At 68.6% G+C, this 56132-nt stretch carries 55 protein-coding genes and 1 pseudogene (2 of these 56 cut by a window edge); 22 read left to right on the top strand and 34 right to left on the bottom strand.

Translation table 11 applies throughout. The annotated features are described in order from the left end of the window. From ABD705_RS13620 to ABD705_RS13585, 8 genes are all read right to left on the bottom strand, one after another. Positions 1–661, bottom strand: partial view of a triose-phosphate isomerase family protein gene (locus tag ABD705_RS13620; protein WP_344784495.1) — the 5' portion only. 164 nt of this gene lie to the left of the window's left edge; the window shows 661 of its 825 coding nt (coding positions 1–661); the start codon lies at positions 659–661; the stop codon falls past the left edge of the window. Then, on the bottom strand, positions 661–1161 hold the full coding sequence (locus ABD705_RS13615) for a ribose-5-phosphate isomerase (RefSeq protein ID WP_344784493.1): 501 nt from the start codon (positions 1159–1161) through the stop codon (positions 661–663). The genes ABD705_RS13620 and ABD705_RS13615 overlap by 1 nt, the downstream gene beginning before the upstream one ends. 1 nt (position 1162) lies before the next feature. Next, positions 1163–2914 carry a dihydroxyacetone kinase family protein gene (locus tag ABD705_RS13610; RefSeq protein WP_344784491.1) on the bottom strand — a complete coding sequence of 584 codons (1752 nt, stop codon included), beginning with the start codon at positions 2912–2914 and terminating at the stop codon, positions 1163–1165. Positions 2915–3013: 99 nt separating this feature from the next. Further along, a complete protein-coding gene (locus tag ABD705_RS13605) occupies positions 3014–4030 on the bottom strand; it encodes a D-ribose ABC transporter substrate-binding protein (protein WP_344784489.1) in 1017 nt (338 codons plus the stop codon). Between the two features lie 43 nt (positions 4031–4073). Then, positions 4074–5204 (bottom strand): ABC transporter permease, encoded by a 1131-nt coding sequence (locus ABD705_RS13600; protein ID WP_344784487.1) that lies wholly within the window; start codon positions 5202–5204, stop codon positions 4074–4076. Positions 5205–5229: 25 nt separating this feature from the next. Beyond that, a complete protein-coding gene (locus ABD705_RS13595; protein ID WP_344784485.1) occupies positions 5230–6771 on the bottom strand; it encodes a sugar ABC transporter ATP-binding protein in 1542 nt (513 codons plus the stop codon). Next, positions 6768–7439, bottom strand: a complete 672-nt coding sequence (locus ABD705_RS13590) for a DUF2291 family protein (protein ID WP_344784483.1) — start codon at positions 7437–7439, stop codon at positions 6768–6770. The genes ABD705_RS13595 and ABD705_RS13590 overlap by 4 nt, the downstream gene beginning before the upstream one ends. Beyond that, positions 7436–8470, bottom strand: coding sequence for a zinc-dependent alcohol dehydrogenase family protein (locus tag ABD705_RS13585; protein WP_344784481.1), 1035 nt, complete (start codon positions 8468–8470; stop codon positions 7436–7438). The genes ABD705_RS13590 and ABD705_RS13585 overlap by 4 nt, the downstream gene beginning before the upstream one ends. Before the next feature lie 264 nt (positions 8471–8734). Between ABD705_RS13585 and ABD705_RS13580 the strand changes: the two genes are divergently transcribed. Further along, complete coding sequence (locus ABD705_RS13580) at positions 8735–9781, top strand: NAD(P)-dependent alcohol dehydrogenase (protein ID WP_425562087.1); 1047 nt, start codon at positions 8735–8737, stop codon at positions 9779–9781. Positions 9782–9859: 78 nt separating this feature from the next. On the opposite strand, the gene ABD705_RS13575 is transcribed toward ABD705_RS13580, so the two are convergent. Further along, on the bottom strand, positions 9860–10774 hold the full coding sequence (locus ABD705_RS13575; RefSeq protein ID WP_344784479.1) for a LysR family transcriptional regulator: 915 nt from the start codon (positions 10772–10774) through the stop codon (positions 9860–9862). Positions 10775–10867: 93 nt separating this feature from the next. On the opposite strand from ABD705_RS13575, the gene ABD705_RS13570 reads away from it, so the two are divergent. Then, positions 10868–11911 carry a YeiH family protein gene (locus tag ABD705_RS13570; RefSeq protein ID WP_344784477.1) on the top strand — a complete coding sequence of 348 codons (1044 nt, stop codon included), beginning with the start codon at positions 10868–10870 and terminating at the stop codon, positions 11909–11911. Between the two features lie 215 nt (positions 11912–12126). Here ABD705_RS13570 and ABD705_RS13565 read toward each other — a convergent pair whose 3' ends face one another. From ABD705_RS13565 to ABD705_RS13550, 4 genes are read right to left on the bottom strand one after another with little or no spacing between them, the layout of a single operon-like run. Further along, the gene (locus ABD705_RS13565) at positions 12127–13395 is read right to left on the bottom strand and encodes an amidohydrolase (RefSeq protein ID WP_344784475.1); all 1269 of its coding nucleotides are present in this window, start codon (positions 13393–13395) and stop codon (positions 12127–12129) included. Positions 13396–13445: 50 nt separating this feature from the next. Then, on the bottom strand, positions 13446–14084 hold the full coding sequence (locus ABD705_RS13560) for a trimeric intracellular cation channel family protein (protein ID WP_344784473.1): 639 nt from the start codon (positions 14082–14084) through the stop codon (positions 13446–13448). 51 nt (positions 14085–14135) lie between these two features. Then, positions 14136–16340: an alpha-galactosidase gene (locus tag ABD705_RS13555; protein WP_344784471.1), complete on the bottom strand. Its 2205-nt coding sequence runs from the start codon at positions 16338–16340 to the stop codon at positions 14136–14138. After that, the gene (locus ABD705_RS13550) at positions 16333–16755 is read right to left on the bottom strand and encodes a hypothetical protein (RefSeq protein WP_344784469.1); all 423 of its coding nucleotides are present in this window, start codon (positions 16753–16755) and stop codon (positions 16333–16335) included. Before ABD705_RS13550 ends, ABD705_RS13555 begins: the two co-directional genes overlap by 8 nt. 180 nt (positions 16756–16935) lie before the next feature. Between ABD705_RS13550 and ABD705_RS13545 the strand changes: the two genes are divergently transcribed. The 4 genes from ABD705_RS13545 (at position 16936) to ABD705_RS13530 (ending at position 20373) form a co-directional block, all read left to right on the top strand. After that, on the top strand, positions 16936–17295 hold the full coding sequence (locus tag ABD705_RS13545; RefSeq protein ID WP_344784467.1) for a hypothetical protein: 360 nt from the start codon (positions 16936–16938) through the stop codon (positions 17293–17295). A gap of 244 nt (positions 17296–17539) precedes the next feature. Continuing rightward, entirely contained in the window at positions 17540–18448 is a 909-nt protein-coding gene (locus ABD705_RS13540; RefSeq protein ID WP_344784465.1) for an ABC transporter ATP-binding protein, read from the top strand. Continuing rightward, complete coding sequence (locus ABD705_RS13535) at positions 18445–20037, top strand: ABC transporter permease (protein ID WP_344784463.1); 1593 nt, start codon at positions 18445–18447, stop codon at positions 20035–20037. The genes ABD705_RS13540 and ABD705_RS13535 overlap by 4 nt, the downstream gene beginning before the upstream one ends. A gap of 93 nt (positions 20038–20130) precedes the next feature. Next, positions 20131–20373: a substrate-binding domain-containing protein gene (locus ABD705_RS13530; protein ID WP_344784461.1), complete on the top strand. Its 243-nt coding sequence runs from the start codon at positions 20131–20133 to the stop codon at positions 20371–20373. Here the strand turns inward: ABD705_RS13530 and ABD705_RS13525 are convergent. Genes ABD705_RS13525 through ABD705_RS13515 form a run of 3 tightly spaced genes read right to left on the bottom strand, consistent with a single transcriptional unit; the run spans position 20280 to position 22528 of the window. Then, positions 20280–20681 (bottom strand): four-helix bundle copper-binding protein, encoded by a 402-nt coding sequence (locus tag ABD705_RS13525; RefSeq protein WP_344784459.1) that lies wholly within the window; start codon positions 20679–20681, stop codon positions 20280–20282. The two genes, ABD705_RS13530 and ABD705_RS13525, sit on opposite strands and share 94 nt — an antisense overlap. Positions 20682–20736: 55 nt before the next feature. Further along, positions 20737–21312: a sensor histidine kinase gene (locus ABD705_RS13520; protein ID WP_344784727.1), complete on the bottom strand. Its 576-nt coding sequence runs from the start codon at positions 21310–21312 to the stop codon at positions 20737–20739. A gap of 4 nt (positions 21313–21316) precedes the next feature. Then, positions 21317–22528 carry a hypothetical protein gene (locus ABD705_RS13515; RefSeq protein ID WP_344784457.1) on the bottom strand — a complete coding sequence of 404 codons (1212 nt, stop codon included), beginning with the start codon at positions 22526–22528 and terminating at the stop codon, positions 21317–21319. A gap of 161 nt (positions 22529–22689) precedes the next feature. Here ABD705_RS13515 and ABD705_RS13510 point away from each other — a divergent pair, with 161 nt between their 5' ends. After that, the gene (locus ABD705_RS13510) at positions 22690–23895 is read left to right on the top strand and encodes a ScyD/ScyE family protein (RefSeq protein WP_344784455.1); all 1206 of its coding nucleotides are present in this window, start codon (positions 22690–22692) and stop codon (positions 23893–23895) included. Then, positions 23888–25243: an FAD-binding oxidoreductase gene (locus ABD705_RS13505; RefSeq protein ID WP_344784453.1), complete on the top strand. Its 1356-nt coding sequence runs from the start codon at positions 23888–23890 to the stop codon at positions 25241–25243. The genes ABD705_RS13510 and ABD705_RS13505 overlap by 8 nt, the downstream gene beginning before the upstream one ends. 7 nt (positions 25244–25250) lie before the next feature. Here the strand turns inward: ABD705_RS13505 and ABD705_RS13500 are convergent, their stop codons facing one another. Together ABD705_RS13500 and ABD705_RS13495 are read right to left on the bottom strand one after the other, a co-directional pair. After that, complete coding sequence (locus ABD705_RS13500) at positions 25251–25889, bottom strand: response regulator transcription factor (RefSeq protein ID WP_344784452.1); 639 nt, start codon at positions 25887–25889, stop codon at positions 25251–25253. 73 nt (positions 25890–25962) lie between these two features. Further along, entirely contained in the window at positions 25963–26724 is a 762-nt protein-coding gene (locus ABD705_RS13495) for a GDSL-type esterase/lipase family protein (RefSeq protein ID WP_344784450.1), read from the bottom strand. A gap of 170 nt (positions 26725–26894) precedes the next feature. Between ABD705_RS13495 and ABD705_RS13490 the strand changes: the two genes are divergently transcribed. Then, positions 26895–27458, top strand: a complete 564-nt coding sequence (locus ABD705_RS13490; protein WP_344784448.1) for an NADPH-dependent FMN reductase — start codon at positions 26895–26897, stop codon at positions 27456–27458. Here ABD705_RS13490 and ABD705_RS13485 read toward each other — a convergent pair. The 5 genes from ABD705_RS13485 to ABD705_RS13465 form a co-directional block, all read right to left on the bottom strand. Next, a complete protein-coding gene (locus ABD705_RS13485) occupies positions 27436–28878 on the bottom strand; it encodes a glycoside hydrolase family 5 protein (RefSeq protein ID WP_344784446.1) in 1443 nt (480 codons plus the stop codon). The two genes, ABD705_RS13490 and ABD705_RS13485, sit on opposite strands and share 23 nt — an antisense overlap. Further along, the gene (arfA, locus tag ABD705_RS13480; protein WP_344784444.1) at positions 28875–30392 is read right to left on the bottom strand and encodes an arabinosylfuranosidase ArfA; all 1518 of its coding nucleotides are present in this window, start codon (positions 30390–30392) and stop codon (positions 28875–28877) included. Before arfA ends, ABD705_RS13485 begins: the two co-directional genes overlap by 4 nt. Positions 30393–30431: 39 nt before the next feature. Beyond that, complete coding sequence (locus tag ABD705_RS13475) at positions 30432–31313, bottom strand: carbohydrate ABC transporter permease (protein ID WP_344784442.1); 882 nt, start codon at positions 31311–31313, stop codon at positions 30432–30434. Further along, entirely contained in the window at positions 31310–32251 is a 942-nt protein-coding gene (locus tag ABD705_RS13470; protein ID WP_344784440.1) for a carbohydrate ABC transporter permease, read from the bottom strand. The genes ABD705_RS13475 and ABD705_RS13470 overlap by 4 nt, the downstream gene beginning before the upstream one ends. Before the next feature lie 73 nt (positions 32252–32324). Continuing rightward, positions 32325–33680: an ABC transporter substrate-binding protein gene (locus tag ABD705_RS13465; protein WP_344784438.1), complete on the bottom strand. Its 1356-nt coding sequence runs from the start codon at positions 33678–33680 to the stop codon at positions 32325–32327. A 237-nt stretch (positions 33681–33917) separates the two neighbouring features. Here ABD705_RS13465 and ABD705_RS13460 point away from each other — a divergent pair, with 237 nt between their 5' ends. Next, complete coding sequence (locus tag ABD705_RS13460) at positions 33918–34982, top strand: LacI family DNA-binding transcriptional regulator (RefSeq protein WP_344784436.1); 1065 nt, start codon at positions 33918–33920, stop codon at positions 34980–34982. A gap of 55 nt (positions 34983–35037) precedes the next feature. Here the strand turns inward: ABD705_RS13460 and ABD705_RS13455 are convergent, their stop codons facing one another. From ABD705_RS13455 to ABD705_RS13445, 3 genes are all read right to left on the bottom strand, one after another. Beyond that, positions 35038–36000, bottom strand: a complete 963-nt coding sequence (locus ABD705_RS13455) for a 3-hydroxyacyl-CoA dehydrogenase family protein (RefSeq protein ID WP_344784434.1) — start codon at positions 35998–36000, stop codon at positions 35038–35040. 54 nt (positions 36001–36054) lie between these two features. Continuing rightward, positions 36055–36987, bottom strand: coding sequence for a sugar phosphate isomerase/epimerase family protein (locus ABD705_RS13450; RefSeq protein ID WP_344784432.1), 933 nt, complete (start codon positions 36985–36987; stop codon positions 36055–36057). Between the two features lie 92 nt (positions 36988–37079). Continuing rightward, positions 37080–38276: an MFS transporter gene (locus ABD705_RS13445; protein WP_344784430.1), complete on the bottom strand. Its 1197-nt coding sequence runs from the start codon at positions 38274–38276 to the stop codon at positions 37080–37082. Positions 38277–38561: 285 nt separating this feature from the next. Here ABD705_RS13445 and ABD705_RS13440 point away from each other — a divergent pair, with 285 nt between their 5' ends. After that, positions 38562–39530, top strand: a complete 969-nt coding sequence (locus ABD705_RS13440; RefSeq protein WP_344784428.1) for an alkaline phosphatase family protein — start codon at positions 38562–38564, stop codon at positions 39528–39530. A 13-nt stretch (positions 39531–39543) separates the two neighbouring features. Here the strand turns inward: ABD705_RS13440 and ABD705_RS13435 are convergent, their stop codons facing one another. Then, positions 39544–40242 carry an alpha/beta fold hydrolase gene (locus ABD705_RS13435; protein ID WP_344784426.1) on the bottom strand — a complete coding sequence of 233 codons (699 nt, stop codon included), beginning with the start codon at positions 40240–40242 and terminating at the stop codon, positions 39544–39546. Between the two features lie 155 nt (positions 40243–40397). Here ABD705_RS13435 and ABD705_RS13430 point away from each other — a divergent pair, with 155 nt between their 5' ends. The 8 genes from ABD705_RS13430 (at position 40398) to ABD705_RS13395 (ending at position 46373) form a co-directional block, all read left to right on the top strand. Continuing rightward, complete coding sequence (locus ABD705_RS13430; RefSeq protein ID WP_344784424.1) at positions 40398–40757, top strand: YidH family protein; 360 nt, start codon at positions 40398–40400, stop codon at positions 40755–40757. Continuing rightward, positions 40754–41104, top strand: a complete 351-nt coding sequence (locus ABD705_RS13425; protein WP_344784422.1) for a DUF202 domain-containing protein — start codon at positions 40754–40756, stop codon at positions 41102–41104. Before ABD705_RS13430 ends, ABD705_RS13425 begins: the two co-directional genes overlap by 4 nt. A gap of 201 nt (positions 41105–41305) precedes the next feature. Next, on the top strand, positions 41306–42280 hold the full coding sequence (locus ABD705_RS13420; protein WP_344784420.1) for an ABC transporter substrate-binding protein: 975 nt from the start codon (positions 41306–41308) through the stop codon (positions 42278–42280). A 13-nt stretch (positions 42281–42293) separates the two neighbouring features. Beyond that, entirely contained in the window at positions 42294–43142 is an 849-nt protein-coding gene (locus ABD705_RS13415; protein ID WP_344784418.1) for an ABC transporter permease, read from the top strand. Further along, the gene (locus ABD705_RS13410) at positions 43142–43918 is read left to right on the top strand and encodes an ABC transporter permease (RefSeq protein WP_344784416.1); all 777 of its coding nucleotides are present in this window, start codon (positions 43142–43144) and stop codon (positions 43916–43918) included. Before ABD705_RS13415 ends, ABD705_RS13410 begins: the two co-directional genes overlap by 1 nt. 2 nt (positions 43919–43920) lie before the next feature. Beyond that, on the top strand, positions 43921–44775 hold the full coding sequence (locus ABD705_RS13405) for an ABC transporter ATP-binding protein (protein WP_344784414.1): 855 nt from the start codon (positions 43921–43923) through the stop codon (positions 44773–44775). Then, a complete protein-coding gene (locus ABD705_RS13400; protein ID WP_344784412.1) occupies positions 44772–45605 on the top strand; it encodes an MBL fold metallo-hydrolase in 834 nt (277 codons plus the stop codon). The genes ABD705_RS13405 and ABD705_RS13400 overlap by 4 nt, the downstream gene beginning before the upstream one ends. Positions 45606–45650: 45 nt before the next feature. Beyond that, entirely contained in the window at positions 45651–46373 is a 723-nt protein-coding gene (locus ABD705_RS13395; RefSeq protein WP_344784410.1) for an IclR family transcriptional regulator, read from the top strand. Between the two features lie 204 nt (positions 46374–46577). On the opposite strand, the gene ABD705_RS13390 is transcribed toward ABD705_RS13395, so the two are convergent. The 6 genes from ABD705_RS13390 to ABD705_RS13365 form a co-directional block, all read right to left on the bottom strand. Beyond that, on the bottom strand, positions 46578–48221 hold the full coding sequence (locus ABD705_RS13390) for a thiamine pyrophosphate-binding protein (protein ID WP_344784408.1): 1644 nt from the start codon (positions 48219–48221) through the stop codon (positions 46578–46580). 166 nt (positions 48222–48387) lie between these two features. Continuing rightward, positions 48388–49650 (bottom strand): ABC transporter substrate-binding protein, encoded by a 1263-nt coding sequence (locus ABD705_RS13385; RefSeq protein WP_344784406.1) that lies wholly within the window; start codon positions 49648–49650, stop codon positions 48388–48390. Positions 49651–49722: 72 nt separating this feature from the next. After that, entirely contained in the window at positions 49723–50742 is a 1020-nt protein-coding gene (locus ABD705_RS13380) for a branched-chain amino acid ABC transporter permease (RefSeq protein WP_344784404.1), read from the bottom strand. Positions 50743–50744: 2 nt separating this feature from the next. Continuing rightward, positions 50745–51629, bottom strand: coding sequence for a branched-chain amino acid ABC transporter permease (locus tag ABD705_RS13375; protein ID WP_344784402.1), 885 nt, complete (start codon positions 51627–51629; stop codon positions 50745–50747). Positions 51630–51635: 6 nt separating this feature from the next. Continuing rightward, positions 51636–52346 carry an ABC transporter ATP-binding protein gene (locus ABD705_RS13370; protein WP_344784400.1) on the bottom strand — a complete coding sequence of 237 codons (711 nt, stop codon included), beginning with the start codon at positions 52344–52346 and terminating at the stop codon, positions 51636–51638. Then, entirely contained in the window at positions 52343–53215 is an 873-nt protein-coding gene (locus ABD705_RS13365; protein WP_344784398.1) for an ABC transporter ATP-binding protein, read from the bottom strand. The genes ABD705_RS13370 and ABD705_RS13365 overlap by 4 nt, the downstream gene beginning before the upstream one ends. A 117-nt stretch (positions 53216–53332) precedes the next feature. Here ABD705_RS13365 and ABD705_RS13360 point away from each other — a divergent pair, with 117 nt between their 5' ends. The 3 genes and pseudogenes from ABD705_RS13360 to ABD705_RS13350 all read left to right on the top strand — a co-directional run bounded on the left by ABD705_RS13360 (position 53333) and on the right by ABD705_RS13350 (position 55600). Continuing rightward, positions 53333–53500, top strand: a complete 168-nt coding sequence (locus tag ABD705_RS13360) for a hypothetical protein (RefSeq protein ID WP_344784396.1) — start codon at positions 53333–53335, stop codon at positions 53498–53500. Positions 53501–53721: 221 nt separating this feature from the next. Then, positions 53722–54237: pseudogene (locus tag ABD705_RS13355) on the top strand (transposase); the annotation flags it as partial. Positions 54238–54388: 151 nt separating this feature from the next. After that, positions 54389–55600: a cyclase family protein gene (locus tag ABD705_RS13350; protein ID WP_344784394.1), complete on the top strand. Its 1212-nt coding sequence runs from the start codon at positions 54389–54391 to the stop codon at positions 55598–55600. Positions 55601–55620: 20 nt separating this feature from the next. Here the strand turns inward: ABD705_RS13350 and ABD705_RS13345 are convergent, their stop codons facing one another. Further along, positions 55621–56132: the 3' portion of a LeuD/DmdB family oxidoreductase small subunit gene (locus ABD705_RS13345; RefSeq protein ID WP_344784392.1), read on the bottom strand. 10 nt of this gene lie beyond the right edge of the window; only the last 512 of its 522 coding nucleotides appear in the window; the start codon falls outside the window, past its right edge; it ends in the stop codon at positions 55621–55623.

Raw genomic sequence — 56132 nt, 5'->3', positions numbered from 1 at the left:
GGCCGGGCTGCGCGCTGCCGCCGTAGATGAGGGTGGATGCCGCGACCCGCGGGTCGGCGCTGAGACCGGTCCGCAGCGCGGCCGAGACCTCGGCGATCCACTCCGCCGGCGCGGGCTGGGCGGCCCCGATCGCCCACACCGGCTCGTACGCGACGATCAGCTCGGGCACCACGGTCGACGCGTCGCCGAGGGCGGCGTCGATCTGCGCGAGGCACTGCGCGACGGCCTCGGGAGCCGCCTCCCGCACGTCCTCCCCCACGCACAGCACCGGGGTCAGCCCGTTGCGCACGGCAGCGGCCAGCTTCTTGCGGATGATCTCATCGTCTTCGCCGAACACGGCGCGCCGCTCGGCGTGCCCGACCTCGACATACGAGCACCCGACCTGGCGCAGGTCGGTCCCGCTGACGGCGCCGGTGTACGCGCCGCGATCCTCCCAGAACAGGTCCTGTGCGCCGAGCCCGACCGCACTGCCGTCCAGCGCGTCGCGCACCTGAAGCAGCGCCGGCAGCGACGGCAGCGCGAACAGCCGCACCGAACCGTCCTGCACGGCCGGGTGGCGGCGAGCGAGCTCGCCGACGGCGCGCGCCCACGCCACGGTGCTCCGGGTGTCGAGGTACAGCTTCAGGCTGACACCGAGAGTGACCGCGGCGTGATCGTCCATCAGTGCGGGTCTCCGGCGGTGTCGCCGGATGCTGCGGACTGGCCCGCCTCGTACTCCTTCATCACGGCGACCTTCGCAGCCGACGCCGACGTCTCGTCGAACTCGTAGCCGAGCCATTCCCGGGCCAGGCGCCGGGCCAGCTCGAGGCCGACCACGCGCTGCCCGAAGGCCAAGACCTGGGCGTTGTTGCTGAGCACGCCGCGCTCGACGCTGTAGCTGTCGTGCGCGGTCACGGCGCGGATGCCGGGCACCTTGTTCGCGGCGATCGCCACGCCCAGCCCGGTGCCGCACACCAGCAGCGCGCGGTCGGCTTCGCCGTCGCGCACCTTCTCGGCCGCCGCGATCGCGACGGTCGGGTAGGGGGTGTGCGACTGCGCGTCCACGCCCACGTCGATGACCTCCGAGACCCGCGGGTCGTTCTGCAGGTCTGCCTTCAGGGCTTCCTTGTACTGGAAGCCGGCGTCGTCGGATCCGACGATCACACGCCAGGTACGAGCCATCTCAGTTCTCCTTCTCTTCTCGGATGTCGCGCTGCGCCACGAGGACGGCGGCGACCGCCGTCATCGCCAGCGCCAGCGAGACGGCACCCGGATCGGGGGTGCCCAGACTCTTCTGCACGTGGGGTCGGGCCCGGCCCATCTTGGGCACCAGGTCCGACGTGGCCGCCGCAGCGGAGGTGGCCGCCGCGGCGGCATCCGTCCACGCCTCGGCAAGACCCGCGCCGCCGTCCACTCGCGCGGCCAGGGTGTCGGTGAACGGGACGAGCGCGTCGACGAGCGTCTTGTCGCCCACCTGCGCCTTGCCGAAGTCCTGTACCCGGTCGCGGGCGTGCGCGACGGCGCCGGCGACCGCGCGCGGGTCGGGAGCGGTGGAATCCCCCAGCCGCTTCCCGACCGCGCGCAGCGCCATTCCCCAGAGAGCGCCCGAGGTGCCGCCGGCCTTATCGGCCCAGGCGTCACCGGCGAGCGCCAGCACCGTGCCGATGCCGGCGTGTGCGGCCGCGGCCTGCGCCGCGGCGGCATCGGCGGCGCGGGCGCCGCGTTGCATGCCGATGCCGTGGTCGCCGTCACCGGCGATCGCGTCCAGGCGGCCCAGTTCGTCCGCCTCGCGGTCGACCACCGCACGGATCGCGGCGATCGCCGTCGCCGCCAGCGCCCCGGCCGCGGCCGCCTCGGGGCCGGCCGCGACGATGACGGGCTCGGCGGTGTCGTCGGCGGCAACCTCGTCGGCGGCAGCACTCTGTGCGGACGACTCCATCGCGCCCTTGCGATAGGCGGGGGTGCGGGCGGGTGCGCACCAGGCCTGCTCGAGCTCGTCGTCGAGCCAGATCAGGGTGAGCGAGAGCCCGGCCATCTCGAAGCTGGTGGCGTATTCGCCGACCTCGGGGTCGACGATCTCGATGCCGGCCGCCTCGAGCTCGGCCGCCACGGTGCCGTAGAGCACGAACAGCTCTTCGGACTTGACCGCGCCCAGGCCGTTGACGATCACGCCCACGCGCGCCTGGTCGGTGTCTTCCGGGCGCTCCTCGAGCAGGCGCCCCACCATCATCCGGGCGATCTCGGCCGAGCTCGGCAGATCGACCATCGCGATGCCGGGCTCGCCGTGGATGCCCATGCCGACGGCCATCTGACCGGCCGGCACCGTGAACAGCGGCTCGGCCGCACCGGGCAGCGTGCAGCCCGAGAAGGCCACGCCGATCGACCGGGTGCGATCGTTCGCGCGCCCGGCGAGGGCGGCGACCTCATCGAGCGAGCGACCCTGTTCGGCCGCCCAGCCGGCGACCTTGAAGACGGCGAGATCGCCGGCCACGCCGCGGCGCTTGTGCGCCTCGTCCGGGGCGGCACTGGAGATGTCGTCGGTCACGCGCACCGTCTGGCAGGGGACGCCCTCGGCGCGCAGCTGCTCCTGCGCCTGGTCGAAGTTCAGGGCGTCGCCGGCATAGTTGCCGTAGCTGAGCAGCACACCGGCATCCGTGGCCACCGCCTTGGCGACCGCGTGCACCTGGTGCGCGCTCGGTGAGGCGAACACGTTGCCCATGGCCGCGCCGTGCGCGATGCCGGGGCCGACCAGGCCGGCGAAGGCGGGATAGTGGCCCGATCCGCCGCCGATCACCACGGCCACCTGGCCGGGAGAGGTGGCGGCGGCCCGCGCGACACCGCCGCGCACTCGCCGCACGGCAGCGCGATGGGCCGCGACGAAGCCGGCTGCGGACTCGTCGGCGAAGTCCGCCGGGTCATTCAGTAGGTAGGCCATGGTCCCTCTTCGTCGGGTGCCGGATGGGTCCGGAGCGGGTGCACTGGCGAGGCACCCGCTCCGGTCTGGCCGCACGGGAGCACGGCCGTTGTGCGATGATCAGCCGCTGTAGGTGAACGGTCCGGTCATCTTGTCGACGTTGGCCTTCGTGATCAGGATGCAGTCGAAGGACTGCTTCTCCTGCGCGGGCTTCTTGCCGGTGCGGATGTACTCGTCGAGCTGGTCCACGGCCTTGGCCGCGAACACGGCGACCGGCTGCAGCACGGTGTAGGCGAGCTCACCGGCCTTGATGGCTGTGACCGCATCCGGCGAGCCGTCGAAGCCGCCGACCACGATGCCGCCGGCGGTGCCGTCGGCCGACAGCTTCTTGCCGGCCTGCTTGATGGCGGCGATGGCGCCCAGCGCCATCTCATCGTTGCCCGAGATCACGGCGTTGATGTCCGGGTGCGCCTGCAGAATGGACTGCATCTTCTGCTGGCCCAGCGCACGGTCCCAGTTGGCCGTCTGCTTGGCGACTTCCTTCCAGTCCGGGTACTGCGAGATCACCGTCTTGTAGCCGTTGGAGCGGGTCGCCGCGTTGTTGTCCGACGGCAGGCCGAACAGCTCTGCGTAATTGCCCTTCGTGCCGGCGACCTTGATCCACTGCTGTGCGCCCAGCGCCGCGCCCTGCGCGTTGTTGGAGACGAGCTGGCCCAGCGCGACACCCTGCTGGTCGATCTCGGCGTTGACCAGGAACACCGGGATCTTCTTCGACATCGCGCGCTGGATGTTGCCGATCGAGCCCTGCGCATTGGCGGGGTCGAGGATGATGCCGGCGGCGTGCTTGGCGATCGCGGTGTCGATGATGGTCGACTCCGTGTTCACATCGCCCTTGGACGCCGCCACCGACGCGGTGTAGCCGAGCTTCTCGGCTTCGGCCTGTGCCACGTTGCCCTCGGTGAGCCAGTACGGGTTGGACGGGTCGTTGACGATGATCTGGATGAAGCCGCCGGCCTTGCCGGCAGAGGGCGCTTCGGACGAGGACGGGCTGGTGGCGCCGCCGCCGGAGCAGCCGCTGAGCACCATCAGCGCGCTGGCGCCGAGCGCCAGTGCTGCGACGATTGATTTGCGAGACATCTGTGATTCCTTCTCTCGGTTGGTGATGGACCGGTGACCGGGGTCAGCCGGCGTTCTGCGAGACGGTGGGTTCGGCGGCTGTGTCGCCGTCCCCTGGTGGTGCGGAGGCCGTGGCCTCCGGTGCCGCCGGCACCCCGGGCTTGCGGGGCCGGCGAGAACGGAGCTGGATGCTGTTCAGCAGCACCGCGAGCACGATGACGGCGCCGGTGAACACGGTCTGCACGTACGCCGAGATTCCGACGATCGTCAGCCCCGCGGCCAGGAAGCCGATCACGAACGCGCCCAGCAGGGTGCCGCGCACGTTGCCGGTGCCGCCGAACAGCGAGGCGCCGCCGATGACGACCGCGGCGATCGCGGTCAGTTCGTACGAGGTGCCCTGGGTGGGCCCGGCGCTGGTCAGCTCGCTGGTGAGGATGACGCCGGCGATCGCGGCGCACACGCCGGCGATGACGTAGGCGCGCACGCTGACCTTCTTCACCGGCACACCGGACAGCTCGGCCGCCCGGCGGTTGCCGCCCTGGGCGTACAGCCAGCGTCCGTAGACCGTGCGGCTCAGCAGCAGGCTGGCCACGATGCTGATCAGCACCATGATCCACACGCCGACCGGAATGCCCAGCATCGAGTTGAAGCCGAGCCATTCGAAGCCGGTGTTGCCCAGTTGGGGCTTGCCGCCGAGGTTGTTGACGGTCAGGCCGTTCGTGGTCAGCGCGGCGAGCCCGCGCACGACGTACATGGTGCCCAGCGTGGCCACGAACGGCGCCACATTCAGCCGGGCCACCAGCACGCCGTTGAGCAGTCCGACCAGGGCGCCGGTGGCAACGGCGAGGATCACGACGACCCACACCGGCGGGTAGAGGATGACGCCGCCGATCGGGAAGCCCTGCAGCGCGAGGCCGGCGACCATGCCGGACAGGCCCAGCGTGGAGCCGACCGACAGGTCGATGCCGCCGTCCATGATGACGACCAGCATGCCGATCGACAAGATGGCGTACACGGACACCTGCTGGCACATCACGATGATGTTCGACAGCGTCGGGAACGCGTTGGGGGCGAGGATCGTGAAGACGAGGAAGATCGCCAGGAGCGCGAAGTACGCGCGCCCTTCGAGCAGGACTGCCGCCCAGGTGAGCCCCTCGAAGGGGCGACGCCGGCCGGCTGTGGTCAGTTGAGACATGAGTCTTTGTTCCTTCGGGTCGCGCCTACGCGGCGATCACGGCTTCGCCGGAGGCGGCCATGATCTGTTCCTTGGTGACGGTGGGATCGAACTCGGCGACGATGTGGCCGCGAGCCATCACGAGAATCCGGTGCGCGATGCTCAGGCATTCGCTCACCTCGCTGGTGGAGTACAGCACGGCAAGCCCCGTCTTCGCGCGCTGCGCGACGAGCCGGAACACCTCGGCCTTCGCGCCGACGTCGATGCCGCGGGTGGGCTCGTCCAGCAGCAGCACCGTGGGCCCGGTGGAGACGATCTTGCCGATGACCACCTTCTGCTGATTGCCGCCGGACAGCGAGCCGATCGGGGCCCCGCCGCCCGAGGTCTTCACGCGCACGGCGTCGATGGCGTCCGCGACGTGCGCGGCCTCGCGCTTGCGTGAGACGAACAGCCCCTTCACGAAGGTGCTGACCGAGGCCAGCGAGATGTTGCGGCCGACGCTCATCGTCTGCACCAGACCGTCGCGCTGGCGGTCCTCGGGCACCAGGCCCAGGCCCGAAGCCAGTCGGCCGCGCAGGCTGAGGTGCGTGATGTCGCGCCCGCGCACGCTGACCGTGCCATGCTCGATCGCGCGGCGCCCGGCCACGGACTCGAGCAGCTCGGTGCGCCCGGCCCCCATCAGGCCGTAGATGCAGACGATCTCGCCCTCGCGCACCTGCAGCGAGAGATTGTCCACCAGCATCCGATCGGGATCCTTGGGGTCGCTGACGCTGACCTCGGAGACCTCGAGTGCGACCGGTCCGAACTCGTAGCCGGTCGGCGGTGAACCGAGGTCGAAGTTCTCGCCGACCATGTTCCGCACGATCCACTCCAGGTCGATGTCGGTCCGCGGCGCCTTCGCGGTCATCGCGCCGTCGCGCAGCACCACCGCGTGGTCGGTGACCTGCAGCGCCTCTTCGAGGTGATGCGAGATGTAGACGATCGCGACGCCCTTGGCGGTGAGCTCGTCGATCACCCGGAACAGGATGTCGACCTCGTTGGCCGACAGCGCCGAGGTCGGCTCGTCCATGATCAGGATGCGCGAGTCGGCCAGCAGCGCTCGGGCGATCTCGATCAGCTGCTGCTCGCCCAGCCGCAGGTCGCCGACCTTGACACTCGGGTCGATCTGCAGGCCGAGCTCCGCCAGGGCCTCATGGCTGCGGCGCAGCTGCGCCGCGAAGTCCACGCCCAGCCCGCGGTGCAGCTCGCGCCCCATGAACAGGTTGTCGCGCACCGAGACGTTCGGCGACAGGCTGAGCTCCTGGTGGATGATCGAGATGCCGTGATTGCGCGCGTCGTTGGTGTCGGCGAATTCGATCTCCTCGCCGTCGAGCAGGATCGTGCCCGAGGTCGGCTTCTCCACACCGGAGAGGATCTTCATCAGTGTCGACTTGCCGGCGCCGTTCTCACCGAACAGCGTCGTGACGGTGCCCGGGTAGACGTCGAAGTTCACGCCCTTCAGCGCCCGCACGCCGCCGTAGTTCTTCACGATGTCGCGAGCCGACAGCACGGGGGTCTCGGCCTGGTCGTCGCGCTGCGTGCCGCTCATGGCCCCACCGTGATCTTGGAGGGCGTGACGTTCCACTGCTTCGGGTTGATCAGCGTGAAGGCGCCTTCGACCGAGATCGTCTTGCCCTGCAGCCCGGTCGCGTCGACCTTGGCCAGCACGTCCTTCTTGAGCTGCTCGTTGATCGCCTGACCGGCATCCTGGTACTGGATCTGGTTCTCGAAGTTGTTCAGCGTGACCTTGCCGGTGACATCGCGCAGGTCGGTGCCGTTGACGGCCGGGCCCAGCTGCAGGCCGATCTTCACGTCGCCCGCCAGGCCCGTCACCGTGATCGGGGTGTACCCGGCCGCCGGGATCTGGCCGACCACACCGGTGAACTTCACCGGGATGATGTAGGTGACGTCGTCGGTGGAGTGGCCGTACTTCTTGGCCGCGGCGCCCTGATCGGCCGCGACCGCGGTCGCCAGTTCGGTCGCACCGACCGCGTTGGCGGAGATGAACTCCTGCATCTTCGGGAACTGCGTCTTGCCGTAGTCGGCGGCGCTGAACTGGCCCGAGCCGGCGGCGAGCGCCGACCCCTTGGTGACGACCCGCGTGCTCAGCGCCATCGCGACGATGAGGGCCACGATCAGGACGATCCAGATGATCCGCTTGGTCAGCGGGCTCAGGCCGTTCCGCTTCACGACGACGGCCGAGGTGGCGGCGCTCATGGGATCAGCACCCGGGACTCGGTGTCGTTCGGGCGGATCTGCAGCTTGCGACCGGTTCCGGCGCGGAACATCTCCAGAGCCTCGGCGTAGTCGTCGAGGGTGAACGAGTGGCTGATCATCGCCTTGGCGTTGATCGCGCCGGCCTGGAACAGCTCGACGGCGCGGCCGAACGAGTTGAGCACCGCCATCGTGCCGACGATCGAGATCTCGTCGCGGTAGACGCGGAACGGCGAGTACTGCGCGGTGCGGTCGGCGGGGGCGACCCCGAAGTCCTGGAAGAAGCCGGCGGGCTTGACCCGAGTCAGAGCATCCTCGATCGCGCGGATGTTGCCGGTGCAGTCGATCACGACGTCCCACTTCGCCCGGTCGGCCTGGTCGGCGCTGGTGTAGCGGTTGACGATGCCGCATTCGGCGGCCACCTGCAGGCGGTCCTCGTTCAGGTCGACGATGCTCACCGTCGCGGCACCGGCCCGGCCCGCGAGCTGGGCCATCAGCAGACCCATCGTGCCGGCGCCGTAGACCAGCACGTGGTCGCCGAGGCGGCGGGGCAGCACGTCCCAGCCGCGGATCGCGCAGGCCAGCGGCTCGATCAGCGCGGCCTGGTAGAGGTCGGTGGCGGGGTCGAGCTTGTACACGTTGGTCGACGGCGCGGTGAAGAACTGCTGGGATGCCCCGTCGGAGGCGACCACGCCCAGGCCGTTCCACTTCGGGCACAGGTTCTGGTGGCCGTTGAGGCAGAACTCGCACTCGCCGCACGTGGTGCTGGGGTTGACGGCGACGTGGTCGCCGACCTTGAAGTGGTAGACCCCGTCGTTCACGCCCTTGCCGAGCGCCACGATCGTGCCCGTCGCCTCGTGCCCCGGTACGAGCGGGAACACGGTTCCCTCGAACTCGCCGTCGAACACGTGCGTGTCGGTGCCGCAGATGCCCACCGCCGCCGTCTCGATCAGGATCTCTTTGTACCCGGGCTCGGGTGTCGGCCGTTCCTCGAGGGTCAGCTGCCCCTCGGCGGCGAATACAACTGCGCGCATCTCTGCTCCCGTTCGCGTCGCGACCGCCGCATCAGCTCGCCCTGAACCGAGGCTCGGTGTGCCCGGCCGGTGTGCGACTGCGCATCCGCCCGACACTGCGGTGGTCATTCACCTCATGTGATCTTGTCTGTGATCTTGTCAAAAGATCACGTTAGATACACCATAGGAATGGCGGGTGCGGATGTCAATAGATCTCTTCGGGCCCGTCGGCAACGATTCGGCAACGGCCGTGCAGCGCGACGGCACCGCGAGAAGGAAGAACCTGTGAGCACTCCAGTCCCCACCCCCGTCCCCGAGTCGATGCGCGCCGCGGTGCTGATCCGCGCCGGCGAGATCGAGCTGCAGCAGCGTCCGGTGCCGGTTCCGGCCGCCGACGAGGTGCTCGTGCGCGTGCACGCGGTCGGCGTGTGCGGATCGGACGTGCACTTCTACCACGAGGGGCGCCTGGGCGACTGGGTCGTGGCCGAACCCCTTGTGCTCGGTCACGAGTCCGGCGGTGTGATCGTCGCCGTCGGCCGCGACGTCTCCCCCGCGCGGATCGGGCAGCGGGTCTCGGTCGAGCCGCAGCATCCGTCGCCCTCGTCGGCCGAGACGCTGCGCGGCGACTACCACCTCGACCCCGAGATGCGCTTCTATGCCGTGCCCGGCACCGACGGCGCATTCCAGGAGTACGTGACGATCCAGAGCCACTTCGCGCACGCCGTGCCCGATTCGGTCAGCGACAATGCGGCGGCGCTGCTCGAGCCGCTGTCGGTCGCCGTCGCCGCCGGTCGCAAGGCGCGCTTCGAGGTCGGGGCGCGCGTGCTGGTGACCGGTGCGGGCCCGGTGGGCCTCGCGGTGGCGCAGGTGGCGCGTGCCGCCGGCGCCGCCGAGGTGCTGGTCACCGACATCAGCCCGACGAGGCGTGCGGCGGCGGCACGGTTCGGCGCCACGACCGTGCTGGACCCGATCGCGGATGCCGCGGCCGTCGCGGCGGCGCACGTGGATTCGTTCGTCGACGCGTCCGGCGCGGCATCGGCCGTGCGGGCGGGCATCGAGAGCCTGCGCCCGGCCGGGCGCGCCGTGCTGGTGGGGATGGGCCTGCCCGAGATCGCACTGCCGATCACCCGCATCCAGAACAGCGAGCTGGTCATCACCGGCGTGTTCCGTTACGCGAACACCTGGCCGACCGCCATCGCACTGGCGGCGACCGGGCAGGTCGATCTGGACGGCATGGTCACCGGCACGTTCGGCCTCGCCGAGGTGCAGGCGGCCCTGGATTCACCCGCCGACGCGGCCACGATCAAGAGCGTCGTCGAGCCGATGCGCTGACCCGACGGCGCACCAGCCAGACGACGCGAGCGCGCGGCGTGTTCGGAACCGATCCGGGAACGGCCGCGCATGGGGTGCTCACTTTCCGGCGGCGAGGCCGACGAGCAGGCGCGACACCCCGCGCAGATCGCGCGCGGCCCCGCGCCACAGCGCGGTCAGCGGCCGGGTGATCGGCGCGCCGGCGATGGGCACCCGGCGCAGCCGGCCCAGCTGCACGTCGTCGGCGACGGCAAGTTCGCTGACCACGGCGGGCGCGACGCCGCCGGCCACCGCCGACAGCACGGCCACCGTGGTCGCCAGCACCAGCGCCGGCTCGGCGGGCTCGCGCCGCAGCTGCTCCCGCACCGCGACCTCGTAGGCCAGCCGCGTGCCGCTGCCGTCCTCGCGCACGACCAGCGCCGTCGCCGCCAGCTCATCCAACCCCACCGTTCCTCCCGCCCAGGGGTGATCCGGCGCGGTCACGACCACCATGCGATCCGTCGCCACCCGCGTCGAGCCCAGGCCGTCCGGGATCACCGGGCTCTCGATGAACCCGAGATCCAGCTCGCCCGCGCGCACCAGCGCCTCGATCTCGGCGCTGTTGCCGGTGCGCAGCCGGATCGGCGTGGGCTCCCGCCCCGCCTGCAGCTGCCGCTCGCGCAGCCGCAGCAGCCACGCCGGCAGCAGCCGCGCCGCGATGGTCTGGCTGCCGCCGACGGTCAGGGCGCGATCCGGCGCCGCCTTCAGCAGGTCGATCGCGGCGCCCATCCGCGCCGCCGCTGCCAGCACGTCGCGGGCCCAGGCGATGACCGATTCGCCGTCGGCGGTGAGGGTGACGCCCTGCGGCGAGCGCAGGAACAGCTCGAGTCCGGTCAGCCGCTCGGCCGCGCGCACCCGCGTCGACACCGCCTGCTGGGTCACGTGCAGCTCCCGGGCGGCGGCCGACATGCTGCCGTGGCGGGCGACGGCATCCAGCAGCTGCAGCCCGACCAGATCGGGAACGTGACTGTGCATCGGGCCTCGCCATCTCAGATCACAACCTGTGCTTGTATGCACACAGATTACCGCCGAGTACCGACATCCGGGCGCGGGGGCCACGATGGACGAGTGCAGCTGTCGCCTCTTCCCACTCTCCCCCAGCGCCTGTCCACCCGCGGCGTCGATGTCATCCCGGGCGTCGCCGTCTGCGTCGTGATCGCGATCGCGGCCACCGTCATCGGCCGGTTCGTGCCGATCCTGGGCGCCGCCGTGCCCGCGATCGTCATCGGCGTCGTCATCTCGCTGGTGCGCCGGCCGGCCGGCCGGCTGCGTCCCGGCATCGCGTACAGCTCGAAGTTCCTGCTGCAGTGCGCGGTCGTGCTGCTGGGCGCGCAGCTGTCGCTGACCAGCATCTTCCAGGTCGGCGTCGAATCGCTGCCGGTCATGCTCGCGTCGCTGGCGGTGTGCCTGGCCGGCGCATGGCTGATCGGCCGGCGCATGCGCATTCAGCCGCGGCTGCGCACCATGATCGGGGTCGGCACCGGCATCTGCGGGGCATCGGCGATCGCCGCCGTGGCCCCCGTGATCGGCGCCGCCAGCGCCGAGGTCGCCTATGCCATCTCGACGATCTTCCTGTTCAACGTGCTCGCGGTGCTGGTCTTCCCCCTGCTCGGGCACCTGCTCGCGATGGACCCGCACACGTTCGGGCTGTTCGCCGGCACCGCCGTCAACGACACCAGCTCGGTCGTGGCCACCGCCAGCGTGTTCAGTGCCACCGCCCTCGGCTTCGCGATCGTGGTCAAGCTCGTGCGCACCCTGATGATCATCCCGATCACCGTGACCCTCGCGGTCGTCGAGGCCCGGCGCAGCAGCGGCGACGAGAAGATGTCGGCGCGGCAGATCGGCACACTGGTGCCGTGGTTCCTGATCGGGTTCCTGGTCGTCGCCGTCGTGAACTCACTGGGTGTGATCGGTCCGGGGCTGCGCGAGATGCTGGTGCAGGCCAGCATCTTCCTGATCGCGGTGGCACTGGCCGCGATCGGGCTGTCGACGGATGTCGCGGGCCTGCGCCGCGCCGGATGGCGGCCGCTGGCCCTCGGCGCCATCCTGTGGATCCTGGTCGCGGCCACCTCGCTGGGCGTGATCTGGCTGACCGGCGGCTTCAGCCGGTAGCGGCATCCGGCGCCGCCCCGACCCCGCATCCTTCAGTCGGCGCATATGGCGGGCAGAACCGCGCGCAGGTCGCCATATGCGACGACCGAACACTCGGATGCCGGCGTCGCCATCCTTCAGTCGGCGCATATGGCGGGCAGAACCGCGCGCAGGTCGCCATATGCGACGACTCAACACCCCGGTGCAGACGGCCCCACCCTTCAGGCCCGGATGGCTCAGTCGGACGCGGCCAGCCAGGCCGACGCCGCCACGATCAGCGCCTCGGTGCCGGTCTGCAGCGTCGGCTGGATCACCGGCAGGAACAGCGGCGAGTGGTTGGCCGCAATGGCGGAGTGCACGGTGCCCGCGGCCACGGCGGCGGCCCACGCCTGCGGATCGGTGCCGCCGATGCCCCAGTAGCTGTAGGGGATGCCGGCGGCACGGGGCACGTCGCTGAAGTCCTCACTGGCGGTCTGCAGGTCCAGCTCCACGGCGCGGTCGCCGAAGTGCTGCCCGAACGCCGCCGCGACCTTGTCGGTCGTGGCCTGGTCGTTGACAGTGAGCGGGAAGCTGTCGAAGACCTCGAACTCGGGGTCGCGCTCGCACGCACTGGCAGCGCACTCGGCACGGACGATGCGCGTGACCGCGTCGACCAGGTGCGCGCGAGTGGCTTCCGTGTAGGTGCGCATGTTCAGCTCGAGCGTCGCCTGGTCGGGGATGATGTTGCTCTTCTGCCCGGCGTGCATGCTGCCGACGGTCAGCACGGCGGCCTCGGTCGGCGCGACCTCGCGGGCGATGACGGTCTGCAGCCGCACCACGATCATCGCCGCCAGCACGACCGGGTCGATCGTGTTCTGCGGCATCGACCCGTGCCCGCCGCGGCCGAACACCGTGACCCGCATGCTGTCGGCGGCCGACAGCACCGGCCCCACCCGGGTGCCGACATGGCCTGACGGCCCCGGCAGCACGTGCTGTCCCAGCGCGACGTCGGGGGCCGGAATCTGCGAGAGCAGGCCGTCGTTGACCATTCCCTGCGCACCGTCGCCGGTCTCTTCCGCGGGCTGGAACAGGACGACCAGAGTGCCATGCCAGGCATCCCGCGTCATGCTGAACAGCTGTGCGGCCCCGAGCAGGCACGCCACGTGGATGTCGTGCCCGCAGGCGTGCATGACCGGCGTCACCTCGCCCGCGTCGGAGGTGGTCTCGACCGTGCTGGCGTAGTCGACGCCGGTCGCCTCGCGCACCGGCAGCGCATCCATGTCGGCCCGCAGCAGCACCGTCGGGTCGCCGTCGCCGGCACCCGTGCCGCTGAGCACCCCCACGACGCCGGTGCCGCCGATGCCGCCGTGCACCTGGAAGCCCCACTTCGTCAGCCGCTCGACCACCTCGGCCGCCGTGCGCGTCTCGTGGTGCGACAGCTCGGGATGGGCGTGCAGGTCTCGGTAGAAGTCCTCCTGCGCACTGCGGATCGCGTCGTATCCGCCCAGGATCGCGGTGCCGGCCATGATGCGTCCCTTCGGTCTATACGACACGGGCCGCTCCCGCGTCGCGCCGCTCACGATACGCCGTCAGAGCTATGCCGCGACTGCGAACCCTGCGCGTGCACGATGTGCCAGTGGAAGCGCAGCGACAGCACCCGGAACGCGAACACCAGCACGGCGACCACGAGCTGCCCGGACGGACCCAACCAGCCCGTGAACCACAGTCCCGCCATCAGCGCCGCGCCGAAGAACGCCGGCACCGCATAGAGATCGTTCGGGTTGAACAGCTGCGGGTCGCGGTTGGCCACGACGTCGCGCAGCAGGCCGCCGCCGACGCCGGTGGTGACCCCGAGCACGATCGCCGCCGCAGGGTTCATCCCAGCGCGCAGCGCCGTGATGGTTCCCGTGGTGCAGAACAGCGCGAGCCCGCCCGCGTCGAACACCAGCAGGATGCGCGAGTAGCGCTGCACCGTGCCGCTCAGGAAGAACACGACGATCGCCGCGACCACCGGGGGGATCAGGTGGAACGGCTCGTTGAACGCGGCCGGCGGTGCGCCGATGACCAGGTCGCGGATCACGCCGCCGCCCAGGCCCGTCAGCGAGCCCAGCAGCAGCGAGCCGACGATGTCGAAGCCGCGCTGCGCGGCCAGCAGCGATCCCGAGATCGCGAAGAAGAACGTGCCCAGCAGGTCAAGTGCCAGCGACCAGGTCATCACAACCACTTTCGGTGCGGCCGCCGTGCGGCGGGCTTTCGGTAGATCGGTTCAGGCATCGGCCGGCTCCGCGGCACAGATCTGCAGCACGAACGCCTGCTGCGGCCAGAGCGTCGGCAGCTGCAGTCCGATGCGCTCGAGCACCGCGCCGCGGGCGACGAGCCGGCCGGCCCGCCACCACGGCGGCACCCCCGGACCGTGCTGCGCCTGGCCGAACTCGGTGCGCAGCCGCACGGCGTAGTCGCGGTCTGGCTCGAGCCCGGCGATCCGCAGCCGTTCGGCGCGAGCGTCCTGCACGCCGGCGACGGTGGCCACCACGACGACGGCAGCGACCTCGCCGGCGGCGACGGGCCGGCGTGCGCGGAACGCGGTCGCCCGCCAGGCCGGGTCGCGCAGGGCCGGGTGGGTCACCGCGCCGGTGTGCATGACCGGGCGCAGCCGCTTATAGGCCATGATGAACGAGCGGATGGTCTCGAGTTCGGCCGGCGTGCACGTCGCGATGTCCCACTCCAGCCCCGCGCTGCCGAGCAGGCTCGTCGCGCACCGGTACGACAGGTCGGTCACCCGGCCCGACGTCGACGAGCGCGGCGGGCCGACGTGCGCGCCGATCATCTCGGGCGGCAGCAGCAGTCCGGTGAAGCGCTGGATGTCCTGCCGCTCGACGGGGTCGTTCGAGTCGCTCGCCCAGACCCGGTCGCACAGCGTCATCATGCCCAGGTCGGTGCGTGCACCGCCGCTGGAGCACGATTCGATCTCGAGGGCCGGATGCCGCTGCTTGAGCGTCCGGATCAGCGCGTACACAGCGACCGTCTGCGCGTGCACGCCGGGACGCCCGTCGTGCACCGCTTCGACGAGATCGCGGTTGTGGTCCCACTTGATGTAGTCGAGCCGGAGGCGGCCGATGAGCTCCTCCATCTGGCCGAGCACGTGTGCGAACGCGTCGGGATTGGCCAGATCGAGCACGTACTGGTGCCGCCACGACAGCCGCGGGTCCTCCGGCCCCGGCGCGTGCAGCAGCCAGTCCGGGTGGCGACGCGCGGCGTCCGAGCGCAGCGAGATCATCTCAGGCTCGAACCACAGCCCGAACTGCATGTCCAGCTCGTGCACCCGCGCGGCCAGCGGTTCCAGTCCCTCCGGCCACACGGCGGCGTCGACCGTCCAGTCGCCGAGGCTCGTCGTGTCGTCGCGCCGGCCGGCGAACCAGCCGTCGTCGAGCACGAACCGCTCCACGCCGAGCGTCGCCGCCAGCTCGGCGAGCGCCGTCAGCCGATGCGGCTCCTGGTCGAAGTAGACGGCCTCCCAGGTGTTCAGCGTCACCGGGCGCGGTGACGAGGGATGGGTCGGACGCGCCCGCAGCCAGGTGTGGAACCGGGCGGCGATGCCGTCCATGCCCTGGTCGGAATATGCGAACAGAGCGCGGGGTGCGGCATAGCTCTGCCCGGGCTGCAGCACGATCTCGCCGGGCCGCAGCAGCTCGCCGGCGCCGATCAGCGGCACCGCGTCGGTCATCCGATCGCTACGGTACGTGACGTCGGCCGACCAGGCCAGGTGCACGGCCCAGACGTCGCCCGCGGGCCAGCGAGGGCGGCCGGTCGAGGCGAGGAACACGCCGGGAGCATCATGGCCGCCCCGGCCCCGACGCGACTGCCGCGTGATCGCGCCGGCCGGAACCCGAGTGGTGACGGGGCGCTTCTCGCGCGACCAGCGGCCGTCGAACGTCGTCAGGTGCGTGGTCTGCGCCGGCACCGGCAGCGTCGGCTCGAGCCAGTCCACCTCGACCGGCGCCATCCCCTCGCCCTCGTGCGACAGCGACATGTCGACGGCGACCAGGCCTCCGGCCTCGATGCTCACACGCCACCGCAGTCGCATGCCGGTGGCAGCATCGGTCGCCGTCACCGTCGCGATCGCACCCGCCGACTCGATCTGCACGTCGTCCCAGCGCGGGTGGTGCAGCACCCCTGCACGGCGCAGCCGCACGGCCGGGCGACCGGCCCAGCCGTCGCCCTCGGCGGGGGCGACCGACAGCTCCCAGGCGTGATCGAGCGTGCCCGGCGCGCTCTGGGCCCCGACCATCTCGGGCACCGCGCCCCGCGCATCGGCCGGCAGTGCACCCAGCGCGCCGCCCCAGTGCAGCACCGCGGGCAGGCCTACCGGCATCGTGGCCAGCACGATCGCGACCCCGTCGCGCTCGAGCAGCACAGCACCCGGCGCCCCGGTCGCGCCGGCACGCGCCGCGGTGCCGCCCCGCTCAGCCATGTTCGTCTCGCCGTCTGATTCGGAACACGTCGAAGAGCACCCGCAGCGTGAGAAGACCCGAACGCACGGCCAGCAGATAGCCGAAGATCTGGAACAGGGTCGGCGCGGGCAGCCAGCGGTCCGGCCGCGGAATCGAGCCGACCGGCACCAGCAGCTCGGCCAGCACCAGGAACGCGATGGCGACCAGGAACACGATGCCGATCTGCACCGGCAGCAGCGCGGGCGTGTACGCCTGCTCGCCCCAGACGAACTGCGACTCGAAGCCGACCCGGGCGCCCAGGCCCAGAAGGCCCGCCAGCACCAGGCGGACCACGCCGATGCGCACCTCCAGAATGCGGTTCGCGAAGCCGGACAGGACCAGCATGAACACGATGGTCAGTGCGGCCATGACCAGGACGTCCCAGAACACGCTCATCCGACCTCCCAGTTGGCTGCGCCGCGGTGCATCGCTGCGTGTTCACGCTATCGCGGCGGCGGCGCCGAGCCGGTGACGTCACGCCGGACGGCATTGTTGCGCCGCGTGACGGGCGGCTTCCGACGTGCCGGGAGCCGGCCGTAGCCTGGGCGTGGACATCCCGACCGCAAGGAGAGACTCGTGAACACCCGCGCCGCCGCCACCACACCCGCCGAGGTGGATGAGCGTGCGGCGTGCATGTGCGGGCACGGCGACGTCTGCTCGTCCTTCGCACCGGGGCACGCGCTGCACCTGATCCAGGCGCGGCTGGCGGCGGCGACGCCGTCGGAGTGGACCGACGCACTGGTCACGAGCGCGGATGCCGCGACCGGCGCGATCGTGCTGCAGACCCTGGACGGCGCCGAGCACGCCCTCTGGAATGCCGGCGCGGCAGCCCTCGAAGCCGCACCCGGCACGCCGGTGTCGCTGCACGCGCGCTACCACGTGCTGGCCGTGGGCCGGGCCCGCTACAACGTGCGCCGCGACGACCGCGCGGCATAGCACCGCAGCCGCCGTCTCCGGCGCCTCCCGCTCCCCCAGCTCTCCGCCCTCCCAGTGTCCGGAGGATCCCATCAAGTTCGGATGATTTCGGCCGAGTCATCCGAACACGGGCTGGTTCTCCGACGCCTGTCGGGCTGCGCGGTCACTATCAGAACGAGTACTCTCTTTGCATGCCTCGTCTGACCGAGTCGCGGCGCCAGAGCCGGCGCGAGACATCGATGGCGGACATCACCGGAGCACGTCTATGAGCACCGCCGACGCTGTCATCGAGGTGCAGGGTCTGACCAAGTCCTACGGCCGGTTCCAGGCGCTGAAGAGTCTGGATCTGCGCGTGGACCGGGGCCAGGTGCACGGATTCCTCGGCCCGAACGGCGCCGGCAAGTCCACCACGATCCGGGTGCTGCTCGGGCTGCTGCGCGCCGACGGCGGCATTGCCCGGGTGCTCGACGGCGACCCCTGGAAGGACGTCGTGTCGCTGCACCGGCGCCTGGCCTATGTGCCGGGGGATGTCTCACTGTGGCCGGGGATGACCGGCGGTGAGGCGATCGACCTGCTCGGCGCGCTGCGCGGCGGACTGGACCCGGCACGCCGCATCGAGCTGCTGGAGCGGTTCGAGCTGGACCCGACAAAGCGCGGCCGCCAGTACTCCAAAGGCAACAAGCAGAAGGTCGCGATCGTCGCGGCGCTGGCGTCGAACGTCGAGCTGCTGATCCTCGACGAGCCGACCAGCGGGTTGGACCCGCTGATGGAGAATGTGTTCCAGGAGGTCATCGGCGAGGCGAAGGCCCGCGGTGCATCGGTGCTGCTGAGCAGCCACATCCTCGCCGAGGTCGAGTCGCTGGCCGACCGGCTGTCGATCATCCGCGACGGGCGGATCGTGCAGACCGGCACGTTGTCGCAACTGCGCGGCCAGACCCGCACCACGATCCACGCCGAGTTCGCCCACCCGCCGGAGACAGCCGCGCTGGCCGCGTTCGGCGACGTGCGCCTGGACGGCACCCGGCTGTCGGCCACGGTCGAGTCCGCGCGCATCGGGGAGGCGATGGCCATCCTGACGCGGTACCGGATCACGTCGCTGACGGTCGAGCCGCCCTCCCTGGAGTCGCTGTTCCTGCGCCTGTACGAGCCGGCCACGGCGCAGGCGACGCGATGAGCGTCGCGCTGGCCGGAACGCGCCCACTGCTGCGGGCGTCGCTGCACCACGACGGCAGGCTGTTCGCCCCCTGGATCCTGTTCGCGACGTTGCTGTCGGCATCCTCGGTCCTGGCGTATCCGTGGATCTTCCCGAGCGCAGCCGATCGCGCCGGTCTCTCGACGGCCATCGGTGCGAATCCGGCCCTCGGGCTGATCTTCGGCCCCGCGTTCGACCTGTCCACCACCGACGGCTTCAACGCCTGGCGGAGCCTCGCCATCGGCGGGTTCCTCGCGGCACTGGGTGCGATCTTCAGCGTCACCCGCGCCACGCGTGCGCAGGAGGACTCCGGTCAGGCCGAACTGCTCGCCTCCGGCGTGATGGGGCGCGTGACGCGGCTCATGGCGGGCGTCGCGATCGGGTTGCTCGGCTCCGTGCTGATGGGGGCGGTCGCGGGGCTCGTCACGGTGGCGTGCGGCGGCGACTGGACGGCGTCGATGCTGCTGGCGGCCACTTTCACCGCCACCGGATGGATGTTCACCGGGGCCGCCGCGATCGCCGCGCAGCTCGGATCCGACGCGCGCACCGCGAACTCGATCGCGATCGGCACGCTGGGCGTGCTGTTCCTGCTGCGCGGATTCGCATACGCCGTCGACGCGCCCGCCTGGACGATCTGGATCAATCCGCTGGGGTGGATGACCGAGACCAGGCCGGCCTCCGGTGACAACGGCTGGCCGCTGCTGCCGGCCGTCGCGCTCACGGCGGCGCTGCTGGCGGTCGCGTTCGTGCTGCAAGCGCGTCGGGATTTCGGGGTCGGCGCCATCGCGCCCCGGCCCGGGCCGGCCCACGGTGCAGACCGTTCCGCCTGGCGGCTGGCACTGCGCCTGAATCGCCCGCCGCTGCTGACCTGGACGATCGCATTCATCGCCCTCGGCCTGGTGTTCGGCTACTTCACCACGTCGATCCACGACATCCTCGGGCAGAACCCCGCCGTGCAGCACATCCTCGCCGCCGGTGCCACGACGCCGGACGCCCTGGTCGGCGCATTCGTGGTCACGGTGCTCAGCCTGGTCGGGATCATCGCCGCCGTCCCCGGCGTGCAGACGATGCTGAAGGTGCGGTCCGAAGAACTCGCCGACCGCGTCGAACCGGTGATCGCCGCCGGCGGGGCCCGCACCCGGTACTACGCCGCCCACGTCGTCGTCGCGCTGGCTGCGCCCGCCGGGTACATCCTGATCGCCGGTACCCTGATCGCCACCCTTGCCGCCTCCGCCGACATCGGCGTGGGCTTCGGCGACGTGCTGCTGCAGGCGCTGGTGACGGTCCCGGCGGTCTGCACGGTCGTCGCGGTGTCGGTGGCCGTGGTGGGCGCGCGTCCGCAGATCACGCTCGCCGCCTGGCTGGGCGTGCTGGTCTCGTTCGCGCTGACCCTGCTCGGCCCGACCTTCAAGCTGTGGGACTGGATACTGGCGATCAGCCCGTTCTGGCATGTCCCCCACGTGACCGCAGCCGCCCCGGACCTGCCGGGGATGCTGTGGGTCGGCCTGGTCGCGCTGGTGCTGATGGCGATCGGCTTCGCCCGGTTCCGCCGCCGCGATCTCGCCCGCTGAACCTGCTCAGGCGGCGGTCTGAGCTACTTGGCCACGTGACCCGCAGCTCCGGGCCGGCGGTGGCGCCCACATGTTCGCCGTGGAGCGGCGGCGATGGCGACGCCACTGGCGCGCGACCGCGGCATCGATGCCGTGTTCGCGGCATCCGACCGGATGGCCGTCGGCGCGATCAGCGCGCTGCGCAGAGCCCGACGCCGCCTGCCCGACGACGTCGCGGGCGCGCCAGCGCGCAGCGCGCGGTCTCAGGCGGCGCTCATCATCGCCGCGCGCACCTTCGCGCATGCGTCCATGCACGCCTGGCAGGACTGCGCGCACATCTTGCACACTTCGCTGTGATCGGCGTGCTGCATGCACTCGTCCATGCACGTCTGACACATCGCCACGCAGGCGTCGAGCATCGCCATCATCGAGGCGGGAGTCATGCCCTGCATGCGCATCATGGCGCGCATCATCGTGTTGCACATGTCTGCGCAGTTCATGCACGCCGGCGCACACGACATCAGCTGCGTCGAGCACACCGTGCACGCCTGCTCGCACGCCGAACAGGCATCCATGCACTCCTGCATCATCGCCATGTCCATCGTGTCCATGCCGGGCATCGACATCATGTCCTTGCCCACGGCATCCATCATCATCGCGTCCATCGCACCCATCCTTCGGCCGGCCGCGGCGGGCAGGATGACCCGCCTGCCGCTGACATTAGCCCTGTGCGCGGGCGACGTCCACCGCTGCCGGGGCACAGGGCAGCTCGGCCGAGATGCGCGTGCCGGCACCGGCGGGGCTGTCGATCCACATCGACCCGCCGAGGACCTCGATCCGGTCGCGCAGTCCGGTCAGCCCCAGTCCCCCACTGGCATGCGCGCCGCCGACGCCGTCGTCGTCGACGTGCAGCGTCAGCAGGCCGTCACGGTGGCGCAGCCGCACCGCCACGTTGCGTGCGCGGGAATGCCGCACAGCGTTGTTGAGGGCCTCGGCGAGCACGAAGTAGGCGGTCGCCTGCACCGGACGGGGGATGCCGTCGGCCAAGGTCATCTCGAGGGTGGTCGGCACCGGGATCCGGTCGACGAGGTCCTCCGCGGCGGCGGCGAGCCCCTGCTCCATCAGCGGGGCCGGCATGATGCCGTACACGAGTTCGCGCAGGCCCGCCGCGGCGTGGTCGATCCGGCCGCGCAGCCGCGCCGCCGCGTGGGTCAGCTCGGTCATGCCGGTGACGGCGGCCATCGCGTCGGACAGGCTCTGCGCCTCGACGGCCAGCAGCACCAGCTCGGCCTGCATCCCGTCATGCAGGTTCTGCGCGACCCGCTGCCGCTCGCGATCGCCGGCCTCGACGATGCGCGCACGCGACTGCTGCAGCGCGCGCTGGCTGGCGCGCAGCTGCACCGTCAGCCGCTGCTGGTCGACGGCGATGGCGATCACCCGTCCCGCGGACCGGATCGGCGATCAGCGTGCGGTCATAGCGGACGCCGCCCACCAGCCGGCCGTCCACCTCGATCTCGACCGCCCCCCGACTCTCGTCGGAGGCCGGCTCGGGCAGCAGCTGGCCCTCCGCATCGACGTACCCGCCGCGACCGGGCATCCAGTACGCCAGCTGCACCGTGTCATCGCCGAGTGCGTGCGCGAGCGCCGCCGCCAGCTGGGGGCGCTGCCCGGCGGCGCGGCCCAGCCAGGTGCCCAGCTCCTCCAGCTCGCCGGTCTGCGCGAACCCGCCGAGCAGGATCGTCAGCGTGAACAGCAGCGGCGCGCCGGCCAGCAGAATCGACTGCACGACGAACGAGATCTGCCCGCCGATGGGCGCGATCGGCCCCAGCAGCCACGGCGCCAGCGGCACCAGGAGGACCGCGGCGATGCCATAGCCGTACAGCGGCGTGAGCACGCGCCTGCGCTCGCGCGGTGCGCGCCGCAGTCGCGAGATCAGGATGCCGGCGGTGCAGATCATGACGCTGATGCCGGCGGCCGCTTGCACCCAGGCGCCCACGGTGGCCGGCCCCGGCCGGTCGGCGATGGCGAGAACGCCGCCGGGACTGGCATCCGGATTCCACAGGTACAGCGGAATCTGCAGGATCAGCGACACCGCGTAGCCCGCGGCGACCACGCCGTGCGCCGCCGGCGATCGCAGCCGTCCGGACGGGAACGCCAGCAGCAGGTGCACCACCACCGCCAGCGGCACCGAGCCGATCACCACCGCGGTCAGCGCGACCGGCGACGGGCCGTTCGCCCCCAGCGCACCGACCAGCCACACCACCGCACCCAGCAGCATGATCGGCCCCAGCGTGTTGCTCGGGCGGCGGGACCAGGCGATCAGACCGGCGCCGGCATAGACGAGTCCGCCGATGACGGCGAGCACGATCATCCACACCGTCGCCTCGGCAGTGGCTATCGCCTCCGCCACCGCGAGGGCCGCGATCAGCAGGATGGAGGCGGTGATCAGCACCAGCGCCAGGCCGAGCGATCGGACGATGGGCGGCCGTGGCCCGATCCGGGTACGGGTCATGTCGTCATCTTCCCACTCGTGGTGCGATGCGGCATCGCACCGTCAAAGATGGACCTAGGTCTATGGCCGGTCAGACAGTGTTTGCCGAGGATGAGAGCAGCGACGTGCCAGGCGCCGTGCTCCCCCGGGCCGGCGCTCCGTCGGAGAGAAAGGCCGAGTCAATGCGTCTGCAACGCCTCCGTACACTTGCCGTCCTGGGCGGCGGGGTGATTCTGCTCTGTGGGCTGGTCGCCGGCCCCGCCTCGGCGGATGAGCCCGCCTACACCGTGGTGGCCAGCGGGCTGAACAACCCGCGCAATCTGACCACATCCCCCGACGGCGGGCTGTACGTCGCCGAAGCAGGCACCGGCGGGCCGCAGTCCGACTCGTGCTTCGTCGCATCGGCCGGCGCGAATGTGTGCCCGGGCGACACCGGCTCGATCACCAAGATCACCGCCGGTGCGCACGGCTGGCACCAGCAGCGGGTCCTGACCGGGCTGCCGTCGCTGGCGCCGCCGCCGGGAAGCACCGATCCCCGCAGCGGCGCAGACACGTCGGGCACCGATGCGGCGGGCCCCAGTGGCCTGGTCGTCACCGGGCAGCGCTACACCGTCGCCGTGGGGTTCGGCGCCGGCTGCGGCACGGAGGGATCCGGCGGTGCCGGGCCCGACCCGAGCTGCAACCCCGCGGCGGAGCACAGCCTGTCGCCGCTGTTCGGCACGCTCGTCTCCGGCGCCTTCCCGAGCCACAGCGGACCGCGGGTCCTCGCCGACATCGCCACCCACGAATTCGCCACCAACCCGATCGACAACCCCGACAGCAATCCGGTCTTCGTCTCGCGCAGCGGTTCGAACTACGTCGTCGCCGACGCGGGCGGCAACACGATCGTGCGGGCGTCGGCATCGGGTCAGATGACGACCGTCGCGCAGTTCCCGAGCGTGATGGTCCAGAACCCGTTCGCACCTGAAGGGGTCATGATGCCGATGCAGTTCGTGGCGACGTCGGCGGTCCAGGGCCCGGACGGCGCGCTGTACGTCAGCCAGCTCACCGGCTTCCCGTTCCCGCAGGGCGGGTCGACGATCTGGCGCGTGCAGGCCGGACATGCCCCGACGGCGTATGCCACGGGGCTGACGAATGTCACCAGCCTGGCCTTCGCTCCGGACGGCAGTCTCTATGCGGTCGAGATCTACGAGCACGGCCTCCTCGCCGGCGGCCCCGGTGCACTCGTGCACATTCCGCGCGGCGGCGGCACCGCGACGGTGGTCGCGGGCGGACTGCCCGCGCCGTACGGCGTCGCGCTGCAGGCCGGATCCGCGTACGTGACGACGAACAGCAGTTCGCCGAGCGTCGGGCAGGTCATCCGGATTCCGCTGGGCGCGGATGACTGACTCACTGCGGCTCACCGCGGAGGAGGACACCGGGCTGCGTGGCCAGATCACCGGTCCGGTGTTCCTCCGCGGTGACCGCGGCCTCGAGGCAGAGGTCGAGTGCTTCAACACGAACGCCGGCCTCCCCGACCCCGAGATGGTCGTCGGCGCGGCCGACGAGCAGGATGTGTGTGCGGCCGTCCGCTTCGCCGCCGACCACCGGCTGCCGGTGCGGGTGCAGTCGACCGGGCACGGCCCCGGCCCGTGCCCCGGCGACGGCATGATCATCTCGACCGGACGGCTGAACGCCGTGCAGGTCGATCCCGACTCCCGGCTGGCGACGGTCGGGGCAGGATGCCAGTGGCGCAGCGTCGTGACGGCGGGCGCCCCGTTCGGCCTCGCCCCGATCACCGGCTCGTCGGTGACCGTCGGGGTCGTCGGGCACACCCTCGGCGGCGGCATCGGTCCGCTGATCCGCAGCCACGGCTATTCGTCGGACTGGGCCCGGGCGTTCCGCGTCGTGACGGCGGACGGCGGCGTCGTCACGGCCGACGCCGACAGCCATCCGGACCTGTTCTGGGCGCTGCGCGGCGGCAAGGGCGGATTCGGCGTCGTGACCGAGATGACGCTCGAGCTGCCGTACCTCCCGGCGCTGTATGCCGGACGCCTGGTCTTCGCAGGCGACGCCGACATCGAGGCGGCGCTGCGGGCCTGGGCCGGATGGCTGCCCAGTGCGCCGCCGGATGTGTCCACGTCGGTCGCGCTGGTGCCGGCGGCCGACGGGCAGCAGCTGCACATGCGGTTCGCCGTCCCCGGTTCGGCCGCCGACGGGCAGCGTCGCACCGCGGCGCTGCGTGCCGCACTGCCGGCGGCGGCGGTAGGCACGCTCGGCGAGCTGCCGCTGACCGAGGTGCACTCGATCCACGACGACCCCGTCGACCCGCTGCCGCTGCGCTCGTTCTGCACCGAGCTGACCGGCCTTCCCGACGACTTGGTGACGGCGCTGCTGGCGCGCGTCGGGCCCGGCTCGGCTGCCCCGTTCGCCGAGGTCGAGATCCGGCACCTGGGCGGCGCGGCCGCACAGCACGTCGCCGACGCCGGTGCCGTCGGCGGCCGCGGCGGGGCATTGATGCTGCGCCTCGTGCTGGACGACCCGGCGGCGGCGCCGGTGGCAGTGGCGATAGCGGCGGATGTCTTCGCCGATGCGGCACCGGTGCGCTTCGCCCAGACCAACGTCAACTTCTCGGGCAGCATGTCGAAACGGCCCGCGTTCGAGAGTGCCTGGTCGCCGCAGATGCGGGCGCGGCTGGCCCAGGTGCGCAAGACCTACGACCCGACCGGCCTGTTCCCCTTCGGACCGGCCGATTGAGGTCCGGTCAGGCGTTCAGATAGCGGATCACCGCCAGCACCCGGCGGTGATCCTCCGGCGAGTCGGGCAGGCCGAGCTGGTCGTAGATGTGCGAGACGTGGCTGACGACCGCCTTGGGACTGATGAACAGCGCTCGGGCGATCGCGTCGTTGCTGCGCCCTTCGGCCATCGCCGCGAGCACCTCCTGCTGCCGGGCGGTCAGGTGGCCGACGGCGGCGTTGCCGGTGCGCGCACGGCGCACCATGAGCCCGGCGACCTCGGGGTCGAGCGCCGTGCCGCCAGCGCAGACCCGCTGCAGGTCGGCCTGGAAGGTGCTGATGTCGCCGATGCGCTGCTTCAGCAGATACCCGATACCGGCCGGGTTCTCGCCGATGAGCTCGGTCGCATAGCGGCGCTGCAGGTGCTGCGAGACCACCATCACACCCACCCGCGGCATCTCGGCGCGGATCTGCACCGCCGCCCGCAAACCGTCGTCGGTCAGGTTCGGCGGCATCCGGATGTCGGTCACGATCAGATCGGGCCGGTGCCGGCGCGCGAGCGTCAGCAGCCCCGGCGCGTCGACGGCGGTGCCGACGATCTCGAATCCGCCGCGCTCGAGCACCAGCGTCAGTCCGGCACGCAGCAGCGTCTCGTCCTCAGCGATCACACATCGCACAATCAATCACCCCAGTGGTGCGTCGTTCCCCGCAGCCAGGCTAGCGCGACCGGAGCACCATCGGTCAGCGGTCGAGTGCGAGATCCCTCATCAGGGCCGCGCGGATGGGCGGCGCGAAGCGCGCATACCCGGCGGCGTTGAAGTGCAGCCGGTCCGGCCCGAACAGCGAGCCGTCGATCTGCCCTGTCGCGGTGAGCAGGCTCGGCGCCGTGTCGATGAAGGTGATCTCGCCGGAGCGCTCGGCCCATTCCTGAAGCATCCGGTTCGCGCGCCTGATCTCGCCCCGCACCCTCGCACGGGAGGGCGTCTCGGTGATCGCGACGTAGTAGATCGAGATGCCGGGCAGCCGGTCGCGGACGTCGGCGACGTATCGCCGGATCCGCCCGACGACGTCGGCGGCCTTCTTCGAGACGAACGGCAGGCCGCTGATGTCGTTGGATCCGGCGTAGACCACGAGGGTGCGCGGCGCGAACGGGACGACGAGCCGGTCGAGATAGAAGGCCTGATCGCCGATCTTCGTGCCGCCGATGCCGACGTTGACGGTCTGAAGCGGTGCCAGGTCGGCCGCGGAGCTCGTCCAGCGCTCGAAGAACGAGCTGCCGGTGAGCAGGATGGCCCCGCGGGGCCGCTCGGGTCCGTAGCGGGTGTCGACCGCGGCGACCTTGCGCGCGAACAGTCGGGGGTGGTCGCCGCCGAAGGCGAAGAGCAGGCCGGCTGCTGCGGCCGCGACCGCGCCGAGGACGGCCACCCCGGCAATCGAGCCCGCAGTGGCGCCCTGGACCGGGCGCGAGCGCTGTGCGGGCGGTCGGTCGGTTGAGCGGAACATGTCGGCGCCTCCGTCCTGGTCATCGCCGCTGTCAGGAACACGGTACCCGCCGGGCCGGTGCAACCGGTCATGGGCTATCCGGAATCAGCCGATGGGTGGATGCTGGGAGGTGGCACGGCGGTCCAGGCGGGGCGCCGCTCCACCGATCTCCGTGCCGGCAAGGGAGCGACATGTACAAGGTCGGTTATTTCGTCGGCAGCCTGTCCTCGACATCCGTCAATCGAATCCTCTCCAGAGCGCTCATCCGTCTCGCGCCGGACGATCTTCAGTTCACCGAGATCCCGATCCGTGATCTGCCGCTGTACAGCCCGGATTACGACGCGGACTATCCCCCCGAAGCGCGCGCGCTCAAAGACGCGATCGCCGCGTCGGACGCCGTCCTGTTCGTGACCCCGGAGTACAACCGGTCGATCCCGGGTGCGCTCAAGAATGCGCTGGACTGGGCATCCCGCCCGTGGGGGCAGAACTCGTTCCATCACATTCCGGCCGCCGTGACCGGCGCATCGATCGGCCAGATCGGCACGGCCGTGGCCCAGCAGAGCCTGCGCGGGGTGCTCAGCTTCTGCAATGCGCGGCAGATGACCGCTCCCGAGGCATACATCCACTACACCCCTGAGGTGTTCGCGCCCGACGGCGAAGTGCTGGTGGAGAGCACCGCTACTTTCCTGCGCGACTTCATGGCCGAGTTCCGCAACTACATCGAGATGGTGCTCACGGTGCTGCCGCGGCAGTAACCGGCTCCGCATCGCGCGGGCCGCCGGCCGCGGCCTTGAGGATGTCGGCCAGGCGCGTGCGGACGACGCACGCCGGCAGCGCGAAGTCGTCGGCGAGCGCCTCGGCTTCGGCGGGTGAGAGCCCCGCGAAGGTGCGCGCGTACTCGTCGACCATGGCCTCGGCCAGCATCACATGCCGGATGTGCCCGTGGATCCAGCGGTGCGCACCCCAGGGATAGGGGGCGAAGCCGGGGAACTCCCGTCGGAACAGCTCCTCGATCGGATCCAGGACGTCCCGCACCCCGGCATCCGTGCCGCCCCACGAATCGACGCCCAGGCGCGCCTTCTTCTCCAGGAACGGTGCGAGCCGGCGCCGGTACCCGGACTCGGGTGAGACGCCGGCCAGCGCCTGCAGCCCGACGTCCTTGTAGGTCCACAGCGCCCAGCTCGCGTCATGGCGCGCGAAGATCTCGAGCTGGTCCTCCAGCAGCGTGTACCGCTGGGCGTCCCGCTGCGGGTCGCCGGTGTACACCGGCCCGAACTCCCCCACCCAGATCGGCGTGCCGGTCTCGCGCATGTAGGCGGTGCGGGCCAGGAACGTCTCCTCCACGGTGTCGCGATCGATGTACTGCCCGCGGCTCACACCCGGGTAGGGGCCCCCGTCGACGAAGCCCGGCAGCGCATAGTCGTGCGCCGTGTAGACGCAATTGGGCAGCGGGTCGCCGAGTTCGTGGAACTGGGTCGAATAGCGGTTGCCGTCCAAAAACAGGATGTGGTCGGGATCGACGGCTCGGATGGCGCGCTCGACGCGGCGGTAGAACGGCCCGATCACGTCTCCGTGCGCGTCCGCAGGTTCATTGACGGGGTTGTATCCGGCCACCCACCCGTTGCCGCGGTAGCGGTCGGCGATCCGCTCCCAGAGCGCCACGACCCGGTCCTGGAACTGACGCTGCGCCCAGAACCCCGCCCACTGCGTCGGGTTGTCGCTGTGCCAGTGCTGGTTCTGCGCACCCGGGACGGCGTGCAGGTCGATGATCGTGTAGATGCCGTGCCGGGCGCACAGCGCGATCATCCGATCGAGCAGCGCGAAGCCCTCCTCGCGGTACTGGAACGGGGCGTCGTCGCGCTCGAAATGCCGGTAGTTGACCGGGATGCGCAGCGAGTTCAGCCCCAGCGCACGCAGCAGCGCCGCGTCGTCGTCGGTGAAGAACGCCTTCATCAGCCGGCCGAAGAAGCGCTGGTAGCCCTCTTCGCCCAGCGTCCGCCGCATCGCCCGACGCATCTGGGACTCGGTGCCCGCATAGCCGGTGATGAAGTTCTCCATGTTCATCCAGCCGCCGAGCCCGAAACCGCGCAGCGTCACGACGTCCGCACCCGCGACGATGCGGGAACCGGCGACAGCGAGGATCGGCGGTTCGGGCACCGCGGCGGGTCTCGTCATGGCGCCCATGCCAGCGTGAGCGCCGTCCAGGACACCGGCGGCAGCGTCAGGGTGAGCACGCCGCCGACCAGCCGGGCGGTGTCGTTGTGCTTCATCCCGACGCGATCCGGTTCCCCCAGAGTGTTCGCAGCGTGCATGTCGTCGTCATGCAGCGTGCGCACGCTGCCCAACTCGACCGCGCCCAGCAAGGCCACGTCGATTTCGATCGTCACGGCCTCCTCGAGGCTGCGGTTGACCAGGAACACCGCGGTGCCGGCCTCGGCATCGTGCGTGGCGACCGCGTCGACGACGGGCACGTCGCCGTAGAGCCCGGTTGCATACCGCGGGCAGTCGAGCTTGAGCTCGAGCGTCGACCCGTGCGCAAGCGCCGACGTGATCGCGAACGGGAAGAACGTGGTCTGCCGCCACGCCGGTCCACCGGGTTCGGTCATGATCGGCGCGATGACGTTCACCAACTGCGCGAGGCTGGCCGAGGTCACCCGGTCGGCGTGGCGCAGCAGCGAGATGAGCAGGCTCCCGACGACGACCGCATCGAGCACGGTGTACGAGTCCTCCAGCAGTCGCGGAGCCACCGGCCAGTCGTCGACGCCGGTGATCTTGTCCACCTCGTTGTACCGGGACTGGTACCAGACGTTCCATTCGTCGAACGAGATGTCGACCGTCTTGTCGCTGCGGCGCAGCGCCTTGACGTGGTCGGCGGTGGCCACGACCGACTCGATGAAGCGGTCCATGTCGACGGCGGATGCCAGGAAGCTGCCGAAGTCGCCGCCGTGCGGCTCGTAGTAGGCGTGGCACGAGATGTAGTCCACCTCGTCATAGGTGTGCTCCAGCACCACGCGCTCCCACTGGCCGAACGTGGGCATGCCGGCACCCGAGCTGCCGCAGACCACGAGTTCGAGGTCGGGGTCGAGCTGCCGCATCGCGCGCGCGGCCTTGACCGCGACCTGGCCGTAGTCCTCGGCCGTGCTGTGGCCGAGCTGCCACGGCCCGTCCATCTCGTTGCCCAGGCACCACATCCGGATGTCGTGCGGCTGGGTGGTGCCGTTGGCCACGCGCTGATCGGACAGCGCCGTGCCCGACCGCACGTTCGCGTACTCGAGCACATCGAGGGCCTCCTGCACCCCGCGGGTGCCGAGGTTGACCGCATACATCAGCTCGCTGCCCACTTCGCCCAGCCACCGGGCGAACTCGTCCAGGCCGATCTGGTTGGTCTCGAGCGAATGCCAGGCCAGGTCCATCCGCGTCGGCCGCAGCGCCCGGTCGCCGACCCCGTCCTCCCAGCGGTAGCCCGACACGAAGTTCCCGCCCGGGTAGCGGACAGTGCTCACCCCGAGCTCCTTGACGAGTGCGATGACGTCCCGCCGGAACCCGTCCTCGTTCGCGTCCGGATGGGCGGGCTCGTAGAGGCCGTCGTACACGCACCGGCCCAGGTGCTCGACGAAGGAGCCGAACAGGCGGCGGTTGATGGCGCCCACGGTGAAGTGCGGGTCGATGGTGAGGTGAGCAGAGATCAAGGTTTCCTCGTCGGTGGGTCGATGGGTGAAGGCGGGGCGCTACTTGAGGCTTCCGATCGACAGCCCTCCCTGCCAATAGCGCTGGAGCGACAGGAAGGCGATGATCAAGGGTATGACCGAGACCAATGAGCCCAGGATGATGATGCTCCACAGGCTCTCGCCGCCTGCGGCGCCATAGGTCGACGCGGTGGATTGCCACAGCCCGATCCCGACCGTGACCGGGTAGAGCCGGTTGTCGGAGAGCATGGCCAGCGGCAGGAAGTAGTTGTTCCACGACGCCACGACCGACAGCAGCAGCACCGTGACGATGGCCGGTCGCATCATCGGCAGCGACACCTGCAGGAAGGTGCGGAACTCTCCCGCGCCGTCCACGCGCGCGGCATCCAGAAGCTCATCGGGCACGGCGTCACGGGCGTACACGTTCATCAGGTACACGCCGAACGGGTTCAGCAGCGTGGGCAGGATCACCGCCCAGATGGTGTTCGTGATGCCCATCTGCGAGAACAGGATGAAGGTCGGGATGACCAGCGCGGTCGCCGGGACCATGACGGCGCCGAGCAGGATCGCGAATCCCGTGCGCCGGCCGGCGAAGCGGTACTTCGCGAAGCCGTAGCCGGCGAGCACGGCCAGCACCGTGGCCCCGAGTCCGCCGGCGAAGGCGTACAGGGCGGAGTTCAGGAGCCAGCGCGCGTAGATGCCGCCGCCGTAGGTGAACAGCTGCTGCAGGTTGCCGAGGTAGTCGATGTCGGCGGCGAACCAGAGCGAATTGCCGCCGCCGAACAGGCCGGCCGAACTCTTCGAGCTGTTGACGACGACCCACCAGAAGGGGATCAGGAAGTAGATCACCAGGAACGCGAGGACCACCTGCAGCGGGATCTGTCTGGGAGCGCGCCGAACGCGCGCGGTCTTGATCGTGCTCATGAGAGGAAGCTCCCGCGCTTACGGGTGGCGAACAGGAAGACGTAGACGCAGATGAAGACGACGGCGCCGAGCGCGAACGAGATCGCCGAACCGTAGTTGTAGTTGGCCAGCGCGAACGCCTGTTGATAGGCATACAGGTTCGGTGTGAAGTCCTGCGGGATGGCCCCGGCCGCAAGAGGTTGCAGGATCTTCGGTTCATTGAAGAACTGCAGCGTCCCGATGAGGGCGAACACGAGGATCAGCACGAGCGCGGGTGCGACCAGCGGGATCTTGATCCGCAGCATGATCTGCCACTGGGACGCGCCGTCGATGCGCGCGGCCTCATACAGGGTCGGCTCGATCCCCTGCAGGGCCGCGTACAGGATGATCATGTAGTAGCCGGCCCATTGCCAGGTGACGATGTTCAACAGGCCGTAGAAGATCAGGTTCTTGCTGAGCAGGTCGGGCCCGGTGGCGCCGAAGGCCGCGAAGAAGTCCGCGATCGGACCGAAGTTCTTGCTGTACAGGAATCCCCACATCAACGCACCGATGACCGCCGGAATCGCGTACGGCATGAAGATCGTCAGGCGCGAGAACTTCGCGAACCGGGTCGTCATCATGTCGAGGATGAGCGCGATGGCCAGCGAGATGGCCATCTGGACGGGGATCAGCACCAGTGAGAAGCGGATCACGAACCAGACGCCGTCCAGGAACGAGGGGTCGCTGAACGCCTTGGCGTAGTTGCCGAAGAGGACGAACTTGGTGCCGCCGATCAACGCCTTCTGGAAGGTGCTGAGGTAGAACGCGAACCCCAGCGGAACGACGAGCATCGCGATGAAGACGATCGTGAAGGGGCCGACGAACAGCCACCCGGTGAGGTTCTGACGAAGCGTCGACGCCTTCGAGCGGCGAGTCTGCCGCGGTTCGGCCTCGCGCTGCGCCGGCAGGGTCATGGTCATGGGAGTGCTTCCTGGTCGAGGGTGCGGGAACCGGTGGGTCGGCCGGACGGGCCGACCCACCGGGTTCAGCGGATCACTTGACGGTGAATCCCTGCTCCGTCGCGTACTGCACGACGTCCTTCTGCAGCGCGTCGGCCGCCTCGGACCCGGTGGCGGATCCGTCATTGATGGCGGCGACCTGCTTGGTCATCGCGGAGTAGTAGTACTGACCGATCGGCGTGTAGGTCATGCCCTTGTAGGCATTGGCCGCCGGGATGTAGACCTCCTTGTTGGCCTCCTGGCCGTCGAAGAAGTCCACCTTCAGGTTGATGAACTCCGGGTTGTTCAGCGCGTTCACGTTCAGCGGGAAGATGATCTGGTTCTTCCAGCCTTCAGTGAGCGATGCGTCGTCGGCGTAGACGCCGAAGGCGACCTTCGCGGCGAGCGCAGGATCCTTGGCCTGGCTCGTCACCGAGAACGCCGAACCGCCCCAGTTCACCTGCACCGGGCTGTTCACGTCCCATTGCGGCAGCGGTGCCGTCTTCCACACGCCGGCGTCGGCACCCTCGCCGACGCCGGCGCCCTGGAGGTACCCGGGGGCCCATGCGGCCGAGAGGTACGTGGCGTAGTCCCCGCCGATCACACCGGCGATGTACTCCGGGGTGAACTGGTCCGCGGTGCCGACCAGGCCCTTGGAGACGAGACCGGCCCAGTAGTCGAGCACCTTCTTGGCGCCCGGACCATTCAGGTTGATGCCGATCTCGCCGCCGTTGGCCGGGTCGTAGGTGAACAGGTCCTCGCCGGTCTGGTAGAGCAGCGCCGTGACGAACGCCGCCTGGTTGGCGGCGAAATCGGCGAACACCGGACCGCCGGCATCCTTGACCTTCTGCGCGGCCGTCTCGAACTCGGCCCAGGTGGTGGGCGGGGTGACCTTGTACTTGTCGAAGACGTCCTTGCGGTAGATCATGGCCATCGGGCCGCCGTCGATCGGCGCGCCGTAGATCCCGTCGCCGACCGAGACGTCCTTCCAGGCGCCCTCGCTGAAGTTGGCCTTCACATCCTCGTAGCCGTACTTGCTGATGTCGACGAGGCCCTTCTGGACCTGGAAGGTCGGGATCCGGTCAGCCTCGACCATGACCACGTCCGGAGCCCCGGTGCCAGCGGTGATCGCCGTCTGGAACTTGTCGTACTCGGCGCCGCCGGCACCGGCGTTGGTCCAGCACACCTGCACGTCGTCGTGCTGCTTGTTGAAGTTGTCGACGACGGTCTCCATGTTCGGATACCAGGCCCACAAGGTCACCACCGGCGCATCGGTCTTGGTGATCTTGTTGGTGCAGTTGCTGGCGTCGGCTCCGTCACCGCCGCCACCGCCACCTCCTGCGCTGCAGCCGGCGAGCACCCCGCCGATCATGACGGCCGCGGCCGCGGCGATTACCTTCTTCATCTTCATTGATCGATTCCTTTCGGAGGGACATCTTTGTCGGTGCGAATCGTGCCGCGGCCGGCCAGGCTCCTCCGAGCGGAAGGCGTTCGGCCCGACCGGGCGTCGCCGAAATAGAATTTCCAACGTTGTATTTCAGCGTTGTAACAGACTATTGCTAACCTCAGTGCTGATGTCAAGCAAAAACTCGCGACAGCGTGAGTCAGCGCCGACATGATCCGGTGACCGAATGACGAGGGGGCTCCCGTGGTCTCGACGCTCCGTGATGTCGCACACGTGGCGGGGGTGTCGATCAAGACGGTCTCGAACGTCGTGAACGACTACCCGCACGTCCGTCCGGAGACGCGTGCGAGGGTGCTGGCGGCGATCCGGGACCTGGACTACCGGCCGAACCTGTCGGCGCGCGGTCTGCGCTCCGGCAAGACCGGGGTCATCGGCCTGGCCATCCCCGAGCTGCGGCAGAACTACTTCGCCGAGCTCGCCGACACGATCATCCGCGTCGCCGCGCAGCGCAACGTCGATGTCGTGATCGATCAGACCAGCGCCACGCGCGAGGGCGAGCTCGCCGTGCTCGCCGGCGATCGGCTGCGGCTCACCGACGGCATCCTGTTCAGTCCCGAGCAGCTCGGCCAGGACGACGTCGAACTCCTCAAGGTCGACTTCCCCCTGGTGCTGCTGGGCGAGCGCATCTTCGGCGGTCCGACCGACCACGTCACGATGCGCAACGTCGAATCGGCCCGGGCCGCGACCGAGCACCTGCTGGCCATCGGCCGGCGCCGCATCGCGTTGATCGGGGCGCACCCGATCAACCAGCACGACATCCGTTCGGCCAACCTCCGCGTCACGGGCTATCGCAAGGCGCTCCAGTACGCGGGCATCCCCTACGACCAGCGGCTCGTGCGGGTCGCCGCTCCCTGGCACCGGGGCAACGGCGCAGCCGCGATGCGCGCCCTGCTCGACGAGAAGATCGAGTTCGACGCCCTGTTCACGCTGAACGACACGCTCGGTCTGGGGGCACTCCGCGCGCTCGGCGAGGCCGGCGTCCGGGTGCCGGACGACGTGGCCGTGATCGGCTTCGACAACATCGACGAGTCGCGGTTCTCTGTTCCGTCGATGTCGAGCGTCGATCCGGGCCAGGACCAGATCGCTCAGACCGCGGTGGAACTGCTGCTCGAGCGGATCGCGGAGAAGGGCACTCCGGCGCCGCCGCGCCAGATCCTCGCCGACTACCGGATCGTGCGGCGCGAGTCCACCGGGTTCTCGGAGCCGGCGGAGGAGGCCGCGGCGGTCTCCCTGCCGGCACGGATCTGACCCCGCCGGGCGCCCGCATGCGAGCCGTTGCCGGTGCGCACCGGCCGCGGCGCGCCTACTCCGCGGGATGGATCGGCGCAGGCCCGAGCTCGTCGATGAGCTTCTTCATGGCCACGTAGGCCTTGTTGCGGTAGGCGACGAGTTCTGCGGTGCGCTCGGCGGGCACGTCGAGGTAGCCGGCGCCGGACTTGGTGCCGAACTTGCCGGCATCCACGAGCTCTTTCAGCGACACCGGCGTCGCGAAGCGCTCCGGCCACCGGGTCTGCAGCGACGCGTAGCAGAACGCGTACACGTCGAGGCCGGCCATGTCGGCGATCGCGAACGGCCCGAACACCGGCAGGCGGAAACCGAAGGTCGTGCGCACGAGCGTGTCGATGTCCTCCGGGGCGGCGATGCCCTCTTCGACGATCTGGGTCGCCTCGTGGAACAGCGCGTACTGCAGCCGGTTCAGCACGAACCCGGTCGAGTCCTTCACCCGCGCCGTCTGCTTGCCGGTGGCCGCCACGATCTGCTCGACGGTGGCGACCGCCGCGTCATCCGTGCCGGCGTGCGGAATCAGCTCGACGCCGGGGATGAACGGTGCGGGATTGGAGAAGTGCACGCCGAGGAACCGCCCGGGCCCGGTGACCGCCGGCGCGAGCGACCCGATCAGGATGGTCGACGTGTTCGAACCGATGATCGCATCCGCCCGCGCGGCCGCGCTGATCCGCTTCAGGGTCGCGCGCTTGACGTCGATCTTCTCGGGCACGGCCTCTTCGATGAAGTCGGCGTTGGCAACGGCCTCTTCGATCGAGGCGGCCGGCGAGACGCCGGCCCGGATGCGCTCGACGGCGTCGGCGGGGAACAGCCCGTCGGCGACGAACTGCGCGGCCTCGGCGATCAGGCGCTCGCGGTTGGCGGCGGCGATCTCTGCGGTGATGTCGGCGAGCGTGACAGTGTTGCCGGACAGCGCCAGCACCTGCGCGATGCCGCCGCCCATGTACCCGGACCCGACGATGGCTACGGTGCGGTGGGTCATGATCTCTGCTTTCCGTGCGATGCGGCTGTGCCGCGGGGCTTCCGTGCGATCCGACTACGCCGCGGGCAGCAGCGTGCGGATGTACTTCTGGTTGGTGGCGCACACGCCCAGGCTGTCGCCGCCGTACTGCTCGGCGAGGATGATTCCGGTGAAGCCGAGCTCGATCGCGTCGTGGAAGACCTGCCGATAGTTGATCAGGCCGGCTTCCAGGGTGGACGGCACCGACGTGGCCCACGATCGGTCCGCCGCCTCGTCGCGGGTGTAGTTCTTCACGTGCCAGTAGTTGGCGTACGGCAGCGTCTTCGCATACACCTCGCGCCAGTCCTCGACCGGGCGGTGCAGCCGGATCAGGTTCGCGACATCCGGATTCAGGCCCACGTTGTCCAGCCCCACCTCTTCGACGAATCGCACGGCGCTGTCGGCGGTGCCCAGGTAGGTGTCCTCGTACAGCTCGAGCGCCATCGGCAGCCCGACCGAGGCGGCATGCCGGCCGAGCTCGCGGATGCGCGTGACGGCGGCGTTCCAGACCTCCGGGTCGTCCGGGTCCTTCGGGCCGGGTGCCGTCCAGAACCACAGCGCCTCGCGCTGGGCCTGGCTCAGCGGCTGGTGCAGACCGGTCGAGAAGACCTGCATCCCCCATTCGGCCGCCGCGTCGATCGTGCGGTGCGCGTAGGCCAGGTTCTGCTGCTCGTGCCCCGGCATGATGATGCTCTGGCGCTGCAGATGCACCGACGGGATGCCGATGCCGTGCGACCGCGCGATCGAGAGCAGCTCGCCACGGCGCGCAGGCGTCAGGTCGGCCGGGCGGATGTGGCTGTCGGCGAGCTCGACCAGCGTGAAGCCGACGCGCTCGATCTGGGCGAACATGTCATCCCACACCTCGGCGGGCGCATCGTGCAGCGCGCGGCCGTTCTTGTCGATCGGCGGGAAAGCATGCAGGCACGTGGCGATCGGCCAGGTGTCTGCGGTGTATGTCGGCCCTGCCATGATGCTCCGTCGCATGAGTTGTCGCATGGGGCGCCGCGCGAGTGCGCTGCGCCGGTGGTTCGGGCCCCATCCTATAGACGAGGTCATGCTGCTCAGAGGGCACCGTCGTCGGCCGCCCGGGTGATCGCGTCGTCGTGCGGCTGCCGCCGCTCGTGGCGCGGATCCTTCAGGAACGCCGTCAGCCCGAGTGCGATCAGCGGCAGCACGATCAGCACGGCCAGCGCGACCTGCAGCCCGAACGAGTCGCCGAGCCAGCCGAGCACCGGGGTGAACAGTCCGCCGACCGAGACGGCCAGCCCCACCGTCACGCCGCTGGCGGTGCCGATGCGGTGCGGCAGGTAGTCCTGACCCAGGATCACGAACACGGCGAACGGCATGAAGATCGCCACCCCGGTGATCACGACGAAGATCATCGCGGCCGGCCAGGTCGGCGACAGCAGCATGCCGGCGATGGCCGGGACGGCGACGGCGAAGCCGATCCGGATGCTGCGCAGCCGGCCGAAGCGGTCGGCCACCCAGCCGCCGATCAGAGTGCCGCAGGCGCCGGCGATCAGGAAGACCGTCAGCGCCGCCCCGCCGATCACCTGCGAGGTGGCGAGGTCGTGGATGAAGTACAGCGCGACGAACGAGGTGATACCGAAGAACACGACCGAGCGGATGATGACGATGCCGGTCAGCTTCAGGAAGGCCGGCCAGTCATCGTCGCCGACGGGCAGTCCGTGGCGCGTGGTCTTGCCGGCGCGCCCGTCCAGAACCGTGCGCAGGGCGAGGAACAGGATCGCGGCCATCACCGCCGCCGGCAGCACCAGCAGCACGGTTCCGCGCAGGCCGGTGGCCAGCAGCAGCGGCGTCGCGATCAGCGACCCGAGGGCGAACCCGGCGTTGCCGCCGAGTGCGAACACGCTCATGGCCCGGTTGCTGTCGCCGGATGCCTGTCGGGCGGCGCGCGCGGCCTCGGGGTGGAACGCGGCGATCCCGAGCCCGGACAGCGCGATCAGCAGCCAGGTGAGCCAGTAGCTCGATGCCAGCCCCACCAGTGCGACGCCGACGCCGGCGGTGAGCATGCCGGCCGGGATCATCCACCGGATCGGCTTGCGGTCGCCCAGCAGCCCGAAGGCCGGCTGAGCGACCGACGACAGCACCGTTGCGGCCAGCGTCAGCCCGGCGACGGCAGCATAGCTGTAGCCGCGTTCGGCGACAAGGAACGGCAGCAGCGCCGGCACGACGCCCTGATAGAGGTCGTCGGCCAAGTGGGCCGAGGCCATCATGGCGACGCCGCGACGGTTCACGCGCGGCGGATTCACGTGTCGGGTCCGCTCGGCTGATCGCGAGAGGTCGGGCCGGCCACCCACCTCGTCACGATCCGCACTGTCCGCTCCCGGCCTTCTCTTCGACTCTTCCATTGTCTCGCGTCGGGCGGGGCCGAGTGCCCGCGCCGCATCCCCCGCCATCGGACAGCGTGGCTCCGCTGGGCGCGCGTCTAAGATCTGTGGCATGACCGGCTTCGGGGTTCCGACTTCCCGCAGCCGAATGCCGACCGACGGGCATCCTGCTCCGGATCAGGCCCCGGGCAGATGAGCAGCAGTCGCAGGCGGCGTCCGGCCACGGCGATCGCGATGGCCGCCGTCCTCATGCTCGCCGGGTGCGCGGCATCCCCACACCCGCAGCCGTCCGGCCCGCAGCCGTCCGGCCCGCTGCCGGCCCACACGACGCCGACCGCGCCAGCGCCGACCGAGACGAGCGCGACCGCGAGCCAGCCACTGTCCCACGTCGTGATCATCGTGGAGGAGAACAAGCCCGCCTCATCGATCATCGGCAATCCGAGCGCGCCCTATCTGAACGCGCTGGCCCGGGAATTCGCGTCCGCGACCGACGACAATGCGATCACGCATCCGAGTCTGCCGAACTACCTTGCGCTGACCGGCGGCACGACCGCGGGCATCACCACCGACTGCAACCCCGAGGGAAGCTGCCTCGCGCGCGTTCCCAGCATCACGACCGAGATCGAGAGATCCGGCCGCACCTGGAAGATGTATGCCGAGGGGATGCCGTCACCCTGCGACGCGCACAACTCGGGGCGATACGCCGTGCGACACAACCCGTTCCTCTACTATCCGAGCATCACCGACGACGCGCCGTACTGTGCCGCGCACAACGTGCCGCTGACCCGACTGGCGGCAGACCTGGCATCGACGGCCACGATGCCCGACTACGCCTTCATCAGCCCGGACCTCTGCGATGACATGCACGACTGCTCGATCGCGACCGGCGACCGGTGGCTGTCACGCCAGGTGCCGGCGATCCTGTCCTCGCCGGCGTTCGCGAGCGGTCGGTCACTCCTGGTGGTCACCTTCGATGAGGGCGACCGGACGAGCAACACCGTGCCGCTGATCTTCGCGGGGTCGGCGGCGAAGCGCGGCTACCGGTCGGACCGCGGCTACACGCACTACTCGCTGCTGCGCACGATCGAGCGGGAATGGGGTCTGGCCCCGCTGACCGGCAATGACGCAGCCGCGACCCCGATGACCGATCTGCTGCGGTGACGGCGCGCGCGCTTCAGGCCCGGGCTGCTTCTTCGATGATGTCGGCGACGGCTTCGGGCTGGGACAGAAACGGCGAATGGCTGGTCGCGAGGTGCTGCACGCTCGAGCCCGCACGCGCGGCGAGACCCTCCTGCGCCTCCGGGGGGAAGATCGCATCCTTGCCCGTGACCAGGAATGTCGTCGGCTTGGAGTGCCAGGCGGCCTCGGTCAGCGGCTCCTGGAAGGCGAGCACGCTCTGCGGCTTCAGCTGGGCGACCGCAGCGGCGGCGGCGGCCGCGTCGAGATCGCCGTAGAAGAGCGAGGCGGCCGGCTCGGCATCCGTGCCGGCCGTGGCAAGCGGGCCGTCGACGACCCACCAGGACGGCGCCACGCCGCCGACGGCGCCGAGCAGCGATTCGCCCACGTCGAGGGCGAACGCGGCGAGGTAGACGATGTGCTGCACGTTGTCGGCGCGTGCCGCCTGCGTCGTGGGCACCCCACCGTAGGAATGGGCCACGACCACGACCGGGCCGTCGATCGCCGCGATCGCCTGTGCGACGGCATCCGCATCATCGGCCAGGTGCAGCCCGACGATGTCATCGGCGTGCACAGTGGGAAGGTCGACGGTCTCGACGGTCCACCCGCGAGCCTCGAGGATCCCCTTCAGCGGCGCCCAGCACCATGCGCCATGCCAGGCACCGTGGACGAGCAGAAGAGTGGGCTGTGCGGACATGTCGGTCTCCTTCGGCAGATGGGGCCGGCGCTGCCTGCGGCCCGCTCGTCGCATGACGCCAGGCTACATCCACCGTGCGCGAGACGGTTCGGTGGTCCGGGCCGCCTGTGCACGCACGCAGCTGCGCCGGGTCACGCGTCGTAGGATCGAGGATCATGGCGGACTCGCGTTTTCCCCGCAGCGTGTACTCAGTCGGCGAAGAGCCCGACCCGCGGTTCAGCCTGGCCAACGAGCGCACCTTCCTGGCCTGGATCCGCACATCCCTGGCGCTGCTGGCGGTGGGTGTCGCGATCGAGGCGCTGCAGCTGCAGATCCAGCCGGTGCTGCGCTTCATCGCCGCCGTGATCTTCGTCCTGCTGGCGGTGATCGCCGCCGTGCACGGCTGGATGTCGTGGATGCACCACGAGCGCGCGATGCGTCTGGGCCGCGCACTGCCGGCACCGTCGACGGCGCCCATCATCGCGGTCGGAGTGGTGCTGGCCGCGCTGCTGCTGGCGGTGGGCCTGTTCCTGTGAGCGACGGACCGCACGAACGCCCGTTCGACCGCGGTCTGCAGACCGAGCGCACGCTGCTGGCCTGGCGGCGCACCTGCCTGGCGCTGGCGGTGGGCAACGCCGTCGCGATCAAGTACCTCTCGGATCTGCTCGGCCCGTGGGCGACGCTGGTCGGCGTCGCCGGGCTGGCGCTGTCCGGCGTCGCATGGGTGATCAGCGCACGGCGCTACCGACGGATGCACGAAGGCCTGGTCAGGGACGGCACTCTGGCCTTGGACGGGCGGATGCCGCTGCTGCTGGCCGGCTCGGTGCTGATGGCCGCGCTGGCGGCCATCATCCTGATGGTCGTGCTGTGGCGGCCCTGGTAGGAGCCTGAACCCGTTTCAATCATTGAAACGGGTTCCACCGAGGTTCGACGCCGAACCTATCGTGGGACCCCAACGGTCGGACAGGTGCACCATCTCGAGGTCGAGATGGTGCGGACCAGTTGACGATCAACGCCGATTTCAACGCCTGGAGGCATCACAATGCGCAGGAACCAGACACTACTCTCCGCCGCAGCTGTGCTCGTGAGCGCCGCACTGCTCACTTCGTGCAGCGGGTCACCGTCGTCCGGCAGCAGCAACAGCGCGGGAGCAGGTGAGCTGACCAGCATCACCGTCGGGGTGCTCCCGATCGTCGACGTCCTCCCGGTCTATGTCGGCATTCAAGAGGGCATCTTCAAGAAGCATGGCCTCGAGGTCACGCCATCGGTCGCGCAGGGCGGCGCAGCGCTGATCCCATCCGTCCTCCAAGGAAGCGTGCCGATCACCTTCACCAACACGATCAGCCACATGATCGCCTACAACAAGGGTCTGCCGGTGAAGTATCTGGCCAGCGCCGTGTATTCGGAGAGCCCCTCCGGTCCGTCGAGCGCAGACCATCCGGCATCCATTCTGGCCACCGCACCGGACTCTCCCATCACCTCGGTGAAGCAGCTGGCGGGCAAGACGATCTCGATCAACGCGCTCAAGGGGATCCAGGAACTCGCGGTGCGCAATGCGGTCGATGTGGGTGGTGGTGACTCCAGCACGGTGAAGTTCCTCGCGCTCCCGCTGCAGCAGGCGCAAGGGGCGCTCGAGGCCGGGCGGGTGGATGCGATCAGCATCAACGAGCCGTTCACCACGGCGGCGCTCAAGGCCGGTGACCAGATCATCGCCCACCCGTTCACCGACTTCAAGATTCCAGCCGCGGACTATGCCGACTACACGACCAGCACGAAGTACGCCGATGCCCATCCCGATGTCGTGAAGAACTTCACGGCCGCCATCACCGAAGCGTCGGAGTGGGCCCGCACCCACGAGGCAGCGGCCCGCAAGGTGCTGCTGACGTACACCAAGCTGTCGGCCCAGGATGCCCAGGAGATCACGCTGCCGTACTACGAAGCGCAGGCCGACCCGGCTTCGCTCCAGGAACTCGCGGATCTCGCACTCAAGTACAAGATCCTCGACAAGCCCCTCGACGTCACCTCGATGCTCGGCGACGCGGCAGTTCTGCAGAAGTGAGCGGCGGTCAACGATGACGACCTCCACCATCGACCCGCATCCATCCACGCAGGTGATGTCGACGGACGCGCTGCGCGCCGCGTCCCAGACCCGCCGGCGGCTGATGCGCAATGCCCTCTGGGGCGTCGGCTCGATCGCACTCGGCGCTGTCCTCTGGCAGGGCGCGGTGTGGCTCGGGGTTCTGCCAGCGCGCTACTTCCCGGGCGTGCCCGACCTGGTGCGCGCATGGGTCGAGCTCTTCGGCGACGAGACCTTCTGGATGGCTCTCGGCAACACGCTTCTGACCACCTTCCTCGGGCTCGCCCTTGCCGCCGTGTTCGCGATACCCCTCGGCATCCTGATCGGGCGCAGCGTCTACCTCTTCCACTCGACTCAGTTCGTGCTGGAGTTCTTCCGCCCGATCCCCGTGGTCGCGCTCATCCCGCTCGTCGTTCTCATCATGGGCATCGGTGTGGATGCGAAGACTTTCCTGGCGGCTCTCGCGGCGTTCTTCCCGCTGGTGGTGCAGACCACGTACGGGTCACGGAGCGTCGATCCGGTCGCACTCGACACCGCCGCAACCTATGGGTTCGGACCGTTCCGGCGCCTGTTCGGCGTGCTGCTGCCCGCGGCGTCGCCCTACATCATGACGGGCGTGCGGATCTCTGCCGCCGTCTGCCTGCTGGTGTCGGTCGCGACGGAGATCATCGTCGGATCGCCGGGGCTTGGACAATCCATCCTGATCGCTGAGAACAGCAATGCACTCGATGTCATGTACGCGCTGATCGCGATGACCGGCTTCCTCGGGATCGGGCTGAACGGTCTCGTCGTGGCGGTCGAGTCGCGAACCGTTCGCTGGGCCCGAGAGGGAGGTGCCTCCTGATGACGGCAGCCAGGCGCAAGGGTGTCCTGCTCACCCTGGAGGTCGCGACACCGGTGGTGCTGCTGGCGCTGTGGTGGGTGCTCTCGAGCGGATCGACCTCGACCTTCAACCCGCCGCTTTCCGAGATCGCCCAGCGGTTCGTGCAGAACTGGTTCGGCGAGCTGTTCGTGACGTACTTCCTGCCCTCGCTGGGTCGCACGCTCGCCGGCTATGCCATCGCGGTGGTGATCGGCGTCGTCGGCGGAACAGTGATCGGCCTGTCGTACGTCGCCCGCCGGCTGACCGGCCCGCTGGTGTCGTTCCTGCGGTCGATTCCGGGGGCGGCACTGCTGGCCCCTGCTGTCACGCTGCTGGGGGTCGGCGACGCGATGAAGATCGCGATCATCGCTTTCGTCTGCGTGTGGCCGATCCTGCTGAACACGATCGACGGCATCGATGAGATGGCGCCGACGCAGCGGAACACCGACCGCATCTTCCAGGTCAACGGCATGCGCAGACTGATGTGGTCGACACTGCCGGGCGCCAGTCCCCGCATCTTCGCGGGGCTGCGCACGAGCCTCGCGCTCGCGCTGATCATGCTTGTCATCAGCGAGATGATCGCCTCCACGGGCGGGCTCGGCTACTTCATCCTGCAGGCCCAGACGACATTCGACGTCGCCGACATGTGGTCCGGCATCATCCTGCTGGGGCTGCTCGGGTATGCGCTCACCCTCGCGTTCACGTTCATCGAGCGACGGGTGCTGCGCTGGTATTTCGAATCGAAGGGAACAGCATGAGCATGCTTTCGACAGTCCACGCCGAAGTCGACAAGGAGACGGCCGTGCAGAACATCCTCGAGGTCGAGCACCTCACCAAGACGTACGGGGCCGGATCGACCGCCTACACCGCCCTCGCCGACATCTCATTCGGTGTGCGCAGTCAGGAACTGGTCACGGTCGTCGGGCCGTCAGGTGCGGGCAAGACCACGCTGCTCAAGTGCATCGCCGGCCTGATGGAGCCCAGCGGCGGCCAGGTGCTCTTCGAAGGCAGTCCAGTACGCGGCGTGCGCAAAGGGCTCGCGGTGGTGTTCCAGGATTACGCGAGGTCGCTGTACCCGTGGTTCTCGGTTGCGCGCAACGTCGCCCTGCCCCTGGCCGCGGCCAAGGTGCCCCGCGCAGAGCGCGAAGAACGCGTCTCGACCGCGCTGGAAGCCGTCGGCCTTGCGGCGGCCCGGCACAAGAAGCCCTATCAGCTGTCCGGCGGCATGCAGCAGCGGGTGGCGATCGCCCGGGCACTCGCCTACCGTCCGTCGGTCCTGCTGATGGACGAGCCGTTCGCTTCCGTCGACGCGCAGACGCGCGCCGAGCTGGAGGACCTCGTGCTGAAGGCCCGCGCCGAATTCGGCATCACCCTCGTCTTCATCACCCACGACATCGACGAAGCGGTGTATCTGGCCGATCGGGTCGTGGTGCTCAGCCCGCCGCCGGCGCGGGTATCGGAGACTGTCCAGGTCGCGCTGCCGATGCCTCGGGACCAGATCGCGACCAAGGAGCTGCCCGAGTTCGGGCACCTGCGAGCACACGTCTATCGCGCGGTCAAGAACCGCCCCGACGATGTCGCCGGCCAGGCAACGACGACGGCGACGGCATCGTGAGGCTCGTGCTGTTGGGCACCGGAGGCGGCCCCCGCCCTTCGGGCACCCGGTTTCCGAGTTCGCAGGCGCTGGTCATCGGCGATCGGGTGATCGTCGTCGATTGTGGCAACGGCGTCGCCAAGCAGCTTTCTTCGGCGGGAATCAGTCCGCGGAACCTGTCAGATCTGCTGCTGACCCACCATCACGTCGATCACAGCGCCGATCTCGGATATCTGCCATTGATCTCCTGGGTGGAAGGACGCAGCGAGACGATCGGCATCTACGGGCCCCCACCCACGGTCGGCGCGCTCGAGTCAATTCTCGATGGCTATGAAGAGGATCTGCGCAAACGCACCGCATCGACCGGCAGGCCGCCGTTTCGACCCATGCTCGACCCCCACGACATCGTCGTACCGGGCCTGGTCTTCGAAGACGACGACGTGCGCGTGACGGCCGCCTTCGTGGATCACCCGCCATTCGAGATCGCACTGGGGTACCGCATCGACTCGGCGTCCGGCTCGGTCGTCGTCTCCGGGGACACGGCACCATCGCCGAACCTCGTGGATCTCGCACGCGGCGCCGATGTGCTGATCCATGAAGTCGTCCACCCGTCCGCAATCACAAAGCTGCAGAACGGCACGAACGCCTCGACGATCGCGGATCACATCCGTCGCAACCACACGATGCTCGCCGACGTCGGCGCGATCGCCGAACAGGCCGGCGTGCGCACCCTGGTGCTCTCCCACCTGGTGCCACACGACGTCGACGACGGCGACTGGCTGGCCGGCCTGGGCGGCTTCTCGGGCCGGACCGTTGTCGGGCGCGACCTCTTGGAGGTCGACATCCGATAATGAGGTATGAGCCGCCCGAATGATGCGCGGTCGGTCACATCGAAGGTGCTCGCGATCCTGGATGCGTTCCGGCCGGCCGAGCCGGAACTGACCCTGTCGCAGATCGCCGCCCGGGCCAAGCTCAGCAAGCCGACGGCGCATCGGCGGGTCGCGGAACTCGTCGACTGGGGCGCGCTCGAGCGAGACGAATCGGGTGTCTTCCGGATCGGCGTGCGGCTGTGGGAGGTTGCCTCACTGGCACCGCGGGTTCTGCCCCTGCGGGAGCTCGCGTTGCCATGCCTGGAGGACCTGCTTCGACTGACGAACGGGAATTCTCAGCTCGCAGTGCGCTCGGGCGACGAAGCGCTCTTCATCGAGCGACTCCGCGGCCGCAACACTCTGCGCGCACACACCGCCGCGGCCAACCGACTTCCGCTCACCGCACCGGCGGTGGGGCGCGCATTGCTGGCCTTCTCACCGTCACAGCTGCAGGAGGAGGTTCTCTCGAGGCCGATCCGCCGTTTCACTGAGGAGACCGTGACGGACCCCGATGAAATGCGCAGAAAGCTGGCCGAAGTGCGCGAGGTCGGCTATGCGGTCAGCCCACGCCAGATCGAGCTCGGCGCGACCTCAGTCGGGGCCCCTATCTTCGACCGCACCGGGATGGTGAAGGCGGCGATCGGAGTGGTCTTCGAGAACGACAAGATCGATCCCGAACACCTTGCGAGTATCGTGCTGACATTCGCCCGAGCGCTCTCCCGGGTGCTCGGCGCCGACATCAGCCGATAATGCGGTCCGTCGGGTCGAGCGCGGACGAACCGGCCGCTATTCACTCCATTCCAGCCGGTCTTGGCGAGCAGCATCCGATCATGCCGGCTTGTGACACCGAGGCCCGCTCTCGCCCGCCCCGACCTCGTCGTCGAGCAGATCCCGTTGATACTCGAGCGGGCATAGCTACCTCTGGATCGGCCGCCTCTTGTGCTGCCCGAACGTTCAGTGCAGTTTCTGTGCCATCAGCGGTGAAGCGAAGCCCTCGATCTTCGCGTCGATCAGGAACGGATGGTCGCGAGGGCCGGCAAGCCAGGCGTCGAGCGGGGCCAGGTCGTCAAGGGAACGGACCGTGGTCGCCTCGCAGCCATAACCGCGGGCAATGGCCGCGATATCCGTCTCCGGAAAGCGCACCGCGTCCTTCTGCGGATCGCTGTCGAAGATGTGCGCTTCAGCGCCGTAGGCGCTGTCGTTGAAGACGACGATGAGCATGCCCAGGTGCGTCCGCACGGCGGTGTCGAGTTCGACCGCGTTCATCAGCAGCGAACCGTCGCCAGTGGCGACCACGGTCAGCCGGTCAGGCCGTGCCATCGCCGCGCCAATCCCCTCCGCGAGTCCGGAGCCGATCGACTGTGAGGCGATGCTCAGAACGTAGCCGTTCTCGTCAGGGACGCGGAGGAATGAGCCACCATACGCGTTCACGTTGCCGCCATCCGGGATCACGACCCGCTCCAGCGGCAACCGCCGATCCAGGTCGATGGAAAGCTCCGCCGGGTCGATGAATCCATTCGTGCGGATGAACTCGATGTTCTGATCGGACCAGTACCGCACCGCCTGCACACGGGCATGCACCTCCGGCGTCCGGTAGGCCGCACGGCCATCGGGGAACCGGTCGCGGATCGCGGCGGTCACCATCTGCGCTACCGGCGCCGAGTCTCCCAGCACGCCCAAAGTCACGCTTCGGTGCAAGCCGAACGCCTCGGGCCGATCATCGACCTGTACGATCGTCTGCCCATCGGTGAGCTCACCGCCGCGCGCCGTCCACTTCGTCAACGCCACGCCGAAGACCACGAGCAGGTCGGCGTCCTTGATCAGCGCCGCCGCACCGTCAGTGGCAAAGCCCCCCATCACATCCAGCGCCCATTCATCGCCCACGAAGATGCCACGACCGCCGCCAGAGGCGACCAGCAGTGCGCCGGCGGCCGCCCCGAGTTCGCGAAGGGCCGCCTTCGCATGATGCGCTCCCCGTCCGCCGACGATGACCGGCCGGTCAGCTCGCACAAGCAGGTCGACGATCTTCGCAATCGATGTAGCGTCCGGCACCGCCTGCGCGGCTTCCGGCGCAGCGGGCACCAGCGCCGGGTCCCATTCGACGAGCTCTTCCTGTATGTCGATGGGGACCGACAGGATGACCGGCATCCGTCGCGCAACCGCGGTGTGGACTGCCGCCGCCGCATCCTTTATCGCGTCACGAGCAACATGCACACGTATCGCGACCGCCCCCACGGCCACGGCTGCCTGGCTCTGATCCAGGTAGAAGTTCGACACCAGATCCCCGCGGGCAACCTCACCGGCGACAACGACGACACCGGTATGCGCCTTGACCGCTTCCAAGACCCCGGTCAACGAGTTCAGATACCCACCGCCCTGATGCACCGAGACGACCGCCACCCGCCCGGTCAGCCGAGAATACGCATCCGCGGCAAGAGCAGCACCGAGCTCATGCCTGGTCTGCGTGAACTCAACACCCGCGTTGATCAGCGCATTCGTCATATGGAAATTACCGCTGCCCACAACCCCGAACGCGTGAGCGGCACCCGCCGCAGCCATAGCCCGACCCACCGCCACCGCAACCGTGACCTTCTCCATCAGATTTCCTTTCCACCGCACTTCGCCGCGCCATCAGACCGAACCCACGCAAGTGCGCCGCAGGCTGAGCGCACCAGACCTTCCGCGTCCGTCACAGCCGCACTCCGCTCACCGGTCGGCCGCGCCCGGTCTCCATATTGCGACCGCACATCGCGTCGCATCCCCATCAGTAGGAGTCAGCCTTGGAATAGACGCCGCCGCTGAACTTCTGAATCTGCGTGATGTTCACGGCCGGCTCGGTGAGCGACGTCGTATCGACCGTCACGCCGGGAAGCAGCAGCGGGACCTCGAGGTTCTTGAGGCCGTGAACGCCATCCATGAATGCGGCGCGGGTAGGTGCCTTCATGGCCTTGAACGCGGCTTCCGTCGTTGCGCCAATCGAGTACGCCCACTCGCATTGTGCGAACGCGTTCGACGTGGCCGACTTCGGCGCGTATGCGGCCATGTCCTTGACGTACTGCTTCACATCCGCATCATTCGCGTACTGCGGGTCACCGGCGTTCTTGGAAAAGCCGGTGGTGTAGACCGCCGGATATGCGTCCGCGTGACCCGGATCCAGGATCGTCGCCTTCGCCGACGTGTTCGCCGGAAGGAATATCACCGGAAGCCAACCCAACTGCTGCGCCTTCAACAACGACGCGATGGTCAGGGGCACCTGCACGTCCGCAGAAAAGAACACGTCCGCCTTGGATGCTGCAAGACGTGCGATCTGCGCGTCGACAGTGGGATCAGTCGCTTCGTATGTGGCTTGAGCCACGATCTTCACTTGCGACCCCTTGATCGCGTCCTTGAGCCCTTCCACTTCTTGCAGAACGTCATCGTTCTGTGCCAAGGTCGCGACCGTGAGCGGCTTGTCTGCGGCGGCAAGGAACTTCCCAAACGCCTCGCCTTCACTCCGGTACGTCGGAAGCCACCCGGTCGTCCACGGATTTGCCGACTGGTCGCTGCTGAACTTCGTGGTGTTCGACTGCAGGAACACCTGCGGAATCTTCTGTTGGTTCGCGAGCGGCATGATCGCGAGATTGTTTCCGGCTCCCAGTCCGCCGACGTCCGCAAAGACCTTGTCCGCGATCATCTGATGGAAGTTTGAGACCGCTTTGGCCGGGTCATAAGCGTCATCATAGGTTTTGATCTCGACCTGGCGGGTATGGCCGTCACCGAACTTTATGCCACCGGCCGCATTGGCCGCGCCGAAATAAGCCTGAAGCCCGGCCGCGGCGCAGGACCCGGGTCCTGCAACTGGGCCGCTCAGCGGCGTATCGACGCCCAATGTGATCGTGGAATCCGTGATGCCCGGATCGTCCGCCGGCCCTCCGCTGCTGGACGGCGTCGTACCCGCACGTGTGCATCCGGCCATGCCTACGGCCAACATTGCCGCCACGGCAACAACACTCGTCGTCTTTCCAACTGCTCCCACCGATATTCTCATCTGCTGTACCTTTCGATTCTCTCGGGCTGGCGACGGTGTCAGTCCTAGCGTGCAAAGTCGGCCCTGAAGGCCTTAGACCGCTTGTGCTGCGCTCGTGACATCAGCACCATCGGCTCCACCCGGTTTCGGTCGCCCCGACCGCTTCTTCATCGACTGCCGAATCACGCTCGGTACGGTAACCAGCCCCCCCGGAACGATGAGCAACACGATCAGCAGCGCCGCACCCGAAAAAATCGCCGTCTGGGACGAGTTGACCTGGCCGGCGAGGATCGGAACCACGACATAGAAGGCGCCACCGATGAGGGAACCGGTGATGCTGCCGGTGCCGCCGATGACCAGAGCCGCAACCAGGTTGATGGCGATGACGAAGTTCAATGTTTCGGGAGAGGTGAACTGCACGGCACCCAGGTACAGGAATCCCGCGACACCCCCATACAACGCGGAAAGCGCAAAGGCGATCACCTTGTACCGATAGCTGGAGATTCCCATGGACGTCGCAACGGCTTCGTTGTCTCGGACGATCGCGAATGCGCGTCCAACGCGTCCTGTGACGAGGTTATGAGCGAAGAGGAAGAATACCGCAGTGATGATGACAATGACGTAATAGCGCCACTGATCGACTGCCAGGCCAGTCCAGGCCGGCGCATCCAGCCAGTTCACTGTCATCCCATTCGATCCGCCGGTGACTTCCGGAAACCTGCGCGCAAGGGGGATCGCGATGATCGGCAGCGCCAATGTCACAATCGCCAGAGCATGACCCCGCAGCCTGAGCGCAGGAAGCGCCACCACCAACCCCACGACTGCTGAAATGAAGCAGACAAGTATGAATGTCAGCACAATCGGCCAGTGATTGCTGACGCCGAATGCGGTGATGTATGCGCCCAGTCCGACGAACGCGCTCTGCCCGAGCGATATCTGACCCGCGTACCCCATCACGATGTTCAGACCCAGAATCGCAAGGGCGAACACAGCGATCATGGTCAGCTGGAAGTTCACATAAGGAGATGACACCAGCGGCGCGACCGCAACCACGATAGCGACCACGATGAAGGCGGCCACCCGTAGCACGCGTCGATTCGTCAGAAAATTCATCGTCACACTCGCACGAGCTCTTTACGGCCGAACAGACCCTGAGGTCGTACGGTGAGGACGATGAACATGGCCAGCAGCGGCACGATGATCTTCAGATCGTCTCCGATGACCGGTAGGTAGGCGCTCGCCAGATTTTCGAGGATGCCGATGAGCCACGCCGCGATCACCGCGCCGACCGGGCTGTCCAACCCGCCGGTGATGATCGCCGCCAGCGCATAGACCAGGACGAAGTCGAGCATGCTGGGGGTCAGGAAGACCTGGGGCGCCACCAGGCACCCGGCGATGGCACCGAGCGCGGCCGCCAACGCCCACCCGATCATCAGCAGTCGACCGACGTGCAGTCCCAGAAGGGATCCAGACTCAGGGTTATCCGCCACCGCGCGCAGCGCCAAGCCGAGCTTCGTCTTCTGAAAGAGGAGTTGCAGGAGAACGACGACCACCACTAGGACGGCGATCGTCCCCAGCGACCGAACACCGATTACTGCACCGGCGATCTTCACCGTGGACAGCGGAAACAACGACGGGAAAGTCAAGGGGTTGTAACTCCAGATCGCACCAGAGATGCCCTGGATCAGGACGAACAGACCGACCGTGACGACGATCGCAGTCGCCACCGAGCCTCGTTCGAAGCGCCGGATCACGACCCGCTCAACACCGGCTCCGAAGACCAGCGAGACGCCCACTGCCAACAGAATCGCAGCGATAGGCCACAGGCCCGCACGCCACAAGGTGAATGCAATGTAGGTCGAGAAGACCGCCATCACCCCTTGCGCGAAGTTCACCAGCCCGGTCGCGCGATATACCAGGACGATCGCGAGAGCGAGTGCTGCATAGATGGAGCCACTTGCCAAGCCATCTACGATCAGCTGAATAAACTGTGAACTCATGCGGCGCTACCCTCCCAGGTACGCTTTCCGAATGGAATCCATGCCCATCAGCTCCGTGCGAGTACCGCTGAGCACGTTGCGGCCCGTCTCCAAGACCGTCGCATTATCGACGAGGGTGAACGCCAATGCCGCGTTCTGCTCGACAACGAGCATCGAAAGGCCCGACTCAACACGCAGTCGACCGACGGCGCTGTAGACATTTGCGGAGGTGCTGGGGGCCAGTCCGAGGGATGCCTCGTCGAGGAGGAGCAATCTCGGGCGGGACATGAACGCGCGGCCGATCGCCAGCATCTGCTGCTCGCCGCCAGAGAGCGCGGCACCGGTCGACCGTATCCGTGTTCGAAGCTGCGGGAACAGATCGAGGCAATAGTCCAGATCCGCGGTGATGGCGCGCCGATCCCGCCGCAAATAGGCCCCCAGCAGAAGGTTGTCGCGGACCGTGAGCCGAGACAGCGTGCCACGGCCTTCCGGGACGTGCGCGATTCCGAGACTGGCCACCTGGTCAGGGCGCAACCCCAAAATGCTCTTTCCGTCGAACACGATGCGCCCGCTGGCCTTTACCAGGCCGCTGATCGCGCGAAGTGTGGTGGTCTTGCCGGCACCGTTCGCGCCCAAGATCCCCGTCGCACCGCCTCGCTCGACGTTGACCGATACGCCATGCAGGACAGTGACGGGGCCGTATGCTGCGCTCACGTTCTCGAGCTCGAGAAGGCTCATCCGACAGCGCTCGTCCCGAGGTAGGCCTCGATCACTCGCGGGTCTTGCTGTGCCTCGGCCGCCGTACCTTCCATCAGTTTCCGTCCATTGTCGAGTACGACCACCTTGTCCGTAATCGCAGAGACCAGTCCCATGTGATGCTCGACGATCACAATCGTCAGATCGAAGCTCGACCGAATTTCTGCGACCGATTCAATGAACGCGTCAATCTCAGCGTGGGAAAGCCCTGCGGCCGGCTCATCGAGGAGCAGAAGCTTCGGTCGGGCCAGCAATGCCCGGCATAACTCGACACTCTTGTGCAGGCCGTGCGACAAATCCCCAGCCGGTTCATCAGCCGCCCATCCGAGTCGAAACCGATCCAGAAGTTCGCGCGCCTCTTTTCGAATGCTCCGCTCTCCCCGGACCGTCGCGGGCACGCGAAATCCCCACGAAAACACTTCTCCGCTGAGGCGGGAATGACCGCCGAGGAGCACATTCTCCAAGACAGTCGCCTTCAGCTGCAGAGCGGGATGCTGAAACGTTCTTGCCAGGCCGACTGTGGCCAGCTGCGAGGGCGCCATGGTCAAGACTTCGGCGTCATCGATCCTGATTGACCCCGACGAAGGCCGATAGTGCCCGCTGATGCAGTTGAAGAGGGATGTCTTGCCCGCCCCGTTAGGCCCCACGAGGCCCAAGACACTTGCGGCATCTGCTTCCAAGCTCACGGCATCCAGGACTTTGATGCCACCGAAGCTGAGACTGACATCTCGTACCGACAGATGTGCTGCAGTCGAATGCGCAGTAGAGGCGATGCGCGACACATCCGTCACCTTCCACTCCAGCGAGAGGCGCCGCTCCGCGCTTCCGCTCCACACGATACCTATCTGCATAGGTAAGGACAAGAGGTCTTGTCAACGAGGCACGTCTCGTGTGCCGCTTTCCCGACTTGACGCACCTGATCGCGCCTCGCCCTGAGCGCCGGCGCGAACGTGAAAACAGTCCAGCGCATGCCCGGCCACACCTCCGTGACCCTGGGCACCTGTGCGGACGTGTTCGAAGACGACCTCGACACCGTCTCCCTCGCACTCGACGCCGCCCGTCGCGGATCAACACGCGCACCTGCGGCATTCCGCCTCCCCGGAGCACTGCAACCGGGGGCCGGGCTCAACCACTGACGCGACGGCGCGCGCTCCAAAGGCGAGCACCACCCCGCGAAGCATGACTGTCGGAGTTTTGTCCTGCCCGAAAATCGGGCCCGTTGAAGATTTTTCCAGATTTCTTCCAACAGGGCCCTGCCGGCACCTGATGACGGCCCCGACATCTGCGGAATCACGCAGGAGCCGGGGCCTTCGACGGTGGCGGTGAGGGTGGGATTTGAAACCATTCCGCGTAATGCTCCGTCAAGGCGATCCTGCCCGGACCCGGGTGGCAACGCTGCGGGTCCACTTCGCCCGCAACATCACCCAGAAACTCGGTTCGGCCCGCTCCAAGCCCGTCAACGCGCTGATCACCACGATCTTCGCGCAGACCACCCCAGAAGCATTGCTCGCCCAGTATCACGCCGTGACCGACAGCCGGCGCGGATCGTTCCCCGAGATCGCCGACATGCTCTGGGCTGCGGAGGCGACTTGACCCGGTTCGCCGCCATGCCCCGCGAGCACTGCCAGAAGGTCTGGCCCAACACCCCCATCGAGCGCCTGAACCGGGAGATCACACGCCGCACCGACGTCGCCCAGATCTTCCCGACCGCGACAGCGTCACCCGGCTCATCGGCGCCGTCCTGCAAGAACAGCACGAGGAATGGCAATACGGAGAACGCCGCTACTTCTCCGACATCTCCATGCGCAAACTCGTCCACAGCCTGCACGAGCACACCGAACCCGCCCACCCCGAACTCCACCTCACCGCCTGACCACCACCTACCCACCGGAGCAACCGGAGTGACAGGGGGTGTCAGATCAACGGTGGATCGGGCCTGGCGCGTGGTTAGTTGATTCGGCCTTCGAAGGTGATCGCGAAGGCGTCCAGTGCGGGCTTCCACCTGGTCACCCGGTTACCAGTTCATGTTGTTCGTGAACAAGTTCGCTGTCTACGCGAACTCGGTCCTCATGCTCCTGGCCATATTCGCCTTCGCCGGTACGTTCAACGCCTCATACAACCCGGGACCGCATGCCTGGCTGCTCGGCGGATTCTGGCCGACATTCGTCGCAGCCGCGCTGATCGTGATGAGCAACCCGATCTCCTTCGGAGCCTTCCTCGGGGACTGGTCCAGGTATATCCCTCGGAACACCAGTCAAAGGAAGCTGCTGCTCGCCACCATCCTCGGCCAACTGCTGACCCTGATACCGTTCATCTTCGGCGTCGCGACAGCAACGCTCGTCTTCGGGAAGTCCGACTACGTCGTCGCCCTCCTCCAGGTCTCCCCCATCTGGTATGCGCTGCTGATCATCGTTGTCGCATTCATCGGCGGGCTCTCCACTGCGACGACCTCGCTATACGGGACCGGGCTGGATTTCTCCTCCGTCTTCCACCGCCCACCCACTCGGCAGCGGGACAAGGTGAGTGCGGTGGCTCTGAACGACCGACGTTCATACATCGAGTTGTCGCATCCGCTCCGCTCCGGGATGCAGGTGTACCCAGGCGACCCACCCGTGAACCTCTCTACGGCAGCAACCATCGCAGCGGACGGCGTCGCCGTCACGCACCTTGATATCGGCTCACACTCCGGCACCCACATCGACGCGCCCTCCCACTGCGTGGCCGGAGGACGGACGGTCCAGCAGATCGACCTGAACGAGGTCTGCGGTCCCGCCCAGATCATCCCGGTGGGCCCGTTGAGCCCCGACGCGCAGATCAACGCCCAAGACCTCGAACCCATGATCGGGTCAGCCGCACTGCCCCCACGTGTGCTCCTCGCATCCGGATGGGACCGGTATTACGGCTCCGCAACCTACCTTCACCACCCCACCATCCGTGTTGAGGCCGCACAGCTTCTCTGGGAACACGGCGCACGCATGTTCGGCATCGACTGGCTCAACCCCGATACCACCCTCACCGTAGACGACCAGGTTGCGACAACGCTGCCCACCCACGACTTCATCCTCGGCCACGACGGACTCATCATCGAGAACCTTCGGAATCTCACCACGCTGACCCCCAGTGATACCGTCGACATCCTGATCATGCCCCTACTGATCGAGGGCGCCGATGGAGCTCCGGTGCGAGCGGCTGCCACCAGGTTTCGACCGCTTGACCAACAGGAATCAGCCCCCTGAAGATTCCGAAGCGGATTTGCTCAGCTCATGCTGGCCCAGTCTGGATCGCTCTGCGTGAGAGCGATCAGCCCGCCGGCGGCGAGCATACGCATCAAGAATGGCGACGCGGGCGCGACACGTCGCTCGACACCAGACGTGTCGTTACGAAAGAGGCCCTCGGCGACATCGACGATGATCCGGTCACCGTCTTCAACCATGTCAGTCGCACCGGGGATCTCGAGCGAGGGCAGGCCGATCTCGAATGCGTTCCGATAGAAAGTGCGTGAGAACGCGTCTGAGACGACGCACCCGATCCCCGTGGCCTGCAACGCTTTGGTCGCGATCGCTCGTCCGGAGGACTGTCCGAAATGGAAGCCGGCCACGACGATGTCGCCGGGTTGCACCTCCAAGGGGAACAGCGGGTTGTGGTCCTCAAGCACGTGTTTGACGATCTCCTCCATCGGGTCGAATACGTACTGCGACTTTACGAGCGCATCGGTAGGGATGTTCGGGCCGAACTTCCAGCACCGGCCCTCGTACCGGGTGGCGAATT

It is taken from the genome of Microbacterium kribbense (assembly GCF_039537285.1).
Lineage (GTDB): Bacteria > Actinomycetota > Actinomycetes > Actinomycetales > Microbacteriaceae > Microbacterium > Microbacterium kribbense.
The sequence above is the reverse complement of the archived record's forward strand: the minus strand, read 5'-3'. Positions and strand labels throughout refer to the sequence as shown.

Bases quoted from the DNA above. Each gene is read 5' to 3' on its own strand.
- ABD705_RS13615 (WP_344784493.1), bottom strand. From the start codon at position 1,161: ATGGCTCGTACCTGGCGTGTGATCGTCGGATCCGACGACGCCGGCTTC.
- ABD705_RS13610 (WP_344784491.1), bottom strand. From the start codon at position 2,914: ATGGCCTACCTACTGAATGACCCGGCGGACTTCGCCGACGAGTCCGCA.
- ABD705_RS13605 (WP_344784489.1), bottom strand. From the start codon at position 4,030: ATGTCTCGCAAATCAATCGTCGCAGCACTGGCGCTCGGCGCCAGCGCG.
- ABD705_RS13600 (WP_344784487.1), bottom strand. From the start codon at position 5,204: ATGTCTCAACTGACCACAGCCGGCCGGCGTCGCCCCTTCGAGGGGCTC.
- ABD705_RS13595 (WP_344784485.1), bottom strand. From the start codon at position 6,771: ATGAGCGGCACGCAGCGCGACGACCAGGCCGAGACCCCCGTGCTGTCG.
- ABD705_RS13590 (WP_344784483.1), bottom strand. From the start codon at position 7,439: ATGAGCGCCGCCACCTCGGCCGTCGTCGTGAAGCGGAACGGCCTGAGC.
- ABD705_RS13585 (WP_344784481.1), bottom strand. From the start codon at position 8,470: ATGCGCGCAGTTGTATTCGCCGCCGAGGGGCAGCTGACCCTCGAGGAA.
- ABD705_RS13575 (WP_344784479.1), bottom strand. From the start codon at position 10,774: ATGCACAGTCACGTTCCCGATCTGGTCGGGCTGCAGCTGCTGGATGCC.
- ABD705_RS13565 (WP_344784475.1), bottom strand. From the start codon at position 13,395: ATGGCCGGCACCGCGATCCTGGGCGGATACGACGCGATCCGCAGTGCG.
- ABD705_RS13560 (WP_344784473.1), bottom strand. From the start codon at position 14,084: ATGACCTGGTCGCTGGCACTTGACCTGCTGGGCACGTTCTTCTTCGCG.
- ABD705_RS13555 (WP_344784471.1), bottom strand. From the start codon at position 16,340: ATGGCTGAGCGGGGCGGCACCGCGGCGCGTGCCGGCGCGACCGGGGCG.
- ABD705_RS13550 (WP_344784469.1), bottom strand. From the start codon at position 16,755: ATGAGCGTGTTCTGGGACGTCCTGGTCATGGCCGCACTGACCATCGTG.
- ABD705_RS13540 (WP_344784465.1), top strand. From the start codon at position 17,540: ATGAGCACCGCCGACGCTGTCATCGAGGTGCAGGGTCTGACCAAGTCC.
- ABD705_RS13535 (WP_344784463.1), top strand. From the start codon at position 18,445: ATGAGCGTCGCGCTGGCCGGAACGCGCCCACTGCTGCGGGCGTCGCTG.
- ABD705_RS13530 (WP_344784461.1), top strand. From the start codon at position 20,131: ATGGCGACGCCACTGGCGCGCGACCGCGGCATCGATGCCGTGTTCGCG.
- ABD705_RS13525 (WP_344784459.1), bottom strand. From the start codon at position 20,681: ATGGACGCGATGATGATGGATGCCGTGGGCAAGGACATGATGTCGATG.
- ABD705_RS13520 (WP_344784727.1), bottom strand. From the start codon at position 21,312: ATGCAGGCCGAGCTGGTGCTGCTGGCCGTCGAGGCGCAGAGCCTGTCC.
- ABD705_RS13515 (WP_344784457.1), bottom strand. From the start codon at position 22,528: ATGACCCGTACCCGGATCGGGCCACGGCCGCCCATCGTCCGATCGCTC.
- ABD705_RS13510 (WP_344784455.1), top strand. From the start codon at position 22,690: ATGCGTCTGCAACGCCTCCGTACACTTGCCGTCCTGGGCGGCGGGGTG.
- ABD705_RS13505 (WP_344784453.1), top strand. From the start codon at position 23,888: ATGACTGACTCACTGCGGCTCACCGCGGAGGAGGACACCGGGCTGCGT.
- ABD705_RS13495 (WP_344784450.1), bottom strand. From the start codon at position 26,724: ATGTTCCGCTCAACCGACCGACCGCCCGCACAGCGCTCGCGCCCGGTC.
- ABD705_RS13490 (WP_344784448.1), top strand. From the start codon at position 26,895: ATGTACAAGGTCGGTTATTTCGTCGGCAGCCTGTCCTCGACATCCGTC.
- ABD705_RS13485 (WP_344784446.1), bottom strand. From the start codon at position 28,878: ATGACGAGACCCGCCGCGGTGCCCGAACCGCCGATCCTCGCTGTCGCC.
- ABD705_RS13475 (WP_344784442.1), bottom strand. From the start codon at position 31,313: ATGAGCACGATCAAGACCGCGCGCGTTCGGCGCGCTCCCAGACAGATC.
- ABD705_RS13470 (WP_344784440.1), bottom strand. From the start codon at position 32,251: ATGACCATGACCCTGCCGGCGCAGCGCGAGGCCGAACCGCGGCAGACT.
- ABD705_RS13465 (WP_344784438.1), bottom strand. From the start codon at position 33,680: ATGAAGATGAAGAAGGTAATCGCCGCGGCCGCGGCCGTCATGATCGGC.
- ABD705_RS13455 (WP_344784434.1), bottom strand. From the start codon at position 36,000: ATGACCCACCGCACCGTAGCCATCGTCGGGTCCGGGTACATGGGCGGC.
- ABD705_RS13450 (WP_344784432.1), bottom strand. From the start codon at position 36,987: ATGGCAGGGCCGACATACACCGCAGACACCTGGCCGATCGCCACGTGC.
- ABD705_RS13440 (WP_344784428.1), top strand. From the start codon at position 38,562: ATGAGCAGCAGTCGCAGGCGGCGTCCGGCCACGGCGATCGCGATGGCC.
- ABD705_RS13435 (WP_344784426.1), bottom strand. From the start codon at position 40,242: ATGTCCGCACAGCCCACTCTTCTGCTCGTCCACGGTGCCTGGCATGGC.
- ABD705_RS13430 (WP_344784424.1), top strand. From the start codon at position 40,398: ATGGCGGACTCGCGTTTTCCCCGCAGCGTGTACTCAGTCGGCGAAGAG.
- ABD705_RS13415 (WP_344784418.1), top strand. From the start codon at position 42,294: ATGACGACCTCCACCATCGACCCGCATCCATCCACGCAGGTGATGTCG.
- ABD705_RS13410 (WP_344784416.1), top strand. From the start codon at position 43,142: ATGACGGCAGCCAGGCGCAAGGGTGTCCTGCTCACCCTGGAGGTCGCG.
- ABD705_RS13405 (WP_344784414.1), top strand. From the start codon at position 43,921: ATGCTTTCGACAGTCCACGCCGAAGTCGACAAGGAGACGGCCGTGCAG.
- ABD705_RS13390 (WP_344784408.1), bottom strand. From the start codon at position 48,221: ATGGAGAAGGTCACGGTTGCGGTGGCGGTGGGTCGGGCTATGGCTGCG.
- ABD705_RS13385 (WP_344784406.1), bottom strand. From the start codon at position 49,650: ATGAGAATATCGGTGGGAGCAGTTGGAAAGACGACGAGTGTTGTTGCC.
- ABD705_RS13380 (WP_344784404.1), bottom strand. From the start codon at position 50,742: ATGAATTTTCTGACGAATCGACGCGTGCTACGGGTGGCCGCCTTCATC.
- ABD705_RS13375 (WP_344784402.1), bottom strand. From the start codon at position 51,629: ATGAGTTCACAGTTTATTCAGCTGATCGTAGATGGCTTGGCAAGTGGC.
- ABD705_RS13370 (WP_344784400.1), bottom strand. From the start codon at position 52,346: ATGAGCCTTCTCGAGCTCGAGAACGTGAGCGCAGCATACGGCCCCGTC.
- ABD705_RS13365 (WP_344784398.1), bottom strand. From the start codon at position 53,215: ATGCAGATAGGTATCGTGTGGAGCGGAAGCGCGGAGCGGCGCCTCTCG.
- ABD705_RS13360 (WP_344784396.1), top strand. From the start codon at position 53,333: ATGCCCGGCCACACCTCCGTGACCCTGGGCACCTGTGCGGACGTGTTC.
- ABD705_RS13350 (WP_344784394.1), top strand. From the start codon at position 54,389: ATGTTGTTCGTGAACAAGTTCGCTGTCTACGCGAACTCGGTCCTCATG.